The following is a 57,671-nucleotide window of genomic DNA, read 5'->3' on the forward strand; positions in this document are numbered from 1 at the left end:
CTGTTGCAATAATTAATCCAATTCCAGAAATTAAATCAGGTATGGCAACAAATGTCATCTTTGATTTTGCACAAGGTGAGGCTTCTTCAAGTGATGCGTTGGTTATACCTGTGAAGTCAGTAGGTGAAGATGGTAATGGTAATTTTGTTTTTATTGTTGATTCAAGCGATGGACAAATTGGAACTGTAAAAAAACAAAGGATTGATTTAGGTGAGCTAACACCGTCTGGGTTTGAAGTAATAAAGGGCTTAAATTCTGGAGACAAAATAGCTACTGCTGGCTTGCAAACTTTGTTGGATGGTCAAAAAGTAAGACTACAATAATTTAAAAAGGAACCTTATGAATCTTACTGAATTTTCAATAAATCGTAATCGTGTTGTTTTAAGTATCCTTGCTGTTGTTATGGTCATGGGTATGTTGTTTTACGCGTCACTTTCAAGAGATAGTATGCCACCATATACTATTAGGGTGGCATCGGTAGTTTCATCCTTCCCTGGCGCAAGTCCAGAACGAGTTGAAGAATTGGTTAGTGATAAAATTGAAAAAGTAGCACAGGAATTACCCGAATTAAAAGTTGTAAAAAGTACATCTCGTACAGGGCTTTCTGTAGTTCAGGTCGAACTTAAAATGGAAGTTTCTCCAGATCAGTTACAACCTGTTTGGGATAGACTACGTCGAAAATTAAATACTATTCAAGGCTTACCAAGTAATGTCCAACCACAATTGAGAGATGACGGTATAGGCGAAGTATTTGGTATTGCAGTAGGTTTGATATCAGATGGTTATGACTATGCGGAAATGAAAGATTATGCCGACGATTTGAGGGATGATTTGATAAAGTTGGAAGATGCTGCTAAAGTTGAGCTAAATGGAGAACAAGAAGAACGAGTTTTTGTAGAGTTTGAAAACACTAGATTGAAGACTTATGGCTTGACTGCTAGTAGACTTAAAAATATTATTAGTAGCACTAATATTTTAAGTTCAGGAGGAACTATTAACGTTGAGTCTGAGCGTATTATTCTTGAGCCTACTGGTAATTTTAGCGATTTAAAGTCTATCCAAGAGATGTTGATTCCTGTTGGAGAAAGCGGACAAGTAATAGCTCTAGAGGACATTACAAATGTAAAAAAAGGGTATATCAACCCGCCAAAACAAAAAGTGCGCATTAACGGTTTGGATGCTATCTCTTTACATGTATCTTTAAAAGATGGCGCTAATATTATTAAATTAGGAGAGGAAATAGATGTACTACTTTCCAAATGGCAGGATAAATTACCAGTTGGTTTAGAGGTGTCTCGTTTGGCTTCTATTGATAGATACATCGATTTAAAAATTAGTGATTTTATTGGAAACCTTTTACAAGCCATTGCTATTGTTTTAGCAGTAATGCTATTCTTTTTAGGAATAAGAACAGGATTGGTCATAGCAAGCTTAATTCCTATTGTAACTATTACCACTCTCATGGTCATGGGGTTAATTGATGTTGGATTAAATCAAATTTCTTTAGCTGCTTTAATAATGGCATTAGGTATGATGGTTGATAATGCAATTGTTGTTGCAGAATCGGTTATGGTGAAAATGGAGGCAGGCATTCCCGTTAAAAAGGCTGCCATAGATTCGTGTTCAGAATTATTTACGCCATTACTTATTTCAACATTAACAACCTCTGCAGCATTTTTGGCCTTCTTTATGGCAGAATCGGTAATGGGAGATATCATGGGGCCTATTTTCGTGGTTATAACAATAGCCCTATTGTCTTCTTGGATTATAGCTTTAAGTGTTATAACCCTATTCTGTGTGTTTTTCCTTAAGGTAAAACCAAAAGAAGCTGGAAAAGTAAGCTTCTTAGATAAATTAATTAACGGATTAAAAAACAAGTATAAGGATTTAATCTTAGTAGCGCTCAACTGGAAAAAATCAGTATTAGTGCTTATAGTTTTTATGTTCTTTTTATCTATTTTCGGATTTGGTCTTTTAGGCTTTGTATTCTTCCCAGATAGTGACCGTAATATGATAACAGTTGATGTTAATTTACCAGAGAATACAAAAATTGAAAGTACAACAGCTGTTATTTTGGCACTTGAGGACTTTATGGAAAAAGAACTAAAAGTAACAGTAGACAAACCAGATGGAATTGAAGATTGGTCGGCTTATATAGGCGAAGGGCCTTCCGCTTACGATTTAGGTTATAATGCAGATGAAGCTAATTCTAATTATGCACATATTTTAATTAATACCTCTTCTTTTTTGGTGAATAATCTCATGGTTGAAAAACTAGATGCGTTCAGTTTCGAAAATTTTCCAAATGCCGATATTAAAGTTGGTTTGCTAGGTTCTGGCGGCGGCGGAACTCCTATTGAAATTGAAGTATCGGGGGATGACCCAGATAAATTAGCAAATATCTCCGAAGAAATTAAAGCAAAGTTATTTACCATTTCTGGAACAAAAAATATTAAAGACGATTGGGGACCTAAAGGGAAGAAATTTGTTATTGATATTGATCAAAATAAAGCACAAACTGCTGGCGTTACAAATCAAGATATTGCGACATCACTACAAACCGTTTTAGATGGTTTTCAAGCAGGTGAGTATCGGGAAGGCGATAAATCCATTCCAATCATAATGAAGAGTAACCAAAGCAAGCAACAATCATTATCGTCATTAGAAACCTTAAATATATATGCGCAAAGTTCAGGAAAAAGCGTCCCTTTATTACAGGTAGCGACTATCATTCCCGAATGGCAATACTCTAAAATAAAGCGTGTTGATTTAACAAGAACGATTAAGGTGTCAAGCGAATTAACAACTACAGGTAATGCTTCTGAAGTAACTCAAGCGATTACACCCTGGCTAGAAGAACAAAAAGATGGTTGGGGTAAAGACTATACTTATGAATTAGGAGGGGATGCTAAAAGTTCTGCCGAAAACATGGGAGCAGTTGCCGGCTATTTACCACTTTCAGCTTTTATTATTGTAATGCTATTAATCATTCAATTTAATTCATTCAGAAAAATGGTGATGATCGTTTGCACCATTCCGTTGGGAGTTATTGGGATGGTTTTGGGACTTTTATTGTTTGGTGTGCCCTTCGGGTTTATGGCATTTTTGGGAGTGATTTCTTTAGCAGGTATAGTTATTAATAATGCCATCGTTTTAGTAGATAGAATTGAGATTGAAGAATCGGAATTAAAACGTAAACCACAAGATGCTATTATAGCAGCATGTTTACAGCGTTTTAGGCCAATATTATTAGCAACTTTTACAACAGTATTGGGTCTAATTCCTTTATATCTTGGTGGAGGCGAAATGTGGGAACCTATGGCGGTAACTATTATGGTTGGTTTATTATTTGGAACTGTAATTACATTACTATTTATTCCAGCATTTTATAGCGTGATGTATAAAGTGAATTATAAAGATTATGAGTTTAATGATGCGCTTTTAGATTAGGAATGTTAAAACGTTTATATCCATATCGATTTGAGATATTCTTCTTTAGTCAAATAGCTATTTTGTTTGGGTCGTTAATTGTACCATCAATTATTTTTGAAACCTTTTTATCTCCTGCATTATTTCTATTGAATTTATTAGCAGGAATAGTGCTTTTATTAAAGCAAAAAAAAGTCATGTGGTTTTTAGTGCTACTGCTTGTTATTAGTGCTTTTTTATTAGGTTCTAATTTAATAGAAACTACTCATGAAGCTTTAGTGAGATTTATTGAAATGGGAACTTACTTTTTGTTTTACATTGTAGTAACGTCAGAAATTATAAAGCAAGTGTGGCAAGCAAAAAAAGTAAGTAAAAATGTAATATTTGGACTGGTTAGCGGATACATTTCTCTTGGTTTAATAGGATTTTTTATCTGTTTAAGTATTGAAATGGCATACCCCAATTCATTTTCAGGCTTAATAGAAGGTATTTCAATTACTGAAAATTTAATGTACTATAGTTATATCACGCTTTTAACTATTGGTTATGGAGATGTTTTACCTATTAGTGCTTTAGCACATAAAGCAGCTATTTTAATTGGTTTAATGGGGCAAATTTACTTAGTTGTTATAACAGCAATTGTTGTTGGAAAATACATAAATCAAAGCAGCCAAAATGACATTAAAAATTAATAAAAAAAACAAGAACGAATTTTTAAAATATAATCACAAACAATTTAAAATATGAAATCATTTAAAGTATTATTGACATTTGCATTCCTCTTTCTAACTGCAAGCTCTTTTTCACAACAGATGACAGAAAAACAAAAAGAAAGGGAACAGAACAAAGTGAATATCTTCACTTCTGAAGAGAAGAGCAATCTCCAACGTTTCTATGCAGATGAAGTTACTAAAATGAAGCTGTCTGAGGAAAAAAGAGAAAAGTATTATAACATTCTTTTATTTCATACTTATGACATGTCAAGGTTAGATGATAAAGATAAAGATTATACTGATAGTGAAATTGCTGAAAAATTCAATAGCATTCAGGGCAAAATGAATGTTAAAATGAAAACATTATTAACACCTGAACAGTACATAATACACCTAGAGACTTTTAGTAAGATTATATATAGTGTGAGTAGAAAAAAGAACTAGGGAAAATAATAATTATTTGTCATTGAAATCCAAAAAACAAGTTTACATTTATTCCTTATAAAGATTTTAAAATGATAATTTTTCCTTCACGGAAAACAGTCATTTCAAATTTAGGATTTTTATCTAAGCTGTTTGCGAAGTCTGCTATTTTTAATAGCGCATCGTCTGTAACTTCATATTTTATATTATTAAAGGCCAATATAATATCACCGCCCAAAATTAATTTCTTATTACCAATAATTACCTCTGTATCACCTTCTTTTACCCCCATTTTGTCAAACAAAGAAGCGGAAGCAATACGCTGAACCAAGAGGCCATTAGATTGAGGTAGGTTAAATAATTTAGCATCTTTCCCAGATAGGGAATATAATTCTGCTCCAAACCACGGCATTTTATTATTTAATAGAAGTTTAGTAGCTAAATTAGAACTTGAAGCATAGCCAATACCATCTGACCCACCTGAATTAGAAGTAATATGACTTACAATCCCTATAACTTCGCCGTTTAAGTTAAACATAGGCCCTCCAGAATTGCCTTGGTTTATGGCCGCATCGGTTTGAATAAAATCGGTATTGGTAAATGGATTTTTCCCAAGATATTGTTTTTTAAATCCACTAATATATCCCGAAGATAGTGAAAAACCCACCCCCAATGGTACACCAATAATAAATACACGTTGTCCAATTTTCATCTCGTTAGAGTCACCAAATTTTACAATTGTGGCATTAGTTTTTGGTCTAGATAATCCTAATAATGCTATATCTGCGCTATCATAGGAAGTAATTACTTTAGCCGGTATAGTTTCTCCATCTGAAAACTGTACAACTAAAGTATCGGGCACTTTTACAACATGAGCTGCAGTTACGACTAGTTTATTTGATACCATGAAACCTGAGCCTAAACCTGAACTCGTAATGGTTTGAGAAACATTATTCGGTGATGTGACTATATTGTTTTCCTGTGTGTAAATAGCAACAACCGCTGGACTTACTTTTTCGTAGATAGGTGATAAGTCTTGGGCGGCTAATGACATGAAAAATAAGGCCCAAATTGTAAACATCAAAATTGTTTTCTTCATAGCAAATCCATATTTTTATATAGCTATAAAGTTACTTATTATTAAGTAAACTTAAAAAGCATAAACAATTATGTAATCATGAGAAAAAATATAATTTTTAGTGTTTTAATTTCTGTTATTCTAACAAGTTGCGCTTCTACTTTATCTTCAAGTTATACTAAAGAAGGCTATAACGGAGAAAATTATAGGAAAATTGCTGTTATAGGAATGAGTAATGATTTAAATGCTCGTTTAGCTTTTGAAAATAAAGCAGTGGATTTATTAAAAGAAAATAATATTAATGCTGTTGTAGGGGTTAATATGTTTCCACAAAAAATGCCAAAGGAAGCTCAAACACCAGAAAATTACATTCAAATTATAAAAGATAATAATTTAGATGGTATTTTAACTATAAGTCTGATTGATGTAAATGATAGTCATCGTTACCAAACTGGTCAGTCTTATTCAGTACCAGCTGGATATTATCGAGTAGGTAAATATATTTACAGACGTTATGTTACTATTAATGAACCAGGGTATTATGTTCCAACAAAATCTTATGTTTTAGAAGCTGTTTTTTATAATTTAAAGGGAGAGCTGACTACAGGTAAAGATACTTGGGTATGGACAGGAGAATCATCACTGGTAGACCCTTCATCATTGCAATCGGCAGCAAATAATTTTTGCAATCAACTGATTAACCAGATAGTTAAAGATGGAGTCATTCTTTTTCAAGAATAAGTTTCTTTGATTTAAAAAGGCCAAATCACAGGCACTAAAATCAAAGATAAAATGAAAAATAGTAGTAATAAAGGGACACCAACTTTTACATAATCCATAAATTTATAATCGCCTGCAGCCATAACCATGGCATTAGTTGTTGTGCCAATAGGGGTTAAAAAAGCAGTAGAAGCACTAATGGCAACAACAATCATAAATGGTTCGGGCGAAATATTTAAAGACGTGGCAGCTAATATAGCTATTGGAGCCATTAAAACCGCTGTAGCTGAGTTATTAATGGCTTGACTAAAACCAGTAGTTAATAAAAATATGCCACCTAATAATACAATGGGGTGTATACTTCCTAAATTAGTAACTAAACTATTAGCAGCAAGTTCTGCAACACCAGTTTTTTGAAGTGCAATACCCATAGGAATCATTGCTGCAATCATCACGACACTTATCCAACTAATACCTTTATAGGCTTTAGCCATTGGTACACATCCCGTTAATAAAATAACACCCGCAGAAACCATAGCAGCAATGGCTCCAGGAACAACTTTAAATACAAGTAATGCAATCATTAGTAAAAGCATTGCTAATGAAATGTAAGATTTATAGGTTAACGTATTTACATCCTTAGACATGCTTTCTGGGTTTCCAGAAATCACAAGATTTTTATAAACATTTTTTAAATGTTCTATACGCTCCCAAGTGCCTCGAATAATAAATGCATCTCCAGCTTTTACAGCTACGTTTTTATCTTTTAGAGGCTTGTTATTTCTTGAAGCAGCTAATAATTGAATACCAGCTTGTTCCAAATACAATCCCATTGGGATGTTATGTCCTAAAAAAAGCGATTTAGGTGTCACAATCATTTCTGCCATACCTACTTCTTGATTTATGAACTCATCCTTTAAATCATCGTTATTGTTTTTAAAAGGAATCAAATTAAGTTTAAATTTCAAAATCATATTATCCACATCTTCTGTTTTTCCTTTTACAGTAATAATGTCGTGGTATTGTAAAATAGTATCTGGTGTTGGAAATTCAATATAAGGTTTGACGCCTTTTACAACATTAGGAAACCGTCTTCTTAATCTAATTATTGAAACATTGTATTTATTATCGAAATCCCATTCACCTATGGTAGTATTAGTAAAGGAGACATTGAACGTACTCGTAAACGGTAAATATTTTCATCAATGCTATAATTTTCAATCCATTGATGCATTTCAGAATCAATATTTACTGGCTGATTTTCAGAGGTGTTTTTTGGTAATAATTTATAACCAATAAAGCGGAAATATAAAATTGAAATAAGTAGTAATGGCAACCCAATGAGGGCAAACTCAAAAAATGAAAAGGATTCGAATCCTTTTTCTACTAAGGCATTACTAGCAATAATATTTGGAGGGGTTCCAGTTAATGCTAATAAGCCACCAGTATTTGATCCAAAAGCAACAGGCATTAATAGTTTTGAAGGCAATGTACCCATTTTATATGCGGCAGATACAGTAACTGGTAGTAATGTAGCAACAGTTCCGGTATTGCTTACAAAACCAGACAAAACACCAGAGCCTAAGGTGACTAATACTAATAGTTTGGGAATGCTTTTACCTGCCCATTTTACAAATTTTTGTCCTGCTAATGCTGTCCATCCCGTTTGAGATAGACCTTCGCCAATAATAAATAGCGAGGCAATCATTATTACGGTAGGGTTACTAAACCCGCTAAGTGTTTCAGAAAGATCTAAAATGCCAAATAAAAACAGGCTCAACATAGACATTAGTGCCACAATATCTGGTGTGAATTTACCCCAAACAAAGATTACGATTGTTATTGTTAGAATAATTAGAAGTATTGTCATGTACAATTTTGAATATAATTAACTGTTTTAAAAATAGACAATATTTATAACTTTCAATAGTTGAAGTGATAGTCTTTTTTAAGAGAAAAGGTTAGTTAACCATTGTATAGGCAATATTCTAGAGCAAGAATCAAAAAACCCTTGAATATCATCTGATAATCAAGGGTTTATAAACTTTAAAAGTGGTACCTCCAGGAATCGAACCAGGGACACAAGGATTTTCAGTCCTTTGCTCTACCAACTGAGCTAAGGTACCATCACTTTTGAAGGCCTTTGTGCTACCTCCCGATAGCTATCGGGATGAGCTAAGGTACCTCGCCAAAGCGGATGCAAATATATTCATTTTTATTATTCACCAAAAGAAAATTATAAAAAATAGTGTAGTTTATTTTTTATTACACATCTTAAAAATTGTATCTCATTAAATAAGAGCGTTTACAAGGCTTAATTTTTGTAAATTTGACCTTTTCTTGAAAAATGAATTTAATAATAGATGTAGGAAATACGTTTGCAAAACTCGCCGTTTTTAATGAAGGCAAAATTGTTAAGAAAAAAACAGTAAAACCTGCATATATTCTGAAGCATGTTGTAGCTTTAATTGAGGCCTACCCATTAATACAAAAGGGTATAATTTCTTCGGTTGGTGAAGTGAACGTTGATCATTTACAGGAGATAAGAGACAAGATTAGTTTACTGGTTTTAGATACTACAACCAAACTTCCGTTTAAAAATAAATACAAAACGCCCAAAACTTTAGGGAAAGACCGTTTGGCATTAGTAAGTGCTTCGGTATTAAAATTTCCAGATGAAAATGTGCTTATTATTGATTCGGGTAGTTGCATTACTTACGATTTTATAACCGTAAAAAACGAATACTTAGGTGGCGCTATTTCACCAGGAATAAGAATGCGTTATAAAGCATTAAATAATTTAACTGCAAATTTACCGTTGTTAGATACAGAAATGCCAAAGGAGATTGTTGGTAAATCAACTCAAGAGTCTATTCATTCAGGTGTTATTTATGGTGTTCTTAATGAAATTGATGGCGTAATTAATACGTATAAACTAAAATATTCAGATTTAACAGTAATTTTAACAGGAGGAGATGCTAAATTCTTGTCTAAACAATTAAAAAGTAGCATATTTGCCAACTCGAATTTCTTATTGGAGGGATTGAACTATATTTTACAATTTAATTCAAATTAATGATTAAAAAACTTGTATTAGTTTTTATTGCAGTTTTTGCAATTCAAAGTTACGCACAAGAGGGTACGGCCTCACCATATTCTTTTTACGGTATTGGAAGCTTGAAATTTAAAGGTACTGTTGAAAATAGAAGTATGGGAGGTATAAGTATTTACAATGATAGTATCCATGTGAATTTGAGAAACCCAGCATCTTATGCAACCAACAATTTAAATTTTTATGGAAACGAAAGTAGACCTGTAAAGTTTTCGGTTGGAGGGAGTTATTCTTCTATAGATTTAAAAAGTAGTTCTTCTGAAGGAACCGCAACCTCTACAACTTTTGATTATTTAGCTCTCTCTGTTCCTGTTGGAAAATTCGGATTTGGGTTTGGAATTTTACCATTTACATCGGTAGGGTATAAACTAGAGTCTCTAAATGGCAATGGTGATATTGAAAATAGATTTCAAGGAGAAGGTGGTTTAAATAAAACATATTTAGGTGTTGGTTATCAAATTGCTAAAGGATTAAGTATTGGTATAGATGCTAATTATAACTTTGGTAATATACAAAACAGTACTATTGAGATTAATTATGACACAGATAATGTGCCTTTGCAATACCAGTCTCGTGAAAACAACAGATCTGATTTAAGTGGATTAAGTTTTAATTTAGGACTGTCTTATAGCGCGATGTTAAATGAGAAATTAGAATTTGTTTCTGGGCTTACATTTACACCAGAAAGTAGTTTGACTTCTAAAAACGAACGATCTTTTTCAACTGTTTCTCTAGGCTCTAATGGTAACGAATTTGTAATAAATACTATAGAAACAGATTTAGAAGCCCAAGGTTTATTAGAAACAGATCTTACATTACCATCTAAGCTGTCCCTTGGTGCAGGAATAGGGCAACCTAGAAAATGGTTTGTGGGTGCAGAGTATACATCTCAAAAAACTAGTAATTTTTCTAATCCTTTGTACACAAGTAGCGCTACAACTTACGAAGATGGTTCTACATTTTCTTTAGGAGGCTTTTATATTCCTCGATATAATTCGTTTAGCGGATATTTTAAACGAGCTGTTTATAGAGGTGGTTTACGCTACGAAAAGACAGGTTTAAACATAAATAACGAGTCTATTAATGAGTTTGGCATATCTTTTGGGGTAGGATTACCAGTTGGCGCAGTAACATCGTTTTCAAATATAAATCTAGGAGTAGAGATTGGAAAACGTGGGACTACTAATAGCAACTTAATAGAAGAGAATTTTATAAATTTCCAAATAAGTTTATCTTTGAACGATAGATGGTTTGTTAAAAGGAAATATAACTAACAGCATAAAATTAATATCATGAAGACGAAAATTACATTATTAACACTATTATTTTTAGCATTAAATATAAGTTTTGCACAACAAGACGAAGAGTGTATGACCAAGCTTTCCATATTTCACGAATATGTAAAAGCTAAAAATTATGATGCAGCTTATGAGCCTTGGATGGCAGTAAGAAACAAATGCCCAAAATTTAATAATGCCATTTATATAGATGGAGAAAAAATATTAAAGGATAAAATAAAGAAGACCTCTGGTGCAGATCAAATAACTCAGATCAACGATCTTTTAAAACTTTGGGAACAACGGGCACAGTATTTTTCTAGTAAAACAGCAAAAGGAGAATATGCAGCAAAAGCCTGTCAATTAATGTACGACAATAAAGAGGCTCTTGGAAAAACAGATGTAGAATTGTACGAATGCTATGATGCTGCTTATAAGCTAGATAAAGCTACGTTTACAAACCCTAAAAGTTTGTATACTTATTTTTCTTTAATGGTAGATTTGTTTGATGCTAAAAAGAAATCAGATTCTGATTTGTTTAATAAATATGATGATGTTGTTGAAAAAGTTGAAGATGAAGTTAAAAATTATTCAAGTAAAGTAAATAAGTTAATTGCTAAGGAAGATGCTGGAACTCCTTTAACAAGTAAGGTGAAAAGATATAAAAAATCTTATGAAAGCTACTTAAAAGCTTATGATAAAATTGCTGGTAGTATCGATTCTAAATTAGGTGATAGAGCAAATTGCGAAAACTTAATTCCTTTATATACTAAAGATTTTGAAACTAATAAAGGTGATGCTTTATGGTTACAAAGAGCTGCTGGAAAAATGTCTGAAAAAGAATGTACAGACGATCCATTATTTTTCAAGCTAGTAAATGCATATCATGAGTTAAGCCCTTCTGCAAATTCTGCATATTACTTAGGGATCTTAAAAGATAAAGAAGGAAAACCAAATGAAGCTATTGCATTTTATAAGCAAGCAATTGATTTAGAAACAGACGATTTCAAAAAATCTAAACTTAACAATAGAATAGGTTTAAAATTAAAAGCTAAACACCGATACGGTCAGGCTAGAGGATTCTTTAGAGAAGCTTTGAAATTGAATCCTTCCAACGGACGCCCATATTTGTCTATAGCAGGTATGTATGCTGCTAGTGCTAAGAATTGTGGTGATTCTAACTTTAATAAAAGAGCGGTTTATTGGTTAGCAGCAGACGAAGCTAGAAAAGCAGCACGAGTAGATGCTACATTAAAAAAAGCAGCTTCTCAGTCGGTTGCAAATTACACAGCTAAAGCACCTACAAAAGCAGAAATATTTAGTGCTGGTAATGCAGGTCAAACAATTAGTATAGGATGTTGGATTGGTTCTTCTGTAAAAGTTCCAAATATATAAATGAAAATATTTTTAAAATATAATTTTTTAAACATAGTCACCATATTTATGGTGACTATGTTTTTTTCATGCAAAGACAACTTTAATGATGTCCAAAAAATGGGTATTTCAGAAAACGAACCTATTGGGGTTGCCGAAAATATTAATTTAAAATATACAGATTCAGGTAAAATAAAAGCAATTCTGCTTAGCCCGAAAATGTTAGATTATTCCAATCGAGAGTTTGCATTTAATGAATTTCCCGATGGTATTATTTTAGATGTTTTCGATGATAAAAATCAAAAAAGTGTTATTGTTTCAGATTATGCGATTGTCTACAATAAAACAGATTTAATTGATTTGCAAGGTAATGTTAGAATTGCAACTCATAGTAAAGATACGTTATATGCCGAACAGTTATTTTACGATCAAAAACGAGAATGGCTCTTCACAAACAAACCAGTCACCTTTAGAACGGGTTCCGATGTTATTAATGGTAATGGATTCGATTCAGACACGAAATTCACAAATGCAAGAGTGTTAGAGGTTACAGGTATAATTAGCGTAGATGAATAACAAGCATTTCTTATTTTAGTTATCTTTGCAAATAAATCTTACCAATGAAATATTCAAAGTTTTTTCAATATGCCTATTTAATATTTGCAGCACTTTTTATTTATGATGCCTTAGATAAATATTTTAACCAAGGTATTGTTGCTTACGCATCTTTATTATTGAGTGCTACTGCTATATTCATGTTTTTCTTTAGAAGAAAGTTTGCTAAAAAGTTTGATAAAAAAGATCAATCAAACTAAATGAGTACCGAGGTCATAGTCATCATTTTTTCCTTATTGCTTTCAGCTTTCTTTTCTGGTATGGAGATAGCTTATGTGTCTTCAAATAAGATTCATATAGAAATCGAAAAGAAACAGGAAGGTCTTTTGGCTAAGATATTGGCAAAACTCACTGCAAAGCCATCTAAATTTATAGCTACAATGCTTATTGGTAATAATATAGCTTTAGTTATTTATGGTTTGTTTATGGGAGACTTATTAATGAATTGGTTTCTGTCTTTGCTTCCAACTTCTTCGGTTTTTATAAACTATATGCTAAGCGATTTAAGCTTACTTTCACAAACTATTATTTCTACCATTGTAATATTAATTACTGCGGAGTTTTTACCAAAAGTATTTTTTCAAATTTATTCTAACACGCTTATAAAGGCATTAGCGTTACCTGCCTATATTTTTTATGTTTTATTCACGTTGGTTTCAGATTTTGTAATGTGGATATCAGATACTGTTTTAAGATGGTTTTTTAAAACGGAAGGCGATCAAATTCAATTGGCATTTACTAAAGTAGAATTAGGTAACTACATTAGTGAACAAATGGAATCGGTTGAGGAGCATGAAGAAGTAGATTCCGAAATTCAAATTTTCCAAAATGCCTTAGAGTTTTCAGAAGTTAAGGCTCGAGAAGTTATGGTACCTCGTACAGAAATTATAGCTGTAGAAATTAACGAGTCTATAAAAACCTTAAATGCACTTTTTACAGACACTGGTTGCACTAAAATATTGGTTTATAAAGAAACTATTGACGATATTTTGGGCTATGTACATTCCTTTGAGCTCTTCAAGAAACCAAAAACGATAAAATCAGCAATGCTTCCTGTTGAGTTTATACCTGAAACGGTACTTATAAAAGATGTGCTAAATGTATTAACTAAAAAGCACAAAAGTATTGCAGTAGTTTTAGACGAATATGGTGGTACTTCAGGAATTATGACGGTTGAAGACATCGTTGAGGAACTTTTTGGAGAAATAGAAGATGAGCATGATACAGTCGATTTAATAGAAGAGAAAATAGAAGATGACACCTACAATCTTTCGGCACGTTTAGAAGTTGATTATATAAATGAAACCTATAAATTGAATCTTCCAGAAAACGAGAATTACGAAACTTTAGGGGGGTTAATTGTTAATCATACCGAAGAAATACCAGAACAAAACGAGATTGTAATTATTGAAAATTTTCAATTTTCAATTTTAGAAGTTTCAACTACCAAAATTGATCTTGTAGAACTCAAAATTTTGGAAGAAGGTTAGATTTTAGTGTACCGTGTGCTTTAATCATTAGGTGTACCTAGTGTATATCTTATTTAACAGCTTGAAATCTTTGACTTGGCATAACAATTTTCAATAAACAAAACCCAGTTAAGCCTTTTATTATTAAATAGAAAATGGTATTTTCGCGCACGATATTTTTGTCAAATCGCAATTTTTGACAAGCAAATTAACAAGCAATTTTCCCTTTTGGAATATAAAATTTAAATGACAGATGGCAGTTTTAAATAAAATTAGACAACGTTCACTTTTTTTAATCTTAATTATAGCGTTAGCATTATTTTCTTTTGTGTTAGCAGATTTATTCAAAAACAGTGATGCTCTTACGGCGAAATCACAAAATGTTGTTGCAACCATAAATGGGAAAGATGTTACAAGAGAAGACTTTTTACAAAAGGTAGAGGCAGCTCAAAGACAAGCTGGACCAAACGCTACAAGTACACAAGTAATGAACCGTGTGTGGGATCAAGAAGTTAGAAAGGCGGTTATGGAAACGCAATATGATGAATTAGGAATTTCTGTTGAGAAAGACCAAATGCGTGATATTTTAAAAACATCTTTAGCAACGAGGCCAGAATTTTTAAACGAAGCTGGATTATTTGATGAAAATAAATTAAACGAGTTTATTGCAAATTTAAAAGATATCTCGCCACAACCAGGTTTTTTTGGTGGCCAACCTTTAACTTATTCTGATTGGGTAAACTACGAAAAGCAATTAGCTTCAAGTACCTTAAGTCAAAATTACTTTAACTTAGTGAAAGCAGGCTTAACAGGAACCTTAGCTGAGGGTGAATTAGAGCACAAACTACAGGGTAATAAAGTAGACATTAAATATGTGCAAATACCTTACTCTTCTATTCCAGATAGCACAGTAACTGTTAATAAGTCTGATATTTCATCATATATCAAAAAAAATAGTAAGAAATATGAAGTTGAAGCTTCAAGAGATATAAGATATGTTGAATTTAAAGAAGTAGCGACAGTTGAAGATGAGAATGCTATAAAAGCAGATCTTGAGACGTATTTAAATGGTAGATTCGTAGATGAAACTGGAAGAAAAGATACAATCGTAGCTTTTTCAAAAGTAAAAAATCATGCCGATTATATTAATTTAATTGCAGGTTCTACCGAGAAGTTAAACGATCGTTTTGTGTTTAAGGCAAGTTTGCCTGCAGCACATACTGATAGTATATTTAAATTAAATGTTGGTGAAGTTTACGGACCTTATAAAGATGGTGGAAGCTTTAAGTTGACAAAGATAATTGCTGAGAAAAACATTCCTGATTCTGCTAAAGTAAGACACATTTTAATTCCGTTTATCGGATCGCAAAGTGCGGATGCTCAGATAACCCAAACAGAGACTCAAGCTAAAGTAACGGCCGATAGCCTTTTAGCTGTAATTAAATCGGATCGTTCAAAGTTTCCAGAGTTAGTTAAAGAGTTTTCTGCGGATAAGGGAAGTTTAGAAAAAGAGGGTCGATATGATTGGCATCCATATAACACGATGGTTCCTGAGTTTAATGACTTTGAATTCGAAGGTAAAGTTGGTGATTTAGGTGTTGTAAAAACAGCTTTTGGCTTTCATATTATTGAAATTGAAGGTCAAAAGAATGAAAATCGTGCAGTGAAAGTTGGTACGATTGCTAGAACGATAGAGCCTTCAGAAGCTACTATAAATAAAGTATTTAGAGATGCTTCTAATTTCGAAATTACAGTAGCCGAAAAAGATTACGAAGCAACAGCAACAGATAGTAAATACACAGTACGTCCAATAAACGGTATTAAAGCTTTAGATGAAAATATTACGGGTATAGGCAGCCAAAGAAGTATTGTACGTTGGGCTTTTGAAGATGCTTCAGAAGAAGGAGATATCAAACGTTTTAATATTCCTAGCGGTTATGCTATTGTTCAATTAGTTGCAAAACATGACGAAGGACTTATGTCTGTTGAAGATGCCTCTATTACAGCGCTACCTGCAATTCGTAAAGAGAAAAAGGCACAAATTATCAAGGATCGTATTTCTGCTACTAATTTAGAAGATTTAGCTGCTGCTGAAAATACAACAGCAAAATCTGCGTCAGCACTTACAATGAAAACTCCAACTATTTCTGGAGCTGGACGTGAGCCATTAATTGTTGGAACAGCATTTGGACTAAATGAAGGTGAGACTTCAAAGTTAGTCGCAGGAGAAAATGGGGTATATATGGTTGAAGTAACTAAAGTAACTCCAGCAGTAGAATTAGATAACTATCAAGCTTCTGCAAATAGAGTAGCACAACAAAAAACAAGTGCAGTAAACACTAAAGTATTTGAAGCATTAAAAGAGGCTGCTGACATTGAAGATAACAGAGCTGCTTCTCAAGTTCAATAGAGAAAAATTGCAGTTCATAGAATAGAAAAGAGCCTCGTTAATCGAGGCTCTTTTCTATTGTTATAATGCCATATCGACATAAGGGATAATGGTTTTGAATCCTTTATTTTTAAAATAAGATGTTGGACTCACTTTAGAAGTGACTAAAATAAAATCGCCTCCCCAAGCACCTAAACTTTTGATGCTACCCACAAAATCATTAAATAATAAGTCTTTAATAGGTCTTTGTTTGGTTAGTTTGCTAATTATATTTTCGTGCCTAGTTATTAAATTCTCATAAGTTTCCAGAGAATCACAAGAAATCATTTTACTTGTAATTTCATTAATTTCTGCTATCACCGATTTTGAGTTTTCTTTGTTAGCATGATAATGTTTAATACCTTCTCGACTATTCTGCTTTCTGTTTAAATAAACAAAGAAGATATGTTCTTTAAATGAAGGATTAAAATCAATTTCTTCAATATTTCTTTTTGCAAATTTATCATTAGAGTGAAGCTGATAAGATATAGGCATATTATGCTTAGCACATGCTATATCATATCCACTTCCGCCAAAAGTTAATTCAAGTAGTTTGTAAGCATCGATCTTAGCCCATTGAGCTATATTATTTATTAAGGTAGATGAGGTTCCAAGTCCCCAATTTTTAGGGAAATCTAATTTTGTAGTAATTCTGTATCCAATATTCTTATTTAAGAAATTGGGGTTTAAAGTTTTAGCAGTATTTAGAATTTGAATTAATCTATTTGAAATGTCATTGTGAGCTGTTTGCTTATCCTCTGATGAGTGAGGTCGAAATGTTACATTCTCAATTAAAATTTCATCTTCAAACCAAACCAAACCTTTTTCATTTAAGCTTTTCCAAATGATTTTTGGTTCATCTATAGTTTCAACTTCTAGTGACTGACCAAATTTAGTAGGAATAGCAAGAGACAAAGCACCATCTAGAACTGCGTATTCACCTGTGAGTAATAATTTTCCGTTACTTCTGTAAAGCATATTATTTATCACTTGTAACTCTTAGCTTATTTATAGCGTCAACAACAGCACTATGTGTTACAGTATTTGTTTTAAAGTACTCAGTTAAGAGCTTTTTTTCGTCGTTACTTGCTTCAAATTGATTTAATATATTCATTAAATGCATTTTCATATGCCCTTGCTGAATACCAGTAGTAGTTAGAGATCGTAGTGCTGCAAAATTTTGAGCTAAACCAGCAACCGCTACAATTTGCATGAGTTCCTTGGCTGATGGATGATGTAATAATTCTAATGATAATTTAACTAATGGATGCAATTTGGTTAGCCCTCCAACGGTACCTAGTGCCAAAGGAATTTCCATCCAAAAAGTAAAAATGCCGTTTTCTATTTTGGCATGTGATAAACTGCTATAACTTCCTTTTCTTGCTGCATAGGCATGTACACCAGCTTCAACAGCTCTAAAGTCATTTCCTGTAGCTAAAACCACAGCGTCAATACCGTTCATAATACCTTTATTATGCGTTACAGCACGATATGGTTCTATTTCTGCAATATTAACAGCTTGAACAAATTTGGCAGCAAATTCTTCTGATGAAATAGTATCATTCTCATTCAAATCTTCGACCTTACAACTAACTTCTGCTCTAACTAAACAATCGGGAACATAGTTAGATAATATGCTCATAACAATTTCAATGTGCTTTTCGTCTTCAGAGAAAGAAGCAAAATTTAAAGCTTCATTCTTAAAAGTCTTAGCGAACTGTTCTAAACAAGAATTTATAAAGTTGGCACCCATAGCATCCAGTGTTTCAAAAGAAGCATGAAGCTGATAGTAACCATCTATGTTTTCTGTTTTATCGCGTAATTCAATATCCAGTATGCCACCACCTCGCGATTCCATATTTTTTGTAAGGTCTTTCGAATCACTTAAAAGTTTTGGTTTCACTTCTTCGAAGAAGGATTTTAGCTTAGAAAAATCACCTTTAAAAATAAAATGAACTTGACCTATTTTAGTTGTTGAAATCACCTTTGTTTTAAAACCACCTCTATCTAACCAAAATTTAGCCGCCTTACTCGCAGCAGCAACAACGGAGCTTTCTTCAATTGCCATTGGGATGGTGTAGAGTCTGTTATTTATAAGAAAATTAGGAGCTACACCTAATGGTAAATAGTAATTAGTAATGGTGTTTTCTATAAACTCATCATGTAATTGTTGCACCTTTTGGTTAGTATTCCAGTACTGCTTTAAAATATTCCTGGCTTCTTCCGAATCTGAGAAATAGGTGTTAACAATCCAGTCTATTTTTTTTTCTTTAGACAATTTGGAAAAACCAGCAATAGATTTACTCATAAAATTAGTTTATGGTGCAAAGATAAGACTCTTGGTATGAATATTGAATATCTTGTTTTAGCAAGTCATTTAAGTGTTAATAATTACGGTTTTTTGCATAATTTTTAGTAAACTTGACATCATTTTGTGAAATAAACATATTTTTTAACGAAATGCCCTATATTCATTATTTAATTTAATGATTTTGACTTGCTAATATGTTATATTCAATCATTTTAAAACAGTAGATATCTACAAATGAAGTACCTGAAACTTTCCCTTAGTATTTGCCTTTTTCTATCCACAATAATATCGGCACAAACAAAAGAAATTAGTTTAGAAGAAATTTGGAATGGAACCTTTAGCACTGAAGGTATGGATGTGCTGCACTCCATGAAGAATGGACAGCAATATTCGGTTTTAAATTTTGATAGAACTTTAAGGAGTACATCAATTGATATTTATGATTACAAAACACTAGAAAAAGTAAAGACTTTAGTTAGTTCTAATAATCTTGACGCTTTGCCATATTTTACAGACTATACTTTTAGTAAGGATGAGCAAAAAATTATTTTGGCGATTAATGAAGAATCTATTTTTCGTCGCTCTGTTCTTGGTAATTATTACGTTTATAACGTAAGTGATAGTTCACTTGATTTAATTTCGGAAGACAAAATTCAAGAACCTACATTTTCACCGGATGGCACTAAAGTGGCATTCGCAAAAGCGAATAATTTATATGTTAAAAACCTAAATTCTGGTGAAACGCTACAATTTACTTTTGATGGCAAAAAGAATGAAATAATTAATGGCATTACCGATTGGGTTTATGAAGAGGAATTTGCTTTTGTTAGAGCTTTTGATTGGAATGCAAATAGTAATAAAATAGCATTTATTCGATTTGATGAAACTGTCGTGCCAGAATTCTCTATGGATGTTTATGGTACAGGATTGTATCAAACCCAGGAGGTATTCAAATACCCCAAAGCTGGAGAAGCTAATTCTTTGGTGTTGCTTCATATTTATAATCTTGAAACGGAAGAGATAAATAAAGTAAAAGTTAATAAAATATATAGCGATTTTTATATTCCACGCATTAAATGGACCAATAATCCTGATGTTTTGAGTGCGCATTACATGAACAGACATCAAAATGAATTGGATTTGTGGATGATTAATGCCAAAACTAATGCGTCTAATTTGGTTTTAGCTGAAAAAGACAAAGCATACTTAGATGTTACGGATAATTTAACTTTTTTAAAAGATAATAGTTTTATCTGGACAAGTGAGAAAGATGGTTATAATCATATTTATCATTACGATAAAAATGGTAAACTGATAAATCAAGTTACAAAGGGAAATTGGGAAGTAACTAATTATTATGGTTATGATAAAAACACCAATAAAATATTTTATCAATCTGTAGAAAACGGCTCAATAAATCGTGATGTTTATTCAATTAAACTTAATGGGCGCAACAAAGAAAGGTTGACTAAAAGTGAAGGCACTAATAACGCATCATTTAGTGCGGATTTTTCATATTTCATTAATGCATTTTCAAGTGCATCAACCCCACCTGAATATTCTTTAAATAGTGCTGCATCAGGAAATCTTATAAAAAGTATAAAAGACAATGATGTATTGTCTCAAAAACTTTCAGATTATAAAACTTCAAAAAAAGAATTCAGTACAATACATATCAACGGGAACGATTTAAATATGTGGACGATTAAACCTGCAGATTTTGATGCTTCAAAGCAGTATCCACTTTTCATGACGCAGTATTCTGGACCGGGATCACAGTCGGTTGCAAATAGTTGGAATAGTGCAAACGACTATTGGTTTCAACATTTAGCAGAAGAGGGCTATATAATAGTTTGTATAGATGGAAGAGGTACTGGTTTAAAAGGAGCTGAATTTAAGAAAGTGACACAAAACGAATTAGGTAAATATGAAGTTGAAGACCAAATTGCGGCGGCTAAACAATTAGGAGAATTGCCACATGTAGACGCTAGCCGAATAGGAATTTGGGGATGGAGCTATGGAGGTTTTATGAGTAGCAACTGTTTGTTTAAGGGCAATGATGTTTTCAAAATGGCAATAGCAGTTGCACCAGTAACAAGTTGGCGTTTTTATGACACGATTTACACAGAGCGCTATATGACCACACCGCAAGAGAATGCAAGTGGTTATGATGATAATTCACCTATAAACCATGTTGACAAGTTGGAAGGTGATTTTCTTTTAGTACATGGTTCTGCAGACGATAACGTACATTTACAAAATACAATGCGATTGGCAGAGGCTTTAATTCAAGCAAATAAACCTTTTGATTGGGCAGTGTATCCAGATGATAATCATGGCATTTTTGGTGGGAACACAAGGTTGCATTTATTCAAAAAAATGACAAAGTTTATACATGATAAACTAGGTGACAAGAGAGATGATAACGAGAAAGTTGAAGTAGAAGAAAAAGTGAGAATTAAAGGATAGAATACTAACTAACAATTATATATATGGCAAATTCAGCGACAATGAAAGAAAAGGAATTATTTGGACACCCAGTAGGATTATTTGTCCTCTTTTTTACCGAAATGTGGGAACGTTTTTCCTATTATGGAATGCGTGCTATTTTGGTATTATATTTAGTTGGGCTAACAACCGACGCCAATTCTGGATTAGGGTGGTCAAATGGTGAAGCTTTGGCTTTATATGGATGGTATACTATGATGGTGTATGTCATGTCGATTCCAGGAGGAATTATTGCCGATAAACTTTTAGGTCAGAAAAAGGCAGTATTAGTTGGGGGGATTTTATTGGTTTTAGGACATAGTATATTGGCTATAGAAGCAATGTGGGCTTTTTATACAGGTTTGGTATTAATAGTATGTGGTGTTGGCATGCTTAAACCAAATATTTCGACTATGGTTGGAGGCTTGTATAAACAAGGTGATATCAGGAGAGATAAAGGGTTTACAATTTTTTACATTGGTATTAATGTAGGCGCGTTTTTGTCAAGTATAATCGTTGGATATGTTGGTGAAGTTCATGGATGGCATTATGGTTTTGGTTTAGCAGGAATTGGTATGGCCTTGGGTTTAATACAATATGTTGTTGGGCAGAAACATTTGAAACATGTTGGGAATTTCCTCGGGGAATCTAAAAATGTTGAAGAAAAAGCAGCAATGAATAGACCGCTTACAAAAATTGAAAAGGATAGAGTAGTCGTCTTACTCCTTTCATTTTTACTAGTAATTGTTTTTTGGGGTGCTTTTGAGCAAGCAGGAGGCTTAATGAATATTTATACTTCCGAAAAAACAAATAGAATGCTAATGGGATGGGAAGTCCCAGCAACTTGGTTTCAGTCTTTAAACGCTCTTTTTATTGTTGTTTTAGGAACAGCGGTTGCAGGATATTGGGCCAAAAGAAAATTGCACAATAAGATTTCTACTTCTCTATATAAAATGACTTTAGGCTTAATAATCATGGGGCTAGGTTTCTTTTTTATGACAGCCGCCGCAGCACAATTTGAATCTACAGGTTCTTCAGCAATGTATTGGTTGGTGTTAGCATATCTTTTTCATACTGTTGGTGAACTTTGTTTATCTCCCGTTGCATTATCGTATACTACTAAATTAGCTCCGGTTAAATATGCCTCATTAATGATGGGGATTTATTTTGCAATGACAGGGTTTGGAAGTAAGCTAGCAGGGCTCCTTGGGGAATGGTCTGAAAGCCTTGGAGAGTACACTATTTTTACTGGAATTGCAGTTTTTTGTGTTGTATTAGGGGTTTTGGTGTTAGCCATAAGAAAAAAATTAGAACACTTAACTCATGGAGCTGAAGATGATGAACATGTTATTTATGATGAAGCAGAAGGTTTTGAATTAGCAGATAATTAATTAAACTAAATATAGACCTCATAAAACTTTTATGAGGTCTTTCTATTTAATACTTTTAATATGACAGAAAACACAACCGATCATTTTTTTAAGGATAAGGTCTTAGGACATCCTTCAGGATTATTTGTATTATTCTTTACCGAAATGTGGGAACGCTTTTCCTATTATGGGATGCGTGCAATTTTGGTGATATTTTTAACAGGTGCACTTATTGGAGATAACCCTGGATGGGAATGGACTTCTGAAGCTGCATTGTCACTTTTAGGAACTTACGCAATGCTCGTCTATTTAACACCTTTACTTGGAGGTTGGCTAGCGGACAATAAAATTGGTTATAGAATGGCTGTAGTTATTGGTGCGCTGTTAATGACTTTAGGACATGCTTCTATGGCTGTTGAAACGCCAACTTTCTTATATATTGGTATCGCATTTTTAATAGTTGGAAATGGTTTTTTTAAACCTAATATGACCTCTATAATTTCTAAAATGTACGAGGGTCATGATGAGAAAAAAGATGGGGCCTATAATATATTCTATATGGGGGTTAATGCTGGTGCATTTATAGGAATTATGCTTTGTGGCTGGGTAGGTGAAAAAATAGGGTGGAGTTATGGTTTTGGACTTGCTGGAATTTTTATGTTATTAGGTATGCTTCAGTTTCATTATGCACAATCACTATTTGGGGATATCGGTGCAAAGCCAGAAAACGAAAATGTTGATTTAATTGATGATTTAACAAATAATTCAAAAGTAGTATCAAGCACAGGAGTAAGGTTAAACAGATTTTTAACTATAGATTATATTCTTATAGCCGTGTTTATTGTTTCTGCACTTATTTTTATTATTAATGACCCCTTAAGTAAAATTGGAAATATCTATACCTTTAATTTTACCGTTGTAGGAATGACAGATTCTTTATTCTTTGCTTTACTTGCAGCAATTACGTTTATTTTACTTCTAATTGTTAGAATACCGAGATATGTTGCTATTGAGAGGGATAGAATGATAGCATTTTCAATATTTTGCCTTTTTACTATTTTTTTCTGGGCTGCATTTGAGCAAGCCGCAGGATCTTTACCAATATACACAAGAGATTATACAAATAGAATTTTGGAAGGTGGAGCAGCAACAACGTTTAAAATTGTTGACTTAATAGTTACGGTAGTACCGCTCTGCGTAATTACTTATGTGCTGTTAAGTTTATTCAGAAAGACATTTAACAGAATTGGTTTATCAAATATTATTCTTGGTTTTAGTTTTGTTATTGTTTGGGCTATTGTTTTATATAAATTATATATTGAATTTCATTCTACCGAAACAGAAGTTCCAATTACTTGGTTTGCAATATTGAACTCACTTTTTATTATAATGTTTGCGCCACTTTTTACTAAATGGTGGGATAGTAAATATAATCCGCCAGCTTCTGTGAAGTACTTTTTAGGACTCGCTCTTTTAGGTGTTGGATTTGGATTCCTAGCATTTGGTGCTAAAGATGTGCCATTAGGTGCTCAAACGGCCAGTTTAAGTATGGCGTGGTTAGTACTAGCATATTTATTTCATACATTAGGGGAAATGTGTTTAAGCCCAATGGGGCTATCTTATCTTAGCAAACTAGTTCCAGGACGTATGATAGCATTCATGTTTGGTGTTTATTACTTAGCTATCGCAATTGGTAATAAATTAGCCCATTACGTAGGTGGGGATATTGAAAAAATAACAAGTGAACATGGTCTTTCTTTTTTCTTCTTGATTTTTACGTTTATACCAATAGGTTTGGGACTTGTGTCTTTATTACTTCATCCATTACTTAAAAAACTCATGCATGGTGTTCGTTAATCGAATAAATAGTTAAAATTAACTCAAAAAACTCCTGTTTAGGAGCTTTTTTTGTAAGTTCGGAATAGCTTTTGCAACATATACGATTATGAAGAAGATATTATTTACATGTTTATTATTGGTTGGCACTTACAATTTTAGCACCGCTCAAGAAGTAACTTGGCATACAGATATGACCAAAGCTTCCGAAATTGCAATAAATGAAAATAAGCCTGTACTCATGTTTTTTACTGGTTCAGATTGGTGTGGCTGGTGCAAAAGATTACAACGTGAAGTATTACTTACTAAAGATTTTGAAGCTTGGGCAAAAGACAATGTAGTGCTTATGGAATTAGATTTTCCAAGAAGAACAGCTCAAGAGCAATCTGTTAAAGTTCAAAATTATCAATTACAAAAAATATTTAATGTAAGAGGGTATCCAAAAATCTTTTTTGTTAATCCTGAAAAAAAGCCAGACGGCAAAATGAATTTAAATAGTCTTGGTAGCACGGGTTATGTTCGTGGAGGTACTCAAGAATGGTTGGCTGTTGCTAATAACATTATTAAAAAATAAGCCTATGAAAAGAGTCATATATTTACTGGTAGCGTGCTGCTTTATAAGTACGAATTCAGTTTCGCAAGAGATTAGTTGGGTGTCATTAGAAGAGGCGGTTGCGCTTCAAAAGAAAGTGCCTAAAAAAATAATGATAGACGTTTACACGAATTGGTGTGGACCTTGTAAAATGCTTGATAAAAATACGTTCCATAATAATGATGTTGCAGATTATGTAAACGAACATTATTATGCGGTTAAGTTTAACGGTGAAGGTAATGATGTCGTTACTTTTGATGGAAAGACCTTTGAAAATCCAAACTATAATCCAGCAAATGCTAATAGACGTAATTCGGCTCATCAATTAACAGGGTATTTCCAAGTGAGTGCTTACCCAACCATAGTATTTGTTGATGAAAAAGGGAAAGTAATCGCTCCAATAAAGGGGTATCAAAAACCTCAAGACTTAGAATTATATTTAAAATTATTTAAAGATAATGACTATAAAGATATGGATACGCAAGCAAAGTTTACGGCTTATGCTAAGGCATTTCAGCCAGAATTTAAAGGCTAATTAGTTGCTTTAAAGTGTTCAATCCAAACTAATAATTTATAATAAAAGCTCCCTTTTCATTAGTATGATGAAAAGGGAGTTTCTTTTTTTGGCAAATAGTTTTCCACTGTTCTATATAAGATTTGTAGTTACTGCCATCTGCAATAATTTGTTTTGGTTGTATAGAATCTATCACACGATTCAAATTAATTTTAGGCGATTGTCTTAATAACACATAGTCAGGTTTAAAAGATTTTAAGTTGTAAACACCTAGACTGTCTATAACTAGTATTTTTTTGTCATTCAATACATAAAAAGGTTTTAATGTGTCTTTGAGTATTGTCTTTGTATGACTTTCTACCGCGTAAATTTTAATTATTTTATTTGCTGATGTTGTGATTGTATCAAAATCATGTGCTACGCTTATACTATTATTAGTAACATTTCCAATAAGGCTATATCTACTTTTATGAAAAATAATAAGCTCATTTGAAGGTTTATTATATTTAGTTATTATAAAAGCACCTTGAAGAAATAAGATTGAAATTAAAAAGAACTTTAGACTAAAATAATTTCGTTTTATAAAAAGCCGTACTATGGAAATTATCAAGATATAACTGGTAATAACATATAATAGATTAAACGATATGTCTTTAATTAAAAAGTAATCTTGATTAGAAACCCATGCAACAAAACGATTCATTTGACTAATGATCCTTCCATAAAATTCTGCTAAAAAATTTGGTAACAAGTTAATCGTCGCAAGCGTGATGATAAGTAAACCAAGCCCTAAGATAATTCCAAGTACTGGAATAATAACCAAGTTTGAAATGAAGAATAAACTAGGGAATTGATGAAAATAAAATATGCTAATAGGTATTATTCCAAATTGTGCTGATATAGTAACCGTTAGTGTATGCCATAATTTATCAAAAACCCAATATTTGGTTTTCCATAATTTGTATAACAACGGGTCAATGGCAACAATTGAAAAAACGGCAAGGTAACTAAGCTGAAATCCCACATCAAATAAAAACAAAGGTTTAAATAGCAGTATTACAAACATAGAAATAGCTAAGGTGTTGTAAATGTTTGTCGGTCGTTTTAAGTTCATAGCTATGGCTACAATACTGAACATAGTTACCGCACGAGTAACCGAGGCAGATAATCCAGCTATTACTGCGAAAGACCAAAGAATGGAAACAAGTAAAACTATTTTGATTGACCGCCCGTGTTTTAAATGCTCGATAGGTTTTAAAACAAAACTTAGTATGAGTAAAATAATACCAACATGAAGACCAGAGACAGCCAAAATATGAATAGCTCCAGCATTCGTATAATTGGTATAAACTTCTTTGCTTATATTTTGTCGTTGGCCAAGTATTAACGCATTAATAATTGCAAGTTCATCAGGTTGAAAAGGATACGTTTTTAATTTAGAATTAATGTGTTTTCTGATATTATCTGCGATTCCAAATAGTGTTTCGCTTTGGGTGTTTATTTTTAAAAGGGAGCTACTCTGTGCAAAAGATTGATGGTAGATGTATTGTTTGTCTAAATAGTTTTTATAATCAAATTGATGTGGATTTAAGGGGTGAATCAAATCTTTAAATTGTGATTGACTGATGTAGATTTCATCTACGCTTAAAGGAACTTTTGACGTATCTTTAGCGAAGTTTAGCAAAGATTTTCCGCTTGTTGAGATATTGTTAATTTTTAGGACATCAACAATGTATTTATCATAATAATTACCAGGTTTAAGCACTTCCCTAATCCGAATAGTGATTTGTTGGGTGGAGTCGCTTTCAACATCAAGATAATTGGAATAATGGTTAGAGAAGTTTTTTTGATTATGAAAGTTTACAGTTAAGATTCCGAAGCAAATCATAATAAGGTAGGCTAACATACCAAACCAAATTGTTTTTATAAATTGTTTTCTAGCTACTAAATATGAAATAAGTAATGAGGAAAATACTGCAAGTGAAACGTATAAGGTCGTTTCCCATGGAATTGCAAGTGAATATCCAATGATGATGCCTATTATTAGGCAAATGGTTAGTTTTATTATAGTAAAATTCAATAAGCGCATCGCGCTCTAATATAAGAAATATCTTATAAAATCCGACGCACTTCAGTAAAACTAGATTTCCAATAATCATCATTTAAAGAAGAAATAATAACGCCTTTTGAAGTGGTCGAATGAATAAAATAAATAGCATTGTTTTTTATTTCAATTACTAGCCCGACATGATTTATAGCATTCCTTCTACTTTTTCCAGTTTTAAAAAATAATAAATCCCCTTTTTGTGTTTCCTTCAATTTGATCTCGACTCCTTTTTTAGCCATATCTCTGGAAATTCTAGGGAGGTATATATCATGTGTTTTAAAAGATTTAAAGACTAGACCAGAGCAATCCATTCCAGATTTATCAGTACCACCCCATCGATATCTAACGCCTTCAAATGTTTTAGCATAGTTAATAATTTGGTCTTCCAATGATGTTATTTCAGAAGTTTCCGTAGTTCTACTTTTTGAAACATCTCTAGTTGTTGACTTTTTTGTAATTATTTTTGAATTTCTTGCTTTTTTCGAAGATTTACAACTACTATAACTGACTATTATAAGAAGTAGAATTAATAGTTTCCTCATAGTTAAGTTAATCCCGAAGTGAGTTAAAAATTAAACGAGCAGCTTTTTCGCTAGCACCTTTTCCGCCAAGTTTTTTTTCTAATTCATAATAATTCATGAAGAATTTGGTCCGCTCGTAAGGGTCTAGAATAATGTCTAGTTCGTTTTTTAGTTGCTTAGTGTTAAAGTCATTTTGGATAAGTTCGGTAACTACTTTTTTATCCATTATTAAATTTACTAACGAGATATATTTTAAAGTTATAATGCGTTTTGCTATTTGATACGAAATATTGCTTCCCTTATAACAAACAACCTGAGGAACTTTAAATAATGCGGTTTCTAAAGTAGCTGTTCCAGATGTTACTAAGGCTGCTGTAGAAACACTTAGTAAGTCGTAGGTTTTGTTTGGAACAAATCTAATATTTTGTTTGTTTATAAATGTTTTGTAAAATTCATATTCTTGACTCGGAGCGCCAGCAATAACAAATTGATAATTTGGGTAATCATCAACCAAACTTAACATAACCGAAAGGGTCTTTTTTATTTCTTGTTTTCTGCTACCAGGTAAAAGGGCAATGATAGGTTTATCATTGAGTAAATAGTCATTTCTAAATTCAAATTCGTCAACTTGAGTTCTATCTGCTATGGCGTCAATTAAAGGGTGTCCAACAAAGGTAACATCATAATTAAATTTGCTTTTATAAAATTCTTTTTCAAAGGGTAAAATCACATACATGGCATCTATATCTCTTTTTATTGAATGCACCCTTTTAGCGCGAGATGCCCAAACTTGTGGCGAAATATAGTAATTAGTTCTATAGCCTTTTTGTTTTGCCCATTTAGCAATACGCAAATTAAATCCAGAATTATCAATAAAAATCAAGACATCGGGGGAGAAACTTTCAACGTCTTTTTTGCAAAGAGAAATATCTTTAAAAATCTTCGAAAGATTCATAATCACTTCTATAAAACCCATAAAAGAACGCTCTTTATAGTGCTTTACTAGTGAGCCGCCAACAGCATGCATTAAATCACCGCCCCAAAACCTGAAATTAGCATTTACATCTTCTTTTTGTAAAGCTTTCATAAGGTTTGAGCCATGTAAATCACCAGACGCTTCTCCAGCAATGATATAATACTTCATTTAGAAGAGTTTAAAAACAAATGTAAAAACAGCAATAAAAACGGTAATTAATAGAACTCCTCTTGCGCGATAATCTTGCTTCTTTTTAATAAAAACAAAAAAGGCAATAAGGTTTAGTATGGCACCTAGACTTATTAGTTTCCCCAGAAAACCTTCGTTTGATGCAGCCTCGATAACTTTTAAAAAATCATCTCCCTGTCCTAATAATGTTGCAGCGAAAAACAGACCGATAGCATTAGCAATTAAACCAACAAATACACCAATAAATATTTCTTTTTTCATTTATACTAAATCTTTATAAATCCCAATTTTTTAATTCTTTAATTACTTTATGTGCTGTTAAATCAAACTGAACAGGAACCAATGAAACATAGCCATTTTCTAATGCCCATTCATCGGTGTCCTCGCCACCATCTAAATTAACAAATTTTCCAGAAAGCCAATAATAATCTTTCCCTTGTGGATTTACGCGTTTGTCAAACTCTTCAACCCAATTAGCTTTTGCCTGTCTACAAACCTTAATACCTTTTATTTCTTTTTTAGGTATATCGGGAATATTAACGTTAAGTACAATGCCATTTGGTAATCCTTGTTTTAATACATTTTTGGTTATCGTTTTTACAAAAGATTTGCATGCCTCAAAATTAGCCTGCCATTTATAATTAAGTAAAGAAAAACCAATGGCAGGAATACCTTCGATGCCAGCTTCAAGAGCAGCACTCATGGTGCCAGAATAAATAACATTTATAGACGAATTTGACCCATGGTTAATACCTGAAACACATAAATCTGGTTTTCTATCCATTAATTCTCTAATAGCAAGTTTTACACAATCGGCAGGAGTGCCGGAGCAACTGTATTCTTTTAAAGCCTCTTGATCATAATTTACTTGTTCAACATAAAGTGTAGAATCTAATGTTATGGCGTGTCCCATGCCACTTTGTGGGCTATCTGGTGCAACTACAACTACATCACCAATAGTTTTCATTACTGCTATTAAAGTCCTAATACCTGGAGCATTAATACCATCGTCGTTAGTAACCAGAATTAAGGGTTTTTTTGTCATATTGGTGTAATTATGGCATCGCTAAAATACATAATTTACTCTGTAAACGCTTATTTTCTTTGGTTTAACAAAAAATTAGTAGCAATTAACTTTATTGGCATAGTTTTTTCTTTATTTTAGTAGAAAATATGCAGTGTTTTCTTAAGAAATATGAAAATTAACAGATGAAAAAAATTATGAAGAGGAATTATAAAGTTTTGTTATTAGTCTTGCTACTAGCATTTGCATCATGCAGTTTTACAGCCAAAACATTCGATGACCCAGATAAAGATAAATTATTAATTCGTGTTATAACCTATGTGTTGCAACAAGGACATTTCGACCCTATAGATATGGATGATGAGTTTTCAGCCGATTTGTATGAAGATTATATTGAAACAATCGACCCTGTAAAGCGTTATTTCTATGAATCGGATATCAAAGATTTCGAAAAATTCAAATTAACATTAGACGATCAACTTAAAGCACACGATATCACATTTTTTAATGTAGTACACGAAAGAATGTTGAAACGCATTGAAGAAGCTAAAGAAATATATACAGATGTATTAGCGAACCCTTTCGATTATACTGTTGATGAAGAGTTCGATACGAACTATGAAAACATGACGTTTGTTAAAAATAAAAAACAAATGAAAGAGCGTTGGAGAAAACAACTTAAGTTTTCTACGTTAACAAATTACGACGATGTATATACTGAAGAAAATAGAGCCAAAGAAAGAGATCTTTCTTATATTGAAAAAACTGATTCTGAAATAGAAAAAGAAGCACGTGAAGCTACCCTAAAATCTATTGATATATACTTTAACGATAATATAGACGATTTAAAACGTGAAGATTGGTTTGCAATATATGTGAATGCAATTGTTGAAGAATTCGATCCACACACCTATTATTTAGCACCAAAAGGAAAAGAAGATTTCGACCAACGTATGTCTGGAAAACTGGAGGGTATAGGTGCTAGATTAACCAAACGCATGGATAATATTAAAATAGTAGAATTAATTTCTGGTGGTCCAGCTTGGAGAAGTAAGGCATTAGAAGTTGAAGATATTATTTTAAAAGTGAAGCAAGAAGACGAAGAGTTTCCGGTTAATATTGTTGGCATGCGTATAAACGACGCCATAAAATATATTAAAGGCCCAAAGGGTACTAAAGTAACTTTAACAATTAAAAAAATTGACGGCACTATTAAAGATGTTGAAATTGTTCGAGATATTGTTGAATTAGGAGAAACTTATGCAAAAGCGTCATTAGTAGAAAAAAACAACAAGAAATTTGGAGTGATTAACTTACCTGCGTTTTATGTAGATTTTAATGATTATAAAAAATTAAACGCTGCTAAAGATGTTAAGCTAGAAATAGAACGCTTGAAGGCAGAAGGAATGGAAGGGTTGGTTTTAGATCTCCGTAATAACGGTGGTGGTTCATTGCCAGCAGTTGTTGATATGGCGGGATTATTTATAAAAGATGGCCCTGTGGTTCAAGTACGTTCTACAGGAGAATCTAAAGAGGTTTTAAGAGATCGAGATAAATCTATTACATGGGATGGACCCTTGGTTATTTTAGTTAATGAAATATCAGCTTCGGCTTCCGAGATTATGGCTGCAGCTATGCAAGATTATAAAAGAGCTATAGTTATTGGTAGTAAACAGACTTATGGTAAAGGAACTGTCCAAAATGTATTAAATCTTAATAATTTAGTAAGAAACAATTCTAATGGCGATTTAGGAGCATTAGCTTTAACAACTCAAAAATATTATAGAATTAATGGCGGTTCTGTGCAATTAGAAGGTGTTAAAAGTGATGTAAAAGTGCCTGGTCGATTTAGTTTTATTGATGTAGGCGAAAAGGATAAGGATAATCCGCTACCTTATGATGTCATTGATCCAGCCGATTATACAGTATGGGATAATTATTTTGATTATAACGAAACTATTAAAAATAGTGCTGAGCGTATGAGTAGTAATGAGCAATTAAAACTGATTGAGCAAAATGCAAGATGGGTGAAGAGTAAAATTGACGATACGGTATTTTCATTAAACTATAATAAATACAAGGCGAAGTTAGATTTAAATGAGGAAGAAGCTAAACGTTTTGATGCTTTGTCTGATTATAAAACCAATTTGACCTTTGAACCTTTAGAATATGAAAAGCAGCTTTTCGCATCAGATACAACAGATTTAAAAGAAAAGCGTGAGCGCTGGTATACAAGCCTTAGCAAAGATGTTTATATAGAAGAGGCTTTGAATGTTCTTGAGGATTTACGTATGTCTCAGGGTATTAAAAAAGTAGCTTCTGCAGTTAAGGACTAGCAAAATATATGAGTCATAAATCACACTCACTAAAACAATTAGCGCTCCAAAAGTTCAAAAAGAACAGTTGGGGCGTTTTTAGTTTTTACTTTATTCTTTTAGTTGGGTTTGTATCTGTCTTCGCTTATGTGTTAGCGCCCGACAATTCTATGCATGCCAATCAAATGCATTTGTCTATTCACTCTAAAAAACCTGGATTTAAAGTACAGATGTTAACCATTCCTTCTCAGATTAAGAATGAGCAATCATACTTGTCCAAAGTATTTTTTGGAGAAAAAAACACAAACACCGAGATCCCTGTTTCCGATATTGAAGCTCAAGGAAACGAATTATTTTACACAGAATATGCTTCTGACGGTCTTGAAGGTGTTTCAAAACAAATGCCATTAAAATCATTTCCAGAAGGAAACTATGAAGCATTTATAAATAATAAAACATTTATTTTTGGTACTGATAAATATGGGCGTGACCTGTTAAGTCGCGTTTTAGTAGGAGCTAGAATATCATTCTTTATTGGCTTTGTTGCGGTATTTATTTCTTTGTTGATAGGCATTTTTATGGGAAGTGTCGCTGGGTATTTTGGCGGGAAAGTGGATGCGCTGATTATGTGGATTATAAATGTTACATGGTCTATTCCAACTTTATTGTTGGTGATAGCTATTACATTGGCTTTAGGCAAGGGGTTTTGGCAAGTGTTTATTGCTGTTGGTCTAACAATGTGGGTTGAAGTAGCTAGGGTAGTGCGTGGGCAAATTATTAGTGCTAAAGAAATGCAATATGTAACTGCCGCAAGAGCTTTAGGTTATAACGATTTTAGAATCATTACCAAGCATATTTTGCCTAATATAATGGCGCCAGTTATTGTGATTTCTGCGGCAAATTTTGCAGCAGCAATTTTAATTGAAAGCGGACTTAGTTTCTTAGGTATTGGAGCGCAACCACCTATGGCAAGTTGGGGTGCGATGATTAAAGACCACTACAATTATATTATTCTTGGAAAACCTTATCTTGCTATTATACCTGGCCTTTGCATTATGAGTTTGGTAATGGCATTTATGCTTATTGGTAATGCCTTAAGAGATGCTTTGGATGTAAAAAACTAAACTTTCATAAAAATTATTTTTGCCCTTTTTTAAAACCATAAATGTTTTGATGAATAAAATCTTTTGGGAATTTATCATCACCTTTAAAACCTATTTCTACAGTTCCACTATCTTCAGGAATGTAATTTGTTTTAAATATATAATCCCAAAGACTTAAGCTAATACCATAATTCACACCATATTTTCCTTTAGGAAGGACATAGGCATGATGATATAAATGCATCACAGGATTGTTGAAAACATATTTAAGTGGCCCCCATGTTATCTTAATATTAGCATGATTTAAATGGCCAATAGCAATAGTTATAAAATGAATGACATAAGCTTGTTCGGGTTCAAAACCACCAATTAGCATAACACCAAAAGTTTTTAGTGGTTTGTATAGGATATTTTCCATCCAATGGTATCTTAAATGAGCTGCAAACCCCATTTCTTTTACACTATGGTGTACTTTATGGAATTTCCATAAAAAAGGATATTTATGTAATAATACATGTGTAAACCATTGTACAAAATCAAGAATAATAAAAAATACTAATAACTGAATCCACATTGGCCATAATGAGATATCAAACAGTGCAAAAGTTTTGGCGGTTATATTTACATCTGCAAATAGTAGTCCAAGAATTTTGTAAACACCACTAATAACAATTGAGAAGATGAAAAAATTGAAAAACATATAAAATCCATCTAACCAAAAGTCTTTTCTAATGATTGATTGTTCTTTTCTCCATGGAAATGCAATCTCTAAAACCCATACAAAAAGTGAAATTGCTACAAGCCCCCAAAAATAATTTGTGTACCATGGCACCTCAAAGATTATTGATTTCCATGTCCAACTTAATGTGCCATTGAAAGCACTAATAAAAGCGTCTAAATATTTTTCCATGATTATTTTTTTAACTATTAAATTAATTTCTATTTTATTCTTTTAACTCGTACCAATTCATATTTTCTAAAGGCGCTCTTCTACCCATATCTTTTGGAGGATAATTTGTCACTAAATAATTGACTATTATCTCTTGATTTTTTCCTAAATCCCAAAGGTTTTGGGTTTCTTGCATCCATTTAATAGTTGCATTCCAGCGTTCAGTATTCATTCTATTTTGAATTACTAATCTTGATGAATGACAGTTGGTGCAATTATTTACTACGGTCATTAATCCCTCGTTGTCAATTAATCCAGTCCTTAAATGAATGCCATTTTCTATTTTATCTTCATTTTCTTCAATGGGTATATCAACAATGATATTAGATTCTTTGTTAATATCAAAAAAACTGGGATTAACAGTGTAATATACAATCAATCCACCTGTAATTAAAAACAGACTAAAAAGTACAAATACTAATCGGATTACTTTTTTAATGAGTTTTTTATAATCTTCTTCTTTAGACATTTAATTTACTTTTACAGCAATTCTATGACAAGCATTATTTAAGTACCCTTTAGGATTCCATCCTGGTAAAAGCATAGGCTGTGCCTTATCATTTATATCAGTCGCTTTTGCCCATATTTCATAGTATCCTTTTTTAGGAAAGCTAACCAATGCATTAAAGTGTTGCCACGCCAACCTGTTTGAAGGTTTTTCAATTACACATAATTTCCAAGTAGATCCATAATCTATTGAGTATTCCATTTTAGCCACTTCTAATTCTCCAGCCCAAGCATGTCCACGAATATTTAAAGAACGCCCTTCTTTTATAATAGCACCGGATTTTGGATAAGTAATTAATGATTTAACAGGCATCGATTCAATTATACACGTGTCTTCATCTTTTACTTTCTCTCCTGGAGCAACAGGATTACAAGGAATTCTGTAAGCATCACCAGTCATTTTTGCGCCATCATGCACTTTATTTCTTATACTAATTCTATTTACCCACTTGCCAGAAACTGAAGCTGGCCAACCTCCAGCGACTAAACGTAAAGGGTAGCCATGTACTAAAGGGATATCTTTGCCGTTCATTTTAAATGCTAATAAAGTTTCATCTTGAAGCGCTTTTTCCATAGGGAAACCTCTCGAAATAGGTTCTTTCGTTGGGTCTTGACTCAAATGTACATCTACTGCATGAAAACCTATATAAACCGCATTGTTTTTAATACCTACATCATTTAAAACATCTCGTAAACGCACACCTGTCCAGGAAGCGCAATGCACAGCTCCAACTGTCCACTGATTACCTTTTGCTGTAGGATTGAATTCACTCCGGCCATTTCCACCGCATTCAATGGTTAATTGATAAGTGTATTGCTTGAATTTCGTTTTTAACTCGGCTAAAGTGTATGTTTTATTATTTTTAACCGATTCGCCATCAATAATGAGTGTCCATTTCTTTGTATCAATGCCTTCAGGTATTAAACCATTATTTCGAATAAACATACAGGAATTAGGAGTGATTTTATCATCTAACAAGTGTGCTTGTGCTTCAATATTCCAAGGTTTATCGTTTAGCACAATCATGTCTTTGTGTTTGTTGAACAATTTAAAAGGATCTAGGTCTTGTAAGGCTAGCGGGGTGTATCCATCCAGTAAATTCGATCCAAAAATAATATCTGCACCAATCAGTGTTGCAAATGAGCTTAATGTTGCTTTATTAATAAAATCTCTTCTTTTCAAAATAATTAAATTATAGGTTCTTAAAAGAAAATCTGTGTAAATTACAATTTCTAAAACTTTCCTTTTGTTACTAATGTTACAGTAACTGTGGGACATATTTAAGAATCTAATTAATAAATAATATTAGTTGATTTGTCTAGTACTGACAATGATATTAGTCAGCTTAAAAAATAGTCTTGAAATTGACGGATATCAGTTTAGTATTTTATTAAAAATAATACTTTGTCATCATAATTATTAGTACAAATTTTCATTTTGTAACTAATGTTACAAGAAAACATTTATAGTATTAGTAATTTACATGACTACAACAAAATGATATATTATGAAAAAAGATTTTGAAACAAAATTTACAGGTTGGGCCTTTATATTTGCTACGATATTATTATGGGGAGGATGGGTGCTTTCACCGCATCATATCGGTGAATATTTAGTAGCATCAGATTTTAGTGCTATTAGTGAGGATTTATGGTATTGGATTTGGATGTATCGCTTTCATATTTTCGGATGGGTAACCATGGCAATTTCCATGTTTGCATTGGTGTCTATTACAGCAAGAAGGCCTTATCGCGTGTTAATGCTCCCTGGTGCAGGTATGGTTATTGTAGGAACTTTTACTATTGCTATTGCAGCGGCTTATTTTTATAACTATGGCGCTTGGGGTGTTGGACAAACGGCTGGTAAATCTCCAGATGAAATTCAGGAGTTTATGGATGGCATCTTATTTACCAATCAATATGTAACCTGTTTTTTCCGTTTTGGTCGAATTTTCTCTGGTGTAGGTCTTGTTTTATTGGGCTATGGATTTATAAAATGGAATATTGTTAGTAAATGGTTGGGTTGGTTTACACTTTTATTAGGTTTTGTAGCTATGGGAATTATTCTGTCCATACCAGACAACTTTGAAGTTTACAAACCTGTATTTCATGTTAAAGCACTTTGGTTATTAGCTATGGGTATTTCGATTTTGCGAAACGGTGTTAATGTTCCAGAAAGGACTTCTTGAATTTAAACATAAAAAAATTAGATTCTGCGTAGTGAGTTTGATAATGTTCTAAGCGATACTTTGCATATTAAGAGTTATTTTTTTCTGACTCCATATTTCGATTTAATTGGTCAATATATTCCAATACATCGTCTTTCCCAATACCATTAGAAGATGAAGTAACAAAGTAATTGGGTATTTCTTCCCAAGTTTCTAAAAGAGTTGTTTTGTAATCTGCAATATGATTTTCAATTGCTTTTGGTTTAAGCTTATCAGCTTTTGTGAAAATAATAGAAAATGGGATGCCATGTTCTCCTAGCCATTGCATAAACTCTAAATCTATGGGTTGTGCGTTATGTCTAATATCTACTAAAACAAAGGCAGTAACTAGTTGTTCTCGTGAAGCAAAATATTGAGTGATAAATTTTTGAAATACTTTTTTGGCACTTTTTGAAACTCTTGCATATCCGTAACCAGGTAAATCTACTAAATGCCAATTTTTATTAATTAAAAAATGATTTATAAGTTGTGTTTTTCCAGGTCTTCCAGAGGTTTTTGCTAAACTCTTTCGATTAGTTAGCATGTTTATTAATGAGGATTTACCAACATTACTTCTGCCAATAAAAGCGTACTCTGGTAATCTGCTTTTTGGACATTTTGCAACATCAGAATTACTTATAATAAACTCAGCCGATTTGATTTTCATATTTTGTCATTCCCTTGAAGTCGAGAACGTTTTTAATTGAACTTCTATTGAAATAATTTACTTGTAAGCTACCTTAGGAATAATGATTTTAAAGCGATCTTTTTTCTAACCAAGTATTCATAATTTGGTTGAATTCATCTGGATGCTCCATCATAGCCGCGTGTCCACATTTGTCAATCCAAAATAATTCGGAATCTGGAAGTAACTGATTAAATTCTACCGCGACCTCAGGTGGTGTTACATTGTCATTCTTACCCCATATAATACAAGTAGGTGTTTGCATTTTTGGTAAATCCTTAGCCATATTATGGCGAATGGCACTTTTAGCAATAGCAAGTGTTTTTATTAGCTTGTTTCGGTCGTTAACGGTTTCGTATACTTCGTCAACTATTTCTTTTGTCGCTACTGTTGGGTCGTAAAATACATCTTGAGCTTTCTTTTTAATGACTTCGTAGTCACTACGTTTTGTGTAGCCGCCACCCATTGCGCTTTCGTAAAGCCCAGAGCTCCCCGTGATTATAAGAGCTTTAACACTTTTAGGATATAATTTAGTATGATACAAACCAATATGACCACCCAAAGAATTCCCGAGCAAAATAACTTCTTTATAACCTTTAAAAACTATAAAGTCATGCAGGTATTTGGCAAAACTCTTAACGTTAGTTTTTAATAACGACATGGTGTAAATAGGTAATTCTGGAATTAAAACTTTATAGCCTTTTACACTAAAAAAATTTGTTACAGAATCAAAATTACTGAGCCCTCCCATTAGTCCATGAAGAACAATAATAGGTGTGCCTTCTCCAACTTCAATATAGCGGTAATTCTTCTCTTCTTTTAAACGATGCGTCATTAATTAGTTAGTCATTTCGTTAAAAACAAATATAGTTATTTCATTCATATTTTAACTATGTTAAATAAATCATGACAGTAAAAGCTAAGAATGGAGATGTTAACAATTTGTAATTTAAAAAACTCTGGAGGTGTAAATGATTGACAATGAGTAAGTAATAATACTTCAATTTTTAATAATCGTCGATAAACAGCATTTAAACGAAAAATTATCAACAAAGTGGTATAAAGTGGTAAAATGTGGTAAAATTTTCGATATATTTGAAACTTAAACACCAAAACGCCAACCATATCAATTGGATTCATTAATAGGTACATACGAATGTAAAGTCGATGCTAAAGGTCGATTGATGATGCCTGCGGCATTAAAAAAGCAATTATCTCCTGTTTTGCAGGAAGGATTTGTGTTGCGTCGCTCGGTGTTTCAAAAGTGTTTGGAACTCTACCCGATAAAAGAGTGGCAAGTGCTAATGCAAAAAGTAAATAAGCTTAATAAGTTTAAGAAAAAGAACAACGATTTCATTCGCCGTTTTACTGCTGGAGTAAAAATGGTTGAGGTTGATGTTAATGGACGATTACTAATTCCTAAGGATTTAACAGTGTTTGCAAATATTTCAAAAAATATTGTTGTGGCTTCAGCCATTAATATAGTTGAAATATGGGATAAAGATTTTTACGAACAGGCTATTAGCGATGCGGCATTAGATTTTGCAGATTTAGCCGAAGAAGTTATGGGGCAAGATGATGACTATGGAATATCATAATCCTGTATTGTTAAAGGAAACTGTTGATGGTTTAGAAATCAAACATGATGGTGTTTATGTAGATGTGACTTTTGGTGGCGGTGGCCATAGCAAGGAGATATTAAAAAGACTTGGAGTTAATGGGAGGTTATTTGCTTTTGATCAAGATCAAGACGCTCTTGAAAATACAATTGATGATAATCGCTTCACTTTAATAAATGAAAATTTTAGATACGTAAAGCGCTTTTTAAGATTTCATGGTGTAAAAAAGGTTGATGGAGTTCTTGCAGATTTTGGAGTATCGTCACATCAATTTGATGTTGCCGAACGTGGTTTTTCAACACGTTTTGAAGCCAATTTGGATATGCGTATGAACCAGCAGAACAAATTATCGGCTTTTCATGTTGTTAATGAATACGACGAAGAACAATTGAAAAATGTGTTTTTCCAATATGGTGAATTGCGAGCAGCTCCGGCAATGGCAAGATTAATTATTGAGCATAGAGAAAATGAGCCTATAGTAACAAGTGAGCAACTAAAGTCCGTTTTGAGAAAATTTTTACCTCCAAGACATGAGAATAAAGTGTTAGCACAAATTTATCAAGCCATAAGAATAGAAGTAAACCAAGAGATAGAAGCTTTAAAGGAGTTTTTATTACAAACGCCAGAAATATTAAAACAAGGTGGACGATTAAGTTTTATATCCTATCACTCACTCGAAGACAGATTGGTAAAACGCTTTATAAGAAATGGGTTATTTGAAGGGGAGCCAGAGCGAGATATGTTTGGAAATTTTGAAGTACCCCTAAAGAAAGTAAACGGGCTTATTGTACCAACCAGAGAAGAAATAAATATTAATAGCAGAGCCAGAAGTGCAAAATTGCGCATCGCCATAAAAACATAGAAGAAATAAAGTGCAGAAAAGGATTCAAAAAATATTAAAAGGAACATTTCTAGTTAGTGATGACTCTTTTAAGAATTGGAGATTTATCATTTTTATTTCAGGACTTGCAATAGTTATGATTGCAAGTTCGCATAGTGCCGATAAAAAGGTGTATGAAATTGCTAGATTAAATAATGAAGTAAAAGAGTTGCGATCTAATTTCTTGGACGGAAGATCGAGACTCATGCGGCTTAAAATGGAGTCGGCAGTGATTGCCAAAATGAAAGACAAGGGGTTGGCACCCTCCATTATTCCGCCAAAAAAAATTAAAGTAAAATCTCAAAATTAAAAAGCTAAACTTGGCAGTAAACGAGAAAAGCATATTAAACCGATTGTATTTTATAGCAGGATGTATGTTCATCTTCGGAATTGCTGTGGTTTTTAAACTAGTAAGCATCCAGTATTTACAAGGCGATAAATATAAAAGTCTTGTTGAAAAGCGTTCCATAAGAAATGTTACAATTCCAGCTAATAGAGGAAATGTATATGCAGATGATGGCAGTTTATTGGCAACGTCAATTCCAAAGTACAATATCGCCATTGATGCTGTAATATCATCATCAAAATTATTTGAAGAAAATATTAGAGGGTTAGCAGATTCACTTTCAAACTATTCAGGGAAACCTTCAAATTATTATCAGCAAGTTATTAGGAGGGCGCGTGCTAACAAAAATCAATATTATTTGCTAGCTAAAAATATTGGTTATTCAGATTATGTGCGCTTGAGGAGTTTTCCGCTATTAAATAAAGGTGCTATTCCTGGAGGGCTAATAGTAGAGCAAAATACCAAGCGTGAGTTTCCAATGGGAAGTATTGCAAGAAGAACAATTGGATATGAGCGTATCGATGAAAAAGGAAATGTAACTCGCCCAGGAATTGATGGTGCTTTTGGGGTGAAATATTTACGAGGAACAGACGGTAAACGATGGAAACAAAAAATCGGAAAAAATAAATGGAAACCACTTACCGACTATAATCAGATTGAACCACAAGACGGTTACGATGTTTATACTACTATTGATGTTAATATACAAGATATAGCACATCATTCACTTTTACAACAATTAGATAAATATAAAGCAGATCATGGTTGTGTGATTGTTATGGAAACCAAAACTGGTGAAGTAAAAGCGATTTCTAATTTAGGTAGAAGTTCTAAAGGGGTTTATTACGAGCGCTTAAACTATGCTGTTGGAGAAAGTCATGAGCCTGGGTCTACATTCAAATTAATGGCCTTGGCAGCTGCTTTTGAAGACAAACTAGTCGATACGAGTGACGTGGTTGATACAGAAAAAGGAATTTTGTCTTTCTACGGAAAAAAAGTAAGAGATTCAAAACATGGTGGCTACGGAAAAATAACAGTTTCCAAAGCTTTTGAAGTGTCTTCAAATACCGGAGTTGTTAAAGCGATTGATCAAGCGTATAAAACGAAACCAAGCAAATTTGTCGATCGTCTTTATAAAATGAATTTGAGACATGATGATTCTTTAGGTATTCCAATAATCGGAGAGGCTAAATCAATAATTCCAGATCCAAGAATTAAAAATGGTCGTTGGAGTGGTATTGCTTTGCAATGGATGGCTTATGGTTATGGTGTCTCTTTTACGCCATTGCAAACACTAACATTTTATAATGCTATCGCAAATGATGGTGAAATGGTTAAGCCACAGTTTTTAAAAGAAGTTAAAGAGTTCGATAAGGTAATTGTGCCATTCGAAAAAGAAGTTATTAATGAACAGGTGTGTTCCAAAGAAACTATTGGAAAGCTTCAAAAGCTTCTTAAAAGTGTTGTTGAAAAGAAACATGGCACAGGGCATAGGCTGTATTCCGAAAATTTTTCAATGGCAGGTAAAACAGGGACATGTCAAAAAGATTATAGAGATAAAGATAAGCTCAATTACATTTCGTCTTTTGCTGGGTATTTTCCGGCAGATAACCCCAAATACTCATGTATTGTAGTTATTCATGAGCCAGATAAAAGTGTAGGGTATTATGGCGCGGATGTGTCAGGTCCTGTATTTAAAAGAATTGCTCAAAAAATATTTACAGATACGCCAATTATTGATGAAGTGGAAACTTTAGAAGTAATAAACACAAAAATTGAGGCTGAGTTCGAAGGCTATTATAAACTAGCACAGAATTATAAAACTATCATGCCAAATGTAGTTGGCATGCCAGCAATGGATGCTATAGCATTATTAGAAAATATGCAAGTGAAAGTGAAGGTTGAGCTTCTAGGGAATGGTGTTATAAAAAAACAATCGGTAAACGAGAAAGTGAAATTAAATAATAATCAAGTCATAGTTTTAAGCGCTTCATGATAGTATTAAAAGACATATTGTATAAGGTTACCTTAAATGCTGTAGTTGGTAGTACTAATATTGATGTAAATGCTATTGAATTTGATTCCAGAAGCGTTAAGACTGGAAATGTATTTGTAGCCATAAGGGGTCATGCTGTCGATGGACATAAATATATTGATAAGGCCATTCAACAGAGAGCTTCGGCTATAATTTGTGAAACATTACCGTCTAATTTGCATGAAGGTATTACTTATGTTGAAGTTGATAATTCGAGTAAAGCTCTAGCTGTTATGGCATCTAATTTTTATGAGGTCCCTTCAGAAAACTTAAAACTTATTGGCGTAACAGGAACCAATGGAAAAACAACAGTTGCAAGCCTGTTATATCAATTGTTTAAGAAAGCAGGTTTTAAGGTTGGTTTATTATCAACGGTTAAAATATTAGTTGATGAAAAAGTTTATAAAGCAACACATACAACACCAGACTCTTTAACTATTAATAAATATTTAAAGAAAATGAATGAAGCTGGTGTAGAGTTCTGCTTTATGGAAGTTAGTTCACATGGAATCCATCAAAATAGAACAGAAGGATTGCATTTTGAAGGTGGCATATTTACAAACCTTACACACGATCATCTGGATTACCATAAGACCTTTGTAGAATATAGAGATGTAAAAAAACGATTTTTCGATCAGCTTTCTTCTAAAGCATTCGCACTGGTTAATGTTGATGATAAGAATGGTTTAGTCATGCTGCAAAATACTGCAGCTCGAAAAGTGACTTATGCTTTAAAAAGTTATGCAGATTATAAAGCACAAATACTAGAAAATCAATTTGGTGGACTACTACTTAAATTGAATGATAGTGAAGTTTGGTCGCGCCTTATTGGAAATTTTAATGCTTATAATGTTTTGGCAATTTATGCTACGGCAGAGTTATTAGGGCTTGAGAAAGTAGAAATATTACGCCTAATAAGTGAATTGCAAAGTGTAACTGGGCGTTTCCAATATTTAGTTTCAGATGAACAAATTACAGCTATTGTTGACTATGCGCATACGCCTGATGCTTTAAAAAATGTATTAGAAACAATTAATAGCATTCGCACTAAAAATGAAGAATTATTCACTGTAGTTGGATGTGGTGGAGATAGAGATAAAACTAAAAGGCCTAAAATGGGGCATATAGCTTCGGCTTTAAGTACAAAGGTGATTTTTACTAGTGATAATCCGCGAAGCGAAGTACCAGAAACTATTATTCAAGAGATTGAAAAAGGAGTAGAGCCGCAAAATTTTAAAAAAGTTCTTTCTATAACAGATAGAAAACAGGCTATAAAAACGGCCTGTCAAATGGCAAAGCCAAACGACATCATTTTAATAGCAGGGAAAGGACATGAGACCTATCAAGAAATTAAAGGAGAACGCTTTGATTTTGATGATTTTAAAATAGTACAAGAATTTTTAAAACAGTTGCAAAAATAATATGCTGTATTACTTATTTGAATATTTAGAAAAAGAATTTGAATTTCCGGGAGCATCACTTTTTGGATTTATAACTTTTAGGGCTGCGACAGCAATTATTTTATCGTTGCTTATTTCTACCATTTTTGGTAAACGTATTATTCGTTTTCTTCAAGAAAAACAAATGGGTGAAACAATAAGGGATTTAGGTTTGGCTGGTCAAGCTGAAAAAGCGGGTACTCCAACAATGGGTGGAATTATAATAATCCTTGCAACACTCGTTCCAGTAATATTATTGGCAAGACTAGATAATATTTATATCATTTTACTAATAGTTACTACAGTATGGATGGGAATTATTGGATTTCTTGATGACTATATTAAGAAGTTTAAAAATAACAAAGACGGCCTAAAAGGGCGTTTTAAAGTGTTAGGGCAAGTAGGACTCGGTCTTATAATTGGAGCAACTTTATATTTTCATGATGACGTCACTATCAAAGAAAAATTGCCAATTACACAGCAACAAGAATTATTGGCTGAAGATTCTAATATTGCACCTTCAAAGCTTTTTGAGGAAGAAACTAAGTCAACAAAAACCACCATTCCATTTGTAAAAGGGAATGAATTCGATTATGCCAAATTGATAACTTGGATTAGTCCAGGTTTAGAAAAGTATGCTTTCATAATATTTATTCTGGTATCTATTTTTATTGTTACCGCTGTATCAAATGGCGCAAATTTAACCGATGGTATTGATGGTCTAGCTGCAGGAACCTCGGCAATAATAGTACTCACTCTGGGTATTTTCGCTTGGGTGTCTGGTAATATTATTTTCTCCGATTATCTAAACATCATGTACATACCCCGTGTAGAAGAAATTACCATTTATATAGCAGCTTTTGTCGGCGCACTTATAGGGTTTTTATGGTATAACACCTACCCAGCTCAGGTTTTTATGGGAGATACAGGAAGCTTAACTATTGGCGGAATTATAGCCGTGATTGCTATTGCGGTGCGTAAAGAATGGTTAATTCCAGTATTGTGCGGCATCTTTTTGGCGGAAAATTTATCAGTAATGATACAGGTGAGTTGGTTTAAATACACAAAGAAAAAATATGGTGAAGGTAGGCGCATTTTTAAGATGTCTCCGTTACATCATCATTATCAAAAATCTGGATATCACGAAAGTAAAATAGTTACAAGGTTTTGGATAATAGGCATTCTGTTAGCCATTATCTCGATTGTAACCTTGAAGATTAGATAAATGAAAAGGTTAGTAATTCTTGGGGGAGGAGAAAGTGGTGTTGGAACCGCTCTTTTGGGAAAAGAAAAGGGATATGACGTATTTGTTTCCGATAAGGGAAAAATAAAAGAAAAATATAAAGAAGTTCTTATACATAATGAGATTGAATGGGAAGATAATAAGCATTCTGAGGAAAAAATTATGAATGCTGATGTTGTAATGAAAAGCCCCGGAATTCCTGCAAAAGTGGAAATAGTTCAGAGATTAATAGCAGCCCATACTCCCGTGATTTCCGAAATAGAATTTGCTTCTAAATATACAGAAGCTACTATAGTGGGAATTACTGGGAGTAATGGCAAAACAACAACAGCATCATTAACACATCACATTTTAAAAAATTATTTAAATGTAGGATTAGCTGGTAATATAGGAGACAGTTTCGCGAAGCAAGTGTTAGAATCTAGCTATAAGAATTATGTACTTGAGATTAGCAGTTTTCAGTTAGATGACATCATTGATTTTAAACCGCATATAGGCATTATTACAAACATAACACCTGATCATTTAGATAGATATGATTATAAGTTTGAAAATTATATCACCTCAAAGTTTAGAATAGCGATGAATCAAACAAAAGATGATTATCTCATTTATGATGCAGATGATGAAGTAATTACAAATCATTTAAAAAACAATCCAGTTCAATCAATATTATTGCCGTTTTCATTAACAAAAACTATTGAAAATGGTGCGTATTTAGATAAAGAAAATATAAAAATAACGATAGATAACGATCAAATTATTATGCCAACAACAAACTTAGCTCTTGAGGGAAAACACAATATTAAAAATGCCATGGCCGCCTCAACCGTTGCACACCTATTAAAAATAAGAAAACAAACCATTAGAGAAAGTCTAGAAAACTTTCAAGGTGTTGAACATCGCTTGGAAGAGGTATTGAAAATTAACAAAGTTCAGTATATCAATGATTCTAAAGCAACCAATGTAAATGCGACTTACTATGCCTTAGAAAGTATGGATGCACCTACTGTTTGGATTGTTGGGGGACAAGATAAGGGTAACGACTACCACGAGCTATTTCAATTTGTAAATGAAAAAGTAAAAGCAATTATTTGCCTTGGTGTTGATAATGAAAAGCTTTTAAAAACGTTTGGGGGCATGGTAGATATCATTATTGAAACCCAATTTATGAGCGAAGCTGTTAAAATAGCTTATAAGGTCACTGAAGCGGGTGATAATGTACTATTATCTCCTGCTTGTGCGAGTTTTGACTTATTTGAAAATTATGAAGATAGGGGGCGTCAATTTAAAAATGCAGTTAGAAATTTATAATCCCATCTTGCTCTTCCTAAAAGGAAGAAAGAGATGTTTAAATTGAAAATATTAAATATAATATATGAATTCTTCCCTTAGGGAAGATGTCCGAAAGGACAAATGGTATGCAACAATTATTTAATAACATAAAAGGAGATAGATTAATTTGGGCAATAGTAGCACTTTTGGCTATTCTGTCTTTCTTGCCTGTATATAGTGCTGCGAGTAATTTAGCCTATAAGGGAGGTAATGGAAATACTTTCACTTTTTTTGTTAAGCACTTTATGCATCTGTTTTTAGGGTTCGCCATTATGTATGGCGTTCATAAAATACCATACCGATATTTTAGAGGCCTGTCTTTAATCATGATTCCAATCGTGTTAGTCCTTTTAGGGATTACTATGTTACAAGGAACCGTTGTAGAAGGGGCAAGCGCGAGTCGTTGGATTCAAATACCAATAGTAGGCGTGTCTTTTCAAACATCAACGTTTGCATCTGTTGTTTTAATGGTTTATGTGGCAAGGTACATGTCTAAAATCAAAGACAGAGAAATTACCTTTAAGGCGTCAATTTTACCGTTATGGATACCTGTATTTTTAGTGTTAGCACTTATACTACCATCCAATTTCTCTACTGCAGCTATTATATTTTTGATGGTAATTATACTTGTTTTTTTAGGCGGTTACCCAATTCGTTATTTAGGAATTATTTTTGGGTTAGGGGTCATTGCATTAGTGTTATTTGTGATGGCAGCGAAATTAACAAGTGGTCCACTAAATGTAAAGGTTACGACTTGGGAAAATCGTATTAAGAATTATTCGAATGGTGAAGATACCGAAGCAGATTATCAAATTGAGAAAGCGAAAATAGCTATTGCTTCTGGAGGTGTAAAAGGTGTTGGTCCAGGTAAGAGTATTCAAAAAAACTTTTTACCACAGTCTTCTTCAGATTTCATTTTCGCAATAATTATAGAAGAATATGGTCTAATAGGCGGGTTTACAATTATGATTCTCTATATGTGGTTTTTGTTCAGAATCGTAATAGTAGCTCAAAAATCTGATTCCATATTTGGAAAGCTACTTGTGCTTGGAGTTGGGTTACCCATAGTTTTTCAGGCTTTAATTAATATGGCAGTGGCGGTTGAGTTATTCCCAGTTACAGGACAGACCTTACCATTAATTAGTAGTGGTGGAACTTCCATTTGGATGACTTGCTTGGCCATCGGGATTATATTAAGCGTAAGTGCAAATAGAGAAAAACTAAAAGAACAATTGGATAAAGAAGATAATCCCTTAGAAATTTTATCTGAAGCGATTTAATGAGCAAATATAAAATCATATTATCTGGAGGAGGCACAGGAGGGCATATTTATCCTGCTATTGCCATTGCTAATGAGTTAAAACAGCGTAACCCAGAATCTGAATTTTTATTTGTTGGAGCGAAGGATAGAATGGAAATGGAAAAAGTACCTCAAGCAGGGTATAAAATAAAGGGTTTGTGGATTTCCGGTATACAACGCAAGTTAACTTTGAAAAACTTGATGTTCCCATTTAAATTATTAAGTAGTTTATTTCGAGCATATAATATTATAAAAAGGTTCAAACCTAATGTTGTTATCGGTACAGGTGGTTTTGCAAGTGGGCCATTGTTACAAATTGCAGCAATAATAGGTATTCCTAGTTTAATTCAAGAGCAAAACTCATATCCAGGTATAACTAATAAGTTATTGGCTAAAAAAGCAAAAAAAATATGTGTAGCCTACGATGGTTTAGAACGATTTTTTCCTGAAAAAAAAATAATAAAAACGGGCAATCCAGTACGACAAGATTTATTGGATATTGATGATAAAACAGTTGAAGCTAAGAATTTTTTCAATTTAAAGCACGGTAAGTATACCCTTTTGATTTTAGGGGGTAGTCTAGGGGCTAAAAGAATTAATGAATTAATAGAAAAAGAGCTAGATTTTTTTGACACTCAGAATGTTCAAATTATATGGCAGTGTGGCAAACTATATTATCAGCAATACAAAATTTATAATAACACGAATAATGTTCAGGTTTATGAGTTTTTAAATAATATGGATTTTGCCTATGCAGCAGCGGATGTGGTCATTTCAAGAGCTGGAGCTAGCTCAGTGTCAGAGTTATGTATTGTTGGTAAGCCAGTTATTTTTATTCCATCTCCAAATGTTGCAGAAGATCATCAAACAAAAAATGCGATGGCAATAGTAGAAAGTGAAGGAGCCATGTTAATAAAAGAAACAGATTTAGATGTTGATTTTGAGAATAAGTTTTCGCAATTAATTGCATCACCAGAAAGGCAAAAAGAATTAGGAGCAAATATAAAAAAATTAGCATTGGAAAATGCAACTAAGGAAATTGTAGACGAAGTAGAAAAACTTCTGATAAAAAATAAATGAACTTAAAGGATATACATAACATATATTTTATTGGTATTGGCGGTATCGGCATGAGTGCCTTAGCGAGATATTTTAAGGCAAATAAGAAACATGTTGTAGGTTATGATAAGACGCAAACAGAAATAACTGATACTTTGGTTTCTTTAGGTGTAAAAATACATTTTGAAGATGCGATTGAAAATATTCCTATAGAGTTCCTAAAACCAGAAAAAACTTTAGTTGTTTATACACCGGCCGTACCAAAGGCACATAAAGAGTTGACATATTTTACAAACAATGGATTCAATGTTTTGAAGCGTTCTAGTGTTTTAGGATTGATTACTGAAAGTACTTTCTGTATGGCGATTGCTGGAACTCATGGAAAAACGACCACAACCAGTATTCTAGGGCATTTAATGTATGAATGTGATGTTGAATTGACTGCCTTTTTAGGAGGAATAAGTGAAAACTATGATTCTAATTTAATTTTAAAGGGAACTAAAGTATCAGTTGTTGAAGCAGATGAGTTTGATCGTTCATTTTTAACCTTATCGCCAAATATGGCTTGTATAACATCAATGGATGCGGATCACTTGGATATTTATGGGGAAGCAGAGACACTTAAAGATTCTTTTGTAGCGTTTTCAAAATGTTTAAAACCAAATGGTAAATTATTTATCAAAAACGGGTTACCCTTAGAAGGAATTACTTATGGAATAGAAGACGATTCGGATTACGCCATTAATAATATAAAAATCGAAAATGGAACTTATGTTTTTGATGTAAAAACACCAAAAAATGATATTGAAAATTTACACTTTAACCTACCTGGTAGACATAATTTGTCGAATGCATTAATAGCCTTGGCGATGGCTGTAGAATATGGTTGCCCTCACCGGCAGCTCGTCAAAGCTTTAGCATCCTACAAAGGAGTTAAAAGACGCTTTACATATCATATAAAAACCGAGAACTTGGTTTTTATTGATGATTATGCGCATCATCCAGAAGAGATTAATGCCGTTCATCAGGCGGTTAGAGAAATGTATCCTAATAAGAAAGTATTGGCAATTTTTCAACCACATTTATATAGTAGAACCCGTGATTTTGTGGACGAATTTGCTATTAGTTTGTCTCAGTTCGACGAACTTATCCTATTAGATATTTATCCAGCTAGAGAGCTACCAATTGAAGGTGTTACTTCTTCTTGGTTATTAGAAAAGGTTGAGAACAATAATAAGAGCTTAGTAAGTAAACAAGATTTACTTACAGAAATCCATGCAAGTAAGGCTCAGGTAATTTTAACTATTGGAGCAGGCGATATAGGTGATGAAGTAAAACATATTAAAAAAGAATTTAGCATTGCGAGTTAACTGGAATTTTATAAAAATGTTTATACTACTTGGTGTAGTGGTCTTTCTTTTTGCTTTTGCAACAGTAAAAAATGCAGCGCGAGAAGTATCAAATCCGAACATAAAATTTGTAGGAGAGAACAATCTTTTTATAACTAATGAGACTGTTAGTAAATTGTTAATACAAAATCAAGACGGTGTTAAAAATGTGCATAAAGAAACTTTAGATTTGAATCAATTAGAAGAAGCCCTAAATTCTAATCCGATGATTAAATCGGCGGAAGTGTATGTATCTGTAAATGGAGGGCTTAATGCCCAAGTAGAGCAAAAAACACCTTTAGCAAGAGTAAGTACAAATGCGTCTTATTATATTGATGACGAAGGTTCTTTTATGCCATTGTCAAACAATTATTCAGCTAGAGTGCCACTAGTTACAGGTTATGTTGAAAAAAATGATTTGAAAAATTTATATAAAATAGTAAGTAAAATTAAAAAAGACGAGTTCTTAAAGAAACATGTTATTGAAATTCATCAAAATATAAATAATACTATTTACTTGAAACTGCGACGTTGTAATTTTATTGTTCAGTTAGGACGTTTAGAGTATTTAGATAAGAAAATTAATAACCTTAAAGTGTTTTATAAAAAGAACCTTAAAGAAAAAACACTTAATAGTTATAGCAAAGTTAATTTACAATTTGATAATCAAGTCGTGTGTACCAAAATATAAACAATGGAACATAATTTAGCAGTAGGGTTAGATATAGGAACCACAAAAATTGTGGCAATGATAGGTCGTAAAAATGAATACGGCAAAGTTGAGATTTTGGGTATAGGTAAATCTAAAAGCCTAGGTGTTCATAGAGGAGTTGTCAATAATATTACACAAACTATTCAATCAATACAACAAGCTATTCAAGAAGCTGAGGTTTCTGCCGATATGAAAATAGAAGGGGTTACTGTTGGTATTGCTGGACAACATATTAGAAGCTTACAACATAGCGATTATATAACGAGGCCTAATTCGGAAACTGTCATTGATGAAGAAGATATAGACAGACTTATCAATCAAGTTCATAAGTTGGTAATGCTTCCTGGAGAAGAAATAATTCATGTTTTACCACAGGAATATAAAGTAGATGGACAAGCAGAAATAAAAGAGCCTATTGGTATGTATGGAGGTAGGTTAGAGGCTAATTTTCATGTGGTTGTTGGGCAGGTGTCATCAATTAGAAATATTGGTAGATGTATCCAAAGCGCAGGTTTAGATTTAGAAGGAATCACATTGGAGCCATTGGCATCAGCTAATGCGGTATTAAGTCAGGAAGAAAAAGAGGCCGGTGTAGCATTAATTGATATAGGGGGCGGAACAACCGATTTGGCAATTTTTAGAGATGGCATCATTCGCCATACGGCGGTAATACCATTTGGAGGAAATGTTATTACTGAAGATATAAAAGAAGGCTGTTCCATTATTGAAAAACAAGCAGAATTATTAAAAATCAAGTTTGGTTCGGCATGGCCAGGGGAAAATAAAGATAACGAGATTGTTTCTATTCCAGGACTTCGAGGAAGAGAGCCTAAAGAAATTACACTTAAGAATCTATCTAAAATAATACATGCACGTGTTGTTGAAATAGTAGAGCAAGTCTATGTAGAAATAAAAAATTACGGGCACGAAGAGCAAAAGAAAAAACTTATTGCAGGTATAATTCTTACTGGTGGCGGGAGTCAATTAAAGCATTTAAAGCAATTGGTTGAATATATTACTGGTATGGATACCAGAATAGGATATCCTAATGAACATTTGGCAGGAGATAGTGATGAAGATGTAACGAGTCCATTGTACGCCACAGCAGTAGGTCTTGTACTAGATGGTCTTAAACGTTTAGACAGGAAAAAGATTGAAGAGAAAGCCATAGAAGATCAAGAAGATACAGAAGAGGAAGTTAACGAAGCGCAAGTAAAAGAAAGACGTTCATTTTTAGATAAGTTAACAGAACGCGTTAAAGATTTTTTAGATAACGCCGAATAGATAGAATAATTAATCCATAGAATAAAAAGTAAAATTTAAGTATTAATACCAGTAAAAAAGAATTTATGAGCAGCAAAAAAGAATTCGAAAGCATTGCATTTGATTTACCCAAGAATCAGTCAAATGTCATTAAAGTTATTGGTGTTGGAGGTGGCGGCAGCAATGCCATTAATCACATGTTCCAACAAGGCATTAAAGGAGTGGATTTCTACATTTGTAATACAGATGCACAAGCCCTCCAAAGTAGTGGTGTGCCTAACAAAATTCAATTAGGTCTTAATTTAACGGAAGGACTTGGTGCAGGCGCTAACCCAGAAATAGGGGAGCAGTCTGCCGTAGAAAGTTTTGATGACATTTCTCAAATGTTAGATAGCAATACAAAAATGGTATTTATAACTGCTGGTATGGGAGGTGGCACAGGTACTGGTGCAGCGCCTATTATTGCTAAAATGGCTAAAGATTTAGATATTTTAACAGTTGGTATTGTTACCATGCCTTTTCAGTTTGAAGGTAAAATGCGTTTAGAACAATCGCAAAAGGGAATTGAAAAATTAAGAAATGTTGTTGATTCGTTAATAGTAATAAATAACAATAAGCTTCGTGAGGTTTATGGAAACCTTGGTTTTAAAGCTGGTTTCTCTAAAGCAGATGAAGTGCTATCTACTGCTGCTCGTGGTATAGCCGAAGTTATTACACATCATTACACACAAAACATCGATTTACGTGATGCTAAAACGGTATTAAGTAATAGTGGAACTGCCATTATGGGATCTTCTTTGGCGTCTGGTCAAAATCGTGCTCAAGATGCGATTAGAAAAGCTTTAGACTCGCCGTTACTTAACGACAATAAAATTACTGGCGCAAAGAATGTATTATTACTTATAGTTTCTGGTTCGCAAGAAATTACGATTGACGAAATAGGTGAAATAAATGATCATATCCAAAATGAAGCTGGACATGGAGCCAATATAATTATGGGTGTAGGTGAAGATGAATCCTTAGAAGAATCAATTGCAGTAACCATTATTGCAACAGGCTTTAATGTAGAGCAACAAGATGAAATTTCTAATACTGAAACTAAAAAAGTGGTCCATTCTCTTGAAGAAGAACAAGATTTGGGGGCTAATGATCGAGATCCAGTTATTATCACACCAATCATTGAATTTGAAGAGAAAAAAGAAACACCAATTGTTCGTCATACACTAGAAATAGAAGAGGAAGAAACTATTGATGCGGAAAAGAAGCCAGTTAAGGAACCAAAAAAATTCACTATTTCTAATGATACGGATATAAATCTAATTCCAACTTCAGAGATTTTAAAAGATATGGATGTGATTTATGAAGAAGTGTCTTCTGGTATTCAAGAAGAAGAAGATTTTATTATCAAACCCGTTACGGTAATTTCAGAGAAAGAAGATGAAACATTGGATGAAGAAGAACAACAAATTACATTAACCTTCGATTTGCCATTGTCTTCAATAAACGAGAAGGAAGAGGTTGTTCAAGAGCCTATAGTAAATAAGGATATCAAAAAAATCCCAGTAAAAGATTATATAGAACTTATCACAGTTACAGAAGCTAATGAAGATGGTGAAGTGCGTTATGCACTTGATGACTATATTGAATTAGAGTCTGCTATGAATACTAAAACAGTTAAGAAAGCAGAAGTTGTTGAAGAGATGGAGGAAGAAATTGTTTTCGAAAAGAAAATTGTTGAAGAAGTAGTTCAAGATGAGATTCTAAGTGATGAAATCGACCCTATGAATACACCAATCTCTCAAATGTTAAAAGAGCGAGCGGAAGAACGTAGACGTAAAATGAAAGATTTCAATTATAAATTCAATAACGCAAAAATTGATGATATTGAAAAAATTCCAGCTTATAAAAGACAAGGCGTGAATTTAGATGAAGTAAAGCATTCTTCGGAAACAGATATATCTAGAACGAGTATAGGATTAGATGATAATGATGATATTCAATTAAGAAGTAATAATTCGTTTTTACACGACAATGTTGATTAAATTATAAAACATTACTAAACCTTACTTAGTTATGAACCCGAAAAGTTTCCCTCAGCTTTTCGGGTTTTAATTTTCTTATCATTCTTGCATAGGCAGGAATCTATTTTTTATCTTCGCAATCTAATAATTATACCTATGAGTTTACAACAAGATGTTATGGTTGCTTTAAAAGAAGCGATGAGAGCAAAAGACCAGACAGCACTTACGGCTTTAAGAGCAGTGAAATCAGCTATTTTATTAGCACAGACAGAAAGTGGCGCTAAGGAAGAATTAAGTGAAGAACAGGAGCTTAAAATACTTCAAAAGCAAGTTAAGCAACGTAAAGATAGTGCTGCTATTTTCTTAGAACAAGGGCGCGAAGATTTAGCGACTCCAGAGTTAGCAGAGGCTGAAATTATTAATCAGTTTTTGCCTGAATCATTAACCGAAGAAGAAATTGAAAAAGTGGTAGTAATGACTATAGAAAGAGTAGGAGCAGAAGGAATGAAAGATATGGGTAAAGTTATGGGCATTGTAAGTAAAGAACTTGCTGGACAAGCAGATGGTAAAACTATTTCTAATATCGTGAAAGCAAAATTATCATAATTAATCTTTGCATTTAGTTTCAATAACTCAAAAAATAAAAATCATCTTTGAATACTGAATACTGAATACTGAATACTGAATACTGAATACTGAATACTGAATACTGAATACTAAAAATGGCTGCGTAGTTCAACTGGATAGAATATCAGATTTCGGCTCTGAGGGTTGGGGGTTCGAATCCCTTCGCGGTCACGATTAAATAAAAGTCCAAACTTATAAGTTTAAGTTTGGATTTTTTCTTTTAAAAATTGAGTTTTAAAAGAAATGTAATTCCAAGCTAGTAAAATTTTAATATGTAATTCGGTATTATAGAAGTAGTGAACTAAGTAATATAGTGGTTGTGCTATTCAACGAATCAACTAGTCTAACTTTCAACATTTTTACAGATTATATTATTTTATGAGACTATATTAATGTAATTTCGGATAGATAAAATACGTTATTTATAGGTGTTATTATTAATTATTTTAGAAAAGTATAGTTTAGGTAGTAAGGTAATACTGGGTATTTTCTTTGCCATATTAGCTTATATGTTTGTTCATTTTGCGGTTAAAATGATAGAAATGGGCTATGTTTTAAAACGAAAGAAACCTTTTTATGTGCATTTCTATTATTTCTTAAGAAAGCTTAATAATCATCAAAAAGCAATTTTAACAAGCAATTTTCCATTCTATAAAAAACTGTCTGAAAAACATAAATCTTATTTCGAACACCGTGTCGCTTCTTTTATAAAGGATAAAGATTTTATAGCAAGAGGTGGTACTCCAATTACCGAAGAGATGCGTGTTTTAATTTCTGCGACTGCGGTTATGCTAACCTTTGGTTTTCGGGATTTTTATATTGGGTTAATATCAAAAATTGTTGTCTATCCCAAGAAGTTTTATTCTAAATCTAATGATTCATATCACAAAGGAGAATTTAATCCAAAGCTAAAGGCTTTAGTGCTTTCATGGGAAGATTTTAAAAAAGGGTTTGATGTGAATGATGATAATTTGAATCTCGGAATTCATGAATTTACGCATGCTATTCATATAAATAGCATTAAAGAGCGCGACATTAGCTCCACTATATTTAGCGATACATTTAAGGAACTTTCTGCTTTATTGAACAATAATGACACCTTAAGAAATCAAATAATAGCGTCTAAATACTTCCGAAATTACGCCTATACCAATCAATTCGAATTTTTGGCTGTGGCTATTGAGAATTTTATTGAAACACCAGATAGCTTCCGTAATGAGTTTCCAGAGGTATATGCAAAAGTGAAACAGATGCTTAATTTTGATTTTGCTGGGTATTAAATAAAAGAATTCAATATAGGAGAGTACCTATATACATATATGTGATTTTTGTTTTAAATCTGTATTATTAATAATTTGTATAGCCAATTTCACCTAGAGAATAAAATGTATTCATGTCAGGTGCAATTAATTCAGTACTACTTTTTAATTTATTTACAAAGTCAGGATTTGATATATAAGGTCTTCCTACATATACGAGGTCTAATCCAGAATCTAAAATATTTTCTGCTTTTTCTACCGAATCAACATCACCACCAGAAATAATAGTTCCTCTAAAATTATCTTTAATTGTTTTCTTTATATCAGTCATAAAATCTGGTGCACCAAAAGCAACCCTTTGATCTACAATGTGAATGTAAGCTAGTTCAATTTTAGCTAGTTCTTTAGATAGATAAATGAAAGTATCTTCTAAAGTTTTGTAATCAGATAACATATCATTGTATGCCCCATAGGGTGAAACGCGAATTCCTACTTTGTTAGCCCCAATTTCATCAGCTACTTTTTTTGCCGTTTCTAATACAAAACGTGCCCTATTTTCAATCGAACCTCCATATTGGTCCTCCCTTTTATTGGATTTTGGGTTGATAAATTGATTTATTAAATACCCATTTGCAGCATGCAGTTCAATACCATCAATATCAGCTTCATTTACAAGTCTATTCGAGGCTACTACAAATTCGTTTTGAGTACTTTTTACCTCTTCCAAAGTCATGGCTTTTGGTGTTTCATGAGCAACCATTCCATTGTTATCTGTAAACATCTCACCAGCTGCTTTAATATTAGAAGGAGCTAA

The 57,671-nt window shown here is 32.9% G+C and carries 51 protein-coding genes and 2 tRNA genes (2 of these 53 only partly in view); 36 read left to right on the forward strand and 17 right to left on the reverse strand.

Features of this window, described 5'->3' with window-relative positions; genetic code table 11:
- The 4 genes from AC2D6V_RS06355 to AC2D6V_RS06370 all read left to right on the forward strand — a co-directional run.
- Nucleotides 1–323 carry the final stretch of an efflux RND transporter periplasmic adaptor subunit gene (locus AC2D6V_RS06355; protein WP_484647222.1) on the forward strand. It extends 769 nt beyond the left edge of the window, so only the last 323 of its 1,092 coding nucleotides appear in the window; its start codon lies beyond the left edge, outside the window; it ends in the stop codon at nt 321–323.
- 16 nt (nt 324–339) lie between these two features.
- Nucleotides 340–3,450, forward strand: a complete 3,111-nt coding sequence (locus tag AC2D6V_RS06360; protein ID WP_484647223.1) for an efflux RND transporter permease subunit — start codon at nt 340–342, stop codon at nt 3,448–3,450.
- A 2-nt stretch (nt 3,451–3,452) separates the two neighbouring features.
- Nucleotides 3,453–4,121 (forward strand): ion channel, encoded by a 669-nt coding sequence (locus tag AC2D6V_RS06365; RefSeq protein WP_484647224.1) that lies wholly within the window; start codon nt 3,453–3,455, stop codon nt 4,119–4,121.
- Between the two features lie 120 nt (nt 4,122–4,241).
- Nucleotides 4,242–4,586, forward strand: coding sequence for a hypothetical protein (locus tag AC2D6V_RS06370; protein ID WP_484647225.1), 345 nt, complete (start codon nt 4,242–4,244; stop codon nt 4,584–4,586).
- 55 nt (nt 4,587–4,641) lie between these two features.
- Here AC2D6V_RS06370 and AC2D6V_RS06375 read toward each other — a convergent pair whose 3' ends face one another.
- Nucleotides 4,642–5,664 (reverse strand): S1C family serine protease, encoded by a 1,023-nt coding sequence (locus AC2D6V_RS06375; protein ID WP_484647226.1) that lies wholly within the window; start codon nt 5,662–5,664, stop codon nt 4,642–4,644.
- Nucleotides 5,665–5,742: 78 nt separating this feature from the next.
- On the opposite strand from AC2D6V_RS06375, the gene AC2D6V_RS06380 reads away from it, so the two are divergent.
- A complete protein-coding gene (locus tag AC2D6V_RS06380; protein ID WP_484647227.1) occupies nt 5,743–6,384 on the forward strand; it encodes a hypothetical protein in 642 nt (213 codons plus the stop codon).
- A gap of 11 nt (nt 6,385–6,395) precedes the next feature.
- Here AC2D6V_RS06380 and AC2D6V_RS06385 read toward each other — a convergent pair whose 3' ends face one another.
- From AC2D6V_RS06385 to AC2D6V_RS06395, 3 genes are all read right to left on the reverse strand, one after another.
- Nucleotides 6,396–7,331 (reverse strand): SLC13 family permease, encoded by a 936-nt coding sequence (locus tag AC2D6V_RS06385; RefSeq protein WP_484647228.1) that lies wholly within the window; start codon nt 7,329–7,331, stop codon nt 6,396–6,398.
- A gap of 176 nt (nt 7,332–7,507) precedes the next feature.
- Complete coding sequence (locus tag AC2D6V_RS06390) at nt 7,508–8,233, reverse strand: SLC13 family permease (protein WP_484647229.1); 726 nt, start codon at nt 8,231–8,233, stop codon at nt 7,508–7,510.
- A gap of 183 nt (nt 8,234–8,416) precedes the next feature.
- A tRNA-Phe gene (locus AC2D6V_RS06395) sits at nt 8,417–8,489 on the reverse strand.
- A 221-nt stretch (nt 8,490–8,710) separates the two neighbouring features.
- Between AC2D6V_RS06395 and AC2D6V_RS06400 the strand changes: the two genes are divergently transcribed.
- The 7 genes from AC2D6V_RS06400 (at nt 8,711) to AC2D6V_RS06430 (ending at nt 16,620) form a co-directional block, all read left to right on the forward strand.
- Nucleotides 8,711–9,439, forward strand: coding sequence for a type III pantothenate kinase (locus AC2D6V_RS06400; RefSeq protein ID WP_484647230.1), 729 nt, complete (start codon nt 8,711–8,713; stop codon nt 9,437–9,439).
- Nucleotides 9,439–10,749: a BamG family beta-barrel-assembly machinery protein gene (gene bamG, locus AC2D6V_RS06405; RefSeq protein ID WP_484647231.1), complete on the forward strand. Its 1,311-nt coding sequence runs from the start codon at nt 9,439–9,441 to the stop codon at nt 10,747–10,749. Before AC2D6V_RS06400 ends, bamG begins: the two co-directional genes overlap by 1 nt.
- Nucleotides 10,750–10,767: 18 nt before the next feature.
- A complete protein-coding gene (locus AC2D6V_RS06410; RefSeq protein WP_484647232.1) occupies nt 10,768–12,147 on the forward strand; it encodes a hypothetical protein in 1,380 nt (459 codons plus the stop codon).
- A complete protein-coding gene (gene lptC, locus AC2D6V_RS06415) occupies nt 12,148–12,702 on the forward strand; it encodes an LPS export ABC transporter periplasmic protein LptC (protein ID WP_484647233.1) in 555 nt (184 codons plus the stop codon).
- 44 nt (nt 12,703–12,746) lie between these two features.
- Entirely contained in the window at nt 12,747–12,941 is a 195-nt protein-coding gene (locus AC2D6V_RS06420) for a hypothetical protein (protein ID WP_484647234.1), read from the forward strand.
- On the forward strand, nt 12,942–14,231 hold the full coding sequence (locus tag AC2D6V_RS06425; protein ID WP_484647235.1) for a hemolysin family protein: 1,290 nt from the start codon (nt 12,942–12,944) through the stop codon (nt 14,229–14,231).
- Nucleotides 14,232–14,463: 232 nt separating this feature from the next.
- On the forward strand, nt 14,464–16,620 hold the full coding sequence (locus AC2D6V_RS06430; RefSeq protein ID WP_484647236.1) for a peptidylprolyl isomerase: 2,157 nt from the start codon (nt 14,464–14,466) through the stop codon (nt 16,618–16,620).
- Nucleotides 16,621–16,680: 60 nt separating this feature from the next.
- Here AC2D6V_RS06430 and AC2D6V_RS06435 read toward each other — a convergent pair whose 3' ends face one another.
- Both AC2D6V_RS06435 and AC2D6V_RS06440 read right to left on the reverse strand, forming a co-directional pair.
- A complete protein-coding gene (locus AC2D6V_RS06435) occupies nt 16,681–17,616 on the reverse strand; it encodes a GYDIA family GHMP kinase (protein WP_484647237.1) in 936 nt (311 codons plus the stop codon).
- Between the two features lies 1 nt (nt 17,617).
- On the reverse strand, nt 17,618–18,946 hold the full coding sequence (locus AC2D6V_RS06440; protein ID WP_484647238.1) for a hydroxymethylglutaryl-CoA reductase, degradative: 1,329 nt from the start codon (nt 18,944–18,946) through the stop codon (nt 17,618–17,620).
- A gap of 237 nt (nt 18,947–19,183) precedes the next feature.
- Here AC2D6V_RS06440 and AC2D6V_RS06445 point away from each other — a divergent pair, with 237 nt between their 5' ends.
- The 5 genes from AC2D6V_RS06445 (at nt 19,184) to AC2D6V_RS06465 (ending at nt 25,769) form a co-directional block, all read left to right on the forward strand.
- Nucleotides 19,184–21,418 (forward strand): S9 family peptidase, encoded by a 2,235-nt coding sequence (locus tag AC2D6V_RS06445; RefSeq protein ID WP_484647239.1) that lies wholly within the window; start codon nt 19,184–19,186, stop codon nt 21,416–21,418.
- 23 nt (nt 21,419–21,441) lie between these two features.
- Entirely contained in the window at nt 21,442–22,827 is a 1,386-nt protein-coding gene (locus AC2D6V_RS06450; protein WP_484647240.1) for a peptide MFS transporter, read from the forward strand.
- Between the two features lie 60 nt (nt 22,828–22,887).
- On the forward strand, nt 22,888–24,663 hold the full coding sequence (locus AC2D6V_RS06455; RefSeq protein ID WP_484647241.1) for a peptide MFS transporter: 1,776 nt from the start codon (nt 22,888–22,890) through the stop codon (nt 24,661–24,663).
- Between the two features lie 88 nt (nt 24,664–24,751).
- Nucleotides 24,752–25,216, forward strand: coding sequence for a thioredoxin family protein (locus tag AC2D6V_RS06460; RefSeq protein WP_484647242.1), 465 nt, complete (start codon nt 24,752–24,754; stop codon nt 25,214–25,216).
- A gap of 4 nt (nt 25,217–25,220) precedes the next feature.
- Nucleotides 25,221–25,769: a thioredoxin family protein gene (locus AC2D6V_RS06465; RefSeq protein ID WP_484647243.1), complete on the forward strand. Its 549-nt coding sequence runs from the start codon at nt 25,221–25,223 to the stop codon at nt 25,767–25,769.
- Nucleotides 25,770–25,797: 28 nt separating this feature from the next.
- On the opposite strand, the gene AC2D6V_RS06470 is transcribed toward AC2D6V_RS06465, so the two are convergent.
- The 5 genes from AC2D6V_RS06470 to surE are packed head-to-tail and all read right to left on the reverse strand — an operon-like array spanning nt 25,798 to nt 30,586.
- Nucleotides 25,798–27,837 carry a ComEC/Rec2 family competence protein gene (locus AC2D6V_RS06470; RefSeq protein WP_484647244.1) on the reverse strand — a complete coding sequence of 680 codons (2,040 nt, stop codon included), beginning with the start codon at nt 27,835–27,837 and terminating at the stop codon, nt 25,798–25,800.
- Between the two features lie 23 nt (nt 27,838–27,860).
- Nucleotides 27,861–28,397 (reverse strand): C40 family peptidase, encoded by a 537-nt coding sequence (locus tag AC2D6V_RS06475; RefSeq protein ID WP_484647245.1) that lies wholly within the window; start codon nt 28,395–28,397, stop codon nt 27,861–27,863.
- A 7-nt stretch (nt 28,398–28,404) separates the two neighbouring features.
- Nucleotides 28,405–29,520, reverse strand: coding sequence for a lipid-A-disaccharide synthase (lpxB, locus tag AC2D6V_RS06480; protein ID WP_484647246.1), 1,116 nt, complete (start codon nt 29,518–29,520; stop codon nt 28,405–28,407).
- Nucleotides 29,521–29,802, reverse strand: coding sequence for a hypothetical protein (locus AC2D6V_RS06485; protein WP_484647247.1), 282 nt, complete (start codon nt 29,800–29,802; stop codon nt 29,521–29,523). It lies immediately after the preceding gene.
- A gap of 13 nt (nt 29,803–29,815) precedes the next feature.
- On the reverse strand, nt 29,816–30,586 hold the full coding sequence (gene surE / locus AC2D6V_RS06490) for a 5'/3'-nucleotidase SurE (RefSeq protein WP_484647248.1): 771 nt from the start codon (nt 30,584–30,586) through the stop codon (nt 29,816–29,818).
- 176 nt (nt 30,587–30,762) lie between these two features.
- Between surE and AC2D6V_RS06495 the strand changes: the two genes are divergently transcribed.
- Nucleotides 30,763–32,901 (forward strand): carboxy terminal-processing peptidase, encoded by a 2,139-nt coding sequence (locus tag AC2D6V_RS06495; RefSeq protein ID WP_484647520.1) that lies wholly within the window; start codon nt 30,763–30,765, stop codon nt 32,899–32,901.
- An 8-nt stretch (nt 32,902–32,909) separates the two neighbouring features.
- Nucleotides 32,910–34,004 (forward strand): ABC transporter permease, encoded by a 1,095-nt coding sequence (locus AC2D6V_RS06500; RefSeq protein WP_484647249.1) that lies wholly within the window; start codon nt 32,910–32,912, stop codon nt 34,002–34,004.
- A gap of 13 nt (nt 34,005–34,017) precedes the next feature.
- On the opposite strand, the gene AC2D6V_RS06505 is transcribed toward AC2D6V_RS06500, so the two are convergent.
- The 3 genes from AC2D6V_RS06505 to AC2D6V_RS06515 are packed head-to-tail and all read right to left on the reverse strand — an operon-like array spanning nt 34,018 to nt 36,622.
- Nucleotides 34,018–34,893, reverse strand: coding sequence for a sterol desaturase family protein (locus tag AC2D6V_RS06505; RefSeq protein WP_484647250.1), 876 nt, complete (start codon nt 34,891–34,893; stop codon nt 34,018–34,020).
- Between the two features lie 34 nt (nt 34,894–34,927).
- Nucleotides 34,928–35,401 (reverse strand): monoheme cytochrome C, encoded by a 474-nt coding sequence (locus tag AC2D6V_RS06510; protein ID WP_484647251.1) that lies wholly within the window; start codon nt 35,399–35,401, stop codon nt 34,928–34,930.
- Nucleotides 35,402–36,622 carry a sulfite oxidase gene (locus AC2D6V_RS06515; protein WP_484647252.1) on the reverse strand — a complete coding sequence of 407 codons (1,221 nt, stop codon included), beginning with the start codon at nt 36,620–36,622 and terminating at the stop codon, nt 35,402–35,404.
- 325 nt (nt 36,623–36,947) lie between these two features.
- Between AC2D6V_RS06515 and AC2D6V_RS06520 the strand changes: the two genes are divergently transcribed.
- Nucleotides 36,948–37,628 (forward strand): hypothetical protein, encoded by a 681-nt coding sequence (locus tag AC2D6V_RS06520; RefSeq protein ID WP_484647253.1) that lies wholly within the window; start codon nt 36,948–36,950, stop codon nt 37,626–37,628.
- A 67-nt stretch (nt 37,629–37,695) separates the two neighbouring features.
- Here AC2D6V_RS06520 and yihA read toward each other — a convergent pair whose 3' ends face one another.
- Both yihA and AC2D6V_RS06530 read right to left on the reverse strand, forming a co-directional pair.
- On the reverse strand, nt 37,696–38,313 hold the full coding sequence (gene yihA, locus AC2D6V_RS06525; protein ID WP_484647254.1) for a ribosome biogenesis GTP-binding protein YihA/YsxC: 618 nt from the start codon (nt 38,311–38,313) through the stop codon (nt 37,696–37,698).
- Between the two features lie 88 nt (nt 38,314–38,401).
- Nucleotides 38,402–39,166: an alpha/beta fold hydrolase gene (locus tag AC2D6V_RS06530; RefSeq protein WP_484647255.1), complete on the reverse strand. Its 765-nt coding sequence runs from the start codon at nt 39,164–39,166 to the stop codon at nt 38,402–38,404.
- Between the two features lie 295 nt (nt 39,167–39,461).
- Here AC2D6V_RS06530 and mraZ point away from each other — a divergent pair, with 295 nt between their 5' ends.
- The 16 genes from mraZ (at nt 39,462) to AC2D6V_RS06610 (ending at nt 56,878) form a co-directional block, all read left to right on the forward strand.
- Nucleotides 39,462–39,929: a division/cell wall cluster transcriptional repressor MraZ gene (mraZ, locus tag AC2D6V_RS06535; protein WP_484647256.1), complete on the forward strand. Its 468-nt coding sequence runs from the start codon at nt 39,462–39,464 to the stop codon at nt 39,927–39,929.
- Entirely contained in the window at nt 39,916–40,812 is an 897-nt protein-coding gene (gene rsmH, locus AC2D6V_RS06540; protein WP_484647257.1) for a 16S rRNA (cytosine(1402)-N(4))-methyltransferase RsmH, read from the forward strand. Before mraZ ends, rsmH begins: the two co-directional genes overlap by 14 nt.
- A gap of 10 nt (nt 40,813–40,822) precedes the next feature.
- Nucleotides 40,823–41,140, forward strand: a complete 318-nt coding sequence (locus tag AC2D6V_RS06545) for an FtsL-like putative cell division protein (RefSeq protein ID WP_484647258.1) — start codon at nt 40,823–40,825, stop codon at nt 41,138–41,140.
- Between the two features lie 64 nt (nt 41,141–41,204).
- Nucleotides 41,205–43,172, forward strand: coding sequence for a penicillin-binding protein (locus AC2D6V_RS06550; RefSeq protein WP_484647521.1), 1,968 nt, complete (start codon nt 41,205–41,207; stop codon nt 43,170–43,172).
- Nucleotides 43,169–44,632: a UDP-N-acetylmuramoyl-L-alanyl-D-glutamate--2,6-diaminopimelate ligase gene (locus AC2D6V_RS06555; protein ID WP_484647259.1), complete on the forward strand. Its 1,464-nt coding sequence runs from the start codon at nt 43,169–43,171 to the stop codon at nt 44,630–44,632. The genes AC2D6V_RS06550 and AC2D6V_RS06555 overlap by 4 nt, the downstream gene beginning before the upstream one ends.
- A gap of 1 nt (nt 44,633) precedes the next feature.
- A complete protein-coding gene (gene mraY / locus AC2D6V_RS06560) occupies nt 44,634–45,875 on the forward strand; it encodes a phospho-N-acetylmuramoyl-pentapeptide-transferase (protein WP_484647260.1) in 1,242 nt (413 codons plus the stop codon).
- Nucleotides 45,876–47,207: a UDP-N-acetylmuramoyl-L-alanine--D-glutamate ligase gene (gene murD, locus AC2D6V_RS06565; protein WP_484647261.1), complete on the forward strand. Its 1,332-nt coding sequence runs from the start codon at nt 45,876–45,878 to the stop codon at nt 47,205–47,207.
- Between the two features lie 107 nt (nt 47,208–47,314).
- Nucleotides 47,315–48,508: an FtsW/RodA/SpoVE family cell cycle protein gene (locus AC2D6V_RS06570; RefSeq protein WP_484647522.1), complete on the forward strand. Its 1,194-nt coding sequence runs from the start codon at nt 47,315–47,317 to the stop codon at nt 48,506–48,508.
- On the forward strand, nt 48,508–49,608 hold the full coding sequence (murG, locus tag AC2D6V_RS06575) for an undecaprenyldiphospho-muramoylpentapeptide beta-N-acetylglucosaminyltransferase (protein ID WP_484647262.1): 1,101 nt from the start codon (nt 48,508–48,510) through the stop codon (nt 49,606–49,608). Before AC2D6V_RS06570 ends, murG begins: the two co-directional genes overlap by 1 nt.
- On the forward strand, nt 49,605–50,957 hold the full coding sequence (gene murC / locus AC2D6V_RS06580; protein WP_484647263.1) for a UDP-N-acetylmuramate--L-alanine ligase: 1,353 nt from the start codon (nt 49,605–49,607) through the stop codon (nt 50,955–50,957). Before murG ends, murC begins: the two co-directional genes overlap by 4 nt.
- Before the next feature lie 16 nt (nt 50,958–50,973).
- Nucleotides 50,974–51,666, forward strand: a complete 693-nt coding sequence (locus AC2D6V_RS06585; protein ID WP_484647264.1) for a cell division protein FtsQ/DivIB — start codon at nt 50,974–50,976, stop codon at nt 51,664–51,666.
- A 3-nt stretch (nt 51,667–51,669) separates the two neighbouring features.
- Nucleotides 51,670–52,971 carry a cell division protein FtsA gene (ftsA, locus tag AC2D6V_RS06590; protein WP_484647265.1) on the forward strand — a complete coding sequence of 434 codons (1,302 nt, stop codon included), beginning with the start codon at nt 51,670–51,672 and terminating at the stop codon, nt 52,969–52,971.
- Between the two features lie 65 nt (nt 52,972–53,036).
- Nucleotides 53,037–54,992, forward strand: a complete 1,956-nt coding sequence (gene ftsZ, locus AC2D6V_RS06595) for a cell division protein FtsZ (protein WP_484647266.1) — start codon at nt 53,037–53,039, stop codon at nt 54,990–54,992.
- 135 nt (nt 54,993–55,127) lie between these two features.
- Entirely contained in the window at nt 55,128–55,577 is a 450-nt protein-coding gene (locus AC2D6V_RS06600) for a GatB/YqeY domain-containing protein (RefSeq protein WP_484647267.1), read from the forward strand.
- Between the two features lie 118 nt (nt 55,578–55,695).
- Nucleotides 55,696–55,769, forward strand: a tRNA-Arg gene (locus AC2D6V_RS06605).
- 257 nt (nt 55,770–56,026) lie between these two features.
- Nucleotides 56,027–56,878, forward strand: coding sequence for a zinc-dependent peptidase (locus tag AC2D6V_RS06610; RefSeq protein ID WP_484647268.1), 852 nt, complete (start codon nt 56,027–56,029; stop codon nt 56,876–56,878).
- A gap of 67 nt (nt 56,879–56,945) precedes the next feature.
- On the opposite strand, the gene AC2D6V_RS06615 is transcribed toward AC2D6V_RS06610, so the two are convergent.
- Nucleotides 56,946–57,671 carry the 3' portion of an alkene reductase gene (locus tag AC2D6V_RS06615; RefSeq protein WP_484647269.1) on the reverse strand. It continues 345 nt past the right edge of the window, so 726 of the gene's 1,071 nt are visible here — the last part of the coding sequence; its start codon lies off the right edge, out of view; the stop codon is at nt 56,946–56,948.

It is taken from the genome of Algibacter sp. YIN40 (assembly GCF_057219435.1).

Excerpts from the sequence above, each read along its gene's own strand:
- AC2D6V_RS06530 (WP_484647255.1), bottom strand. The coding sequence starts at position 39,166 with ATGACGCATCGTTTAAAAGAAGAGAAGAATTACCGCTATATTGAAGTT.
- AC2D6V_RS06390 (WP_484647229.1), bottom strand. The coding sequence starts at position 8,233 with ATGACAATACTTCTAATTATTCTAACAATAACAATCGTAATCTTTGTT.
- bamG (WP_484647231.1), top strand. The coding sequence starts at position 9,439 with ATGATTAAAAAACTTGTATTAGTTTTTATTGCAGTTTTTGCAATTCAA.
- AC2D6V_RS06360 (WP_484647223.1), top strand. The coding sequence starts at position 340 with ATGAATCTTACTGAATTTTCAATAAATCGTAATCGTGTTGTTTTAAGT.
- lptC (WP_484647233.1), top strand. The coding sequence starts at position 12,148 with ATGAAAATATTTTTAAAATATAATTTTTTAAACATAGTCACCATATTT.
- murG (WP_484647262.1), top strand. The coding sequence starts at position 48,508 with ATGAGCAAATATAAAATCATATTATCTGGAGGAGGCACAGGAGGGCAT.
- AC2D6V_RS06585 (WP_484647264.1), top strand. The coding sequence starts at position 50,974 with ATGTTTATACTACTTGGTGTAGTGGTCTTTCTTTTTGCTTTTGCAACA.
- AC2D6V_RS06435 (WP_484647237.1), bottom strand. The coding sequence starts at position 17,616 with ATGCTTTACAGAAGTAACGGAAAATTATTACTCACAGGTGAATACGCA.
- AC2D6V_RS06505 (WP_484647250.1), bottom strand. The coding sequence starts at position 34,893 with ATGGAAAAATATTTAGACGCTTTTATTAGTGCTTTCAATGGCACATTA.
- AC2D6V_RS06440 (WP_484647238.1), bottom strand. The coding sequence starts at position 18,946 with ATGAGTAAATCTATTGCTGGTTTTTCCAAATTGTCTAAAGAAAAAAAA.
- AC2D6V_RS06420 (WP_484647234.1), top strand. The coding sequence starts at position 12,747 with ATGAAATATTCAAAGTTTTTTCAATATGCCTATTTAATATTTGCAGCA.
- AC2D6V_RS06445 (WP_484647239.1), top strand. The coding sequence starts at position 19,184 with ATGAAGTACCTGAAACTTTCCCTTAGTATTTGCCTTTTTCTATCCACA.
- AC2D6V_RS06510 (WP_484647251.1), bottom strand. The coding sequence starts at position 35,401 with ATGTCTAAAGAAGAAGATTATAAAAAACTCATTAAAAAAGTAATCCGA.
- AC2D6V_RS06450 (WP_484647240.1), top strand. The coding sequence starts at position 21,442 with ATGGCAAATTCAGCGACAATGAAAGAAAAGGAATTATTTGGACACCCA.
- rsmH (WP_484647257.1), top strand. The coding sequence starts at position 39,916 with ATGGAATATCATAATCCTGTATTGTTAAAGGAAACTGTTGATGGTTTA.
- AC2D6V_RS06465 (WP_484647243.1), top strand. The coding sequence starts at position 25,221 with ATGAAAAGAGTCATATATTTACTGGTAGCGTGCTGCTTTATAAGTACG.
- AC2D6V_RS06485 (WP_484647247.1), bottom strand. The coding sequence starts at position 29,802 with ATGAAAAAAGAAATATTTATTGGTGTATTTGTTGGTTTAATTGCTAAT.
- lpxB (WP_484647246.1), bottom strand. The coding sequence starts at position 29,520 with ATGAAGTATTATATCATTGCTGGAGAAGCGTCTGGTGATTTACATGGC.
- mraY (WP_484647260.1), top strand. The coding sequence starts at position 44,634 with ATGCTGTATTACTTATTTGAATATTTAGAAAAAGAATTTGAATTTCCG.
- surE (WP_484647248.1), bottom strand. The coding sequence starts at position 30,586 with ATGACAAAAAAACCCTTAATTCTGGTTACTAACGACGATGGTATTAAT.
- AC2D6V_RS06410 (WP_484647232.1), top strand. The coding sequence starts at position 10,768 with ATGAAGACGAAAATTACATTATTAACACTATTATTTTTAGCATTAAAT.
- AC2D6V_RS06455 (WP_484647241.1), top strand. The coding sequence starts at position 22,888 with ATGACAGAAAACACAACCGATCATTTTTTTAAGGATAAGGTCTTAGGA.
- AC2D6V_RS06500 (WP_484647249.1), top strand. The coding sequence starts at position 32,910 with ATGAGTCATAAATCACACTCACTAAAACAATTAGCGCTCCAAAAGTTC.
- ftsA (WP_484647265.1), top strand. The coding sequence starts at position 51,670 with ATGGAACATAATTTAGCAGTAGGGTTAGATATAGGAACCACAAAAATT.
- AC2D6V_RS06430 (WP_484647236.1), top strand. The coding sequence starts at position 14,464 with ATGGCAGTTTTAAATAAAATTAGACAACGTTCACTTTTTTTAATCTTA.
- AC2D6V_RS06555 (WP_484647259.1), top strand. The coding sequence starts at position 43,169 with ATGATAGTATTAAAAGACATATTGTATAAGGTTACCTTAAATGCTGTA.
- AC2D6V_RS06570 (WP_484647522.1), top strand. The coding sequence starts at position 47,315 with ATGCAACAATTATTTAATAACATAAAAGGAGATAGATTAATTTGGGCA.
- AC2D6V_RS06370 (WP_484647225.1), top strand. The coding sequence starts at position 4,242 with ATGACAGAAAAACAAAAAGAAAGGGAACAGAACAAAGTGAATATCTTC.
- AC2D6V_RS06425 (WP_484647235.1), top strand. The coding sequence starts at position 12,942 with ATGAGTACCGAGGTCATAGTCATCATTTTTTCCTTATTGCTTTCAGCT.
- AC2D6V_RS06365 (WP_484647224.1), top strand. The coding sequence starts at position 3,453 with ATGTTAAAACGTTTATATCCATATCGATTTGAGATATTCTTCTTTAGT.
- AC2D6V_RS06470 (WP_484647244.1), bottom strand. The coding sequence starts at position 27,837 with ATGCGCTTATTGAATTTTACTATAATAAAACTAACCATTTGCCTAATA.
- AC2D6V_RS06495 (WP_484647520.1), top strand. The coding sequence starts at position 30,763 with ATGAAGAGGAATTATAAAGTTTTGTTATTAGTCTTGCTACTAGCATTT.
- AC2D6V_RS06600 (WP_484647267.1), top strand. The coding sequence starts at position 55,128 with ATGAGTTTACAACAAGATGTTATGGTTGCTTTAAAAGAAGCGATGAGA.
- AC2D6V_RS06475 (WP_484647245.1), bottom strand. The coding sequence starts at position 28,397 with ATGAGGAAACTATTAATTCTACTTCTTATAATAGTCAGTTATAGTAGT.
- yihA (WP_484647254.1), bottom strand. The coding sequence starts at position 38,313 with ATGAAAATCAAATCGGCTGAGTTTATTATAAGTAATTCTGATGTTGCA.
- AC2D6V_RS06520 (WP_484647253.1), top strand. The coding sequence starts at position 36,948 with ATGAAAAAAGATTTTGAAACAAAATTTACAGGTTGGGCCTTTATATTT.
- AC2D6V_RS06380 (WP_484647227.1), top strand. The coding sequence starts at position 5,743 with ATGAGAAAAAATATAATTTTTAGTGTTTTAATTTCTGTTATTCTAACA.
- AC2D6V_RS06400 (WP_484647230.1), top strand. The coding sequence starts at position 8,711 with ATGAATTTAATAATAGATGTAGGAAATACGTTTGCAAAACTCGCCGTT.
- ftsZ (WP_484647266.1), top strand. The coding sequence starts at position 53,037 with ATGAGCAGCAAAAAAGAATTCGAAAGCATTGCATTTGATTTACCCAAG.
- AC2D6V_RS06375 (WP_484647226.1), bottom strand. The coding sequence starts at position 5,664 with ATGAAGAAAACAATTTTGATGTTTACAATTTGGGCCTTATTTTTCATG.
- AC2D6V_RS06460 (WP_484647242.1), top strand. The coding sequence starts at position 24,752 with ATGAAGAAGATATTATTTACATGTTTATTATTGGTTGGCACTTACAAT.
- murC (WP_484647263.1), top strand. The coding sequence starts at position 49,605 with ATGAACTTAAAGGATATACATAACATATATTTTATTGGTATTGGCGGT.
- AC2D6V_RS06550 (WP_484647521.1), top strand. The coding sequence starts at position 41,205 with ATGTTCATCTTCGGAATTGCTGTGGTTTTTAAACTAGTAAGCATCCAG.
- murD (WP_484647261.1), top strand. The coding sequence starts at position 45,876 with ATGAAAAGGTTAGTAATTCTTGGGGGAGGAGAAAGTGGTGTTGGAACC.